Genomic DNA, 57671 nt, shown 5'->3' with positions numbered 1-57671 from the left:
TCGGTTTTGTAGCCTAACGCAAATTCTACCATACGATACTGGTAAGATTGGAAGCCGGATGCCTGGCCGAGTGAATCGCGGAACTCCATATATTCGGATGGCGTCATGGTAGACAGCACATCCCACGCCTGAATAATCTGCGATTGTGTCTTTGAAACGCGCGACAATCTTTTCTGTGCTGTGGATAAATTATTGTTTTCAATTGATTCGATGGCTGCGCCCATTTCGTGAAGAATCAGCTTCATCCACAGCTCGCTCACCTGGTGGATGACGATGAACAGCATCTCATCATGATGGCCGGAAAGCCTGTTTTGCGCGGATAGGATTTTATCAAGCTGAAGGTATTCTCCGTAAGTCATGTTATTGGTAAAATCTGTATGGATACTCTTTTCAGCGGTTGTTGCGTTTACGTCCTGGTGTTTTTCGTTGATCATGTTGGTTCCTCCTTGAATTTAGTTATTTGATTAGACAGTTCTGGGGCCGGTTGAAACCGCGGTATGCTGCCGGCTAAATCGGGCGAATAACCGCCCTCACCGGGCTCCCGTCTCCGTCTTTAATCGGGAGCGGCAAAGCAATTAGTTCATAATTTCCTTCTTCTACCTCATCCAGCATAATGTTTTCCAGAATATGAATGCCATTCCGATATAAGGCATGATGCGTTTCCATTTCTTTGCTGTCGGGCTGATCGACTGATGGCACATCCACTCCGAGCAGTCGCACCCCTTTGCTGCCAAGGTAGTCTGCCATATCCTCAGTCAATTCAGGAATCCGATTCGGAAACACTTCCGGATCATTCGGAACCGAGGTCCTAAGCAGCACACGTTCTGCGCCTTCGATATCAAACTTTTTCAGAACCTCCGAATCCACCTTTTCATACCCAGATACATCGATCACCCTCGCTGGTCCGATATACAGCTCAATGTCCAGATCCAGGATCTTTTCGCCTTCATCATTAAAATGGAACGGCGCATCAACATGGGTGCCCGTGTGCAGGCTGGTCGTAATCCGGCCGATATTGACAGAGCCGGTTTGTTCTTTCGTAAAAGCTGTTTCATAGCTGAAAGGGGTATCACCCGGCCAGTGGGCAATGCCGTTTGTGAGCGGCTGAGATATATCGATCCACCCTTTTTTCGTCATGCTACGACTCCCCGCTTATTTTCAAATTGCTTATATTTTTCCTCTTCCATGATGCCTTTTAAGATTTGCACGGTTTTCCACACATCTTCAAACGTGTTGTATAGCGCAACCGGTGCCAGACGGATTCCATTTGGCGCGCGGAAATCAGGGATGACTCCTTCTGCCTTCAGGGCCTTGCAGATTCGCGCTGCTTCCGGGTGTTCCAGATAAATATGCCCGCCCCGCTTTTTTTCATCAAGCGGATTGCGCAGGACCAGGCCATGTCCGTCAAGCTCATGCTCAATCAGTTCAATCATATAGCCTGTCAGCTGAAGAGATTTTTCACGGATTCTCTCCATGCCGACTTCATTAAACATGCTGAGTGAGCCGATAATCGGTGCCATGCTGAAAATATTCGGCGTGCCGATCTGGTAGGCGCCCGCATCTTCAGCCGCTGTCAGCACATGGTCCATATCAAACTGCTTATCCTTGCGGGAGCTAAACCAGCCAGCAAGCCCCGGAACCTGTCCAAAGTGGCGCTTGTTCACAAAAAGCCCGCCCGTTGATCCAGGACCGCCATTGAGATGCTTATAGTTGCACCAGAACGCAAAATCGACATCCCAATCACTCAGGGAATGAGGGACAGATCCAACCGAATGGCATAGATCAAAGCCAATCTCAATCCCGCGCTTATGCGCCTCAGCAGTCAAATATTCCATATCCAGCACCTGGCCGCTTCGGTATAAAACACCCGGCAGGACAATCAGCGCGATTTCATCCGTCATGGCCGCAACAATGTCTTCTTCTCTCAATGTATGGCCATCCGCGCTTTTCACCCGGACAAGATGCTCATCAGGATCATAGCCCTTCAGCTTCACCTGGCTTTGCAGCGCATAAATATCACTTGGAAAATTAAGCTCGTCTGCCAGTATCTTTGTTCTTTTTCCTTCCGGATTATAAAAGGTGGAGACAAGCTGGTGAAGGTTAATAGTTGTGGAACCGCTTACAACCACTTCCTCCGGATTTGCCCCTACGATTGGCGCCAGCTCCTTACCCAGTTTTTCAGATAGATAGAACCAGGGATTGTCCCCTTCTGTCCAGCCGTCAATGGCATGGTGCTTCCAGGAGTCAAGCAGGTCTAGCAGTGACTTCTCCGCCCGTTTGGAAAGCAGGCCAAGTGAATTGCCATCCAGATAAATTCCATCTTCTTTTATATAAAACTCTTCCCGGTAGGACAGGTCATTTTGTTCATCCAGTTTTACAGCATACTCCTTTGTTATATCCATAAACTACCAACCTTTCAGAATATTTATTATTTATGAAAATTATATTGTTTGATTGACACTATGTCAATGATATAATGTCAATAAAATCAGATAGCAAATAAAGGATGAAAGTGATGAAAAAAACCGCAGGCCAATTGCCGGCAAGGCAGCAGCAGGCCATGAAAACACGTCAAAAGCTTCTCCAGGCCGGTAAAGAAGTTTTTCTCGAAAATGGCTTTCAAAAAGCGACCATCTCCCAAGTGATCAAAAAAGCAAAAACAGGCTATGGAACGGCATACGTCTATTTTAAAAATAAAGACGAGCTTTTCATTACTTTGATGGAAGATCTCATGAAGCAGTTTTACGAAGTGGCAGAGATGCCCTTTAAACCGCAGGTCAAAGAAGAGGCCTATGAAAATATTAAAAAGCAGGTAAGGCTGTTCCTGCAGCTGGCTCTGGATGAGCGGGACATGATGAAGGTCGTAAAAGAGGCCATCGGCGTCTCACCTGAGATAGAGGAAAAGTGGTACGGAATCCGCGAACGCTTCATCGAACGGATTTCAGTCGATATCCGCTACGCCCAGTCACAAAAGCTTGCCAAAGAGAACCTTGATCCGGTCCTCACCGCAAGAGGCTGGTTTTATTCAAATGAGATGTTCATGTGGGAGCTGGTGATGAACGAGGAGAAGTATCAGATAGATGATGTGATTGTGAACCTGACGAGGATGTATACGGGCGGATTGTACGAATAAAGCGAGCATTAACGGTCCTAAAAAAAGGTGCCTCTCCCATAGGAAAGACACCTTTTTTTTCACTTTCAAAACTACTTCCGAACGTTTCGGAAGGGACAGGCCCCGTGTCCCGCCTCTTAGATCCACTCTTTCCCATGCTGACGAATGAATTCAATATCTTCTTGATAGTGTTCATAGTGGCCTTCATCCAGCATTTTTTGAAAGGCAGCGTCACCTTCACCGGCTTTTCTTTTCATGTACTGACATAATCCTTCTAACCGCAGCAATACCATCTTCACATAGTCTTCTTCCATTTCCGCCATACCATAGGATTCAAAAAACAGCTTAACTCTTTGTCTTATACGGCTGGCATCAAGAGATGGATTATAATGAACGGCTTCGCCTGCTTCGGTATGATAATGCCTGCTTAATGGAACGCAGGTGTAAAGAGCATACGCTATGTCCCACAGTCTTGGTCCGGGAGCCGCAAGGTCAAAGTCGATAATGCCTGTCGGCTTTTCGTGATTAAAAATAATATTGTAAATGGCAAAATCATTGTGACAGACAACCTCCTGGTTATCTGGAGTATTGTCTAATGGCTTCCATTCATCCGATATAGGAAAATCACTTACCGCATCATGATAATGCCGGAGCATCTTCGCTATTTCTTTTAAAACATCATTGGACCACATGTATTCTTTTAAAGGGTAATTGCCCGCTTCGCCTTCAATATAGGATAAGATTTCTCTGCTTTTGTCATCCATTCCCAGAAACTTTGGTGCATAGCTGAAACCTTTGCTCTCCAAATGCTTTAATAAACGGTGAATTCTGGGACTGTCCGGCTTCAGTTCACGCAGGACAGTATCTCTCGAACGATAGACACGAGAGACATTCCCCCCTGTCAGCAGCTCTTCGTTTTCATTATGATTCTTCATTAAAATTCCCCCAATATAGGGACCCAATATCTGTGTCAATAGAGATGTATTTTAACCCAAAAATAAAAGCAGATCTGCGAAAGGCATCTGCTTGGCAATGGGAATTTAATTGTCCACACCATGTATCCCTTGAATGATTTTCAGATAGACAAATAAACGCATCCTTACAAATCAAGGACCGCTGCCTGTCTCTATCCAATTAATGCATCATTTCAAGTTATTCCACATGTGTAAAATCGATTCCCCTTTCTTTACATCTCTTAAAATAGATTTTACCATAGTATGGGAACTAATAATAGGAAACTTATCTATTTTTATGATTATTCAATTATTTTGGGGCAATTCTGATTTTCAAAATCAATATATTCCTCAATAAAACCCCTGTATTCATCTGTTAATCCATCCGGCAAGTTAGTCAGGGCAAAATACTCCAATTCTACTGATTCGTTATAATCTGCCTTCAGCTCTCCACTTACCTTTTTCGTAAAATAAAGGGCTGTTGCAGAATAAAGTTCATCACCATTTTGAACTTTCAAGTAGTACTCGGAGCCGGAAAAAACATTCAGCAGCTTCAGGTTTTCCACTGCCAATCCTGTCTCTTCAAAGACTTCTCTTTTGGCTGTTTCTTCAAAGCTTTCTCCCAAATCCATCAGCCCGCCCGGCAGCCCCCAGCCGCCATCATGCCTTTTTTGCAATAACACCTCATTTCGCTCGTTTAAAATAATTACCACTGAACCTGGCAGAATAATGGGGCTATGCCCTACATACTGTCTGAGATATTTATAGTATTCCACTTTTCTTAGCCCCCTCTGTTCCACTGATAGGCCAATAAATCTGTAGCCTTGTCCCATTTTACATATTCTTGAAATCTGGGCTGGATACCTTTTTTCATCTGCAAAATCCCGGCGGTCCGCAGCATTCTTCCATTTTCCTGTATCGCAAAAAGGACTGCCCTATGCAAATGGCAGTCCCCCTTTTTGTTTTTGTCGCGAAATGCGAATTACTTAGTCCACAACCGGAAACCACCCCGGAGTGTTCACAATTGCCTGCCAGAGCGGATCCGGGATAACCAGTTTTTCCTGATCCTTTTTAGATAATGTGACGGCAATTTCAGATTCTTTTCCTTCCTGTACCTTCTGCACCCAATCCGGCTCCATAATCAGCTCGCGGCCAAGGGCAACCATGGCCACTCCTGTTTCCAGTGCTTTCACAGCTTCATCAGGAGTATGGATCGACCCTACCCCGATAAGCGGAAGGCGATTATTGATTTTTTCTAACAGATGCTGAATTCTTGGCTTAGCTTCATCAGCCCCGCGTCTCGGTTTGGACCAGAATTCCATCAGGGAGACATGAAGGTAGTCCAATCCTTTATCTGACAGGACATCAACCAGTTGAAGAGTATCGTCCATGGTGATTCCTGGCTCAGTCGGCTCTTCCGGAGAAAAACGGTATCCGATAATGAACGGCTCATTAGCATGCTCTTGCACCGCTTTTTGGACTGCATCTACCACAGCAAGAGGGAACGTCATACGCTTCTCAAGGCTGCCTCCGAATCGGTCCTCACGGCGATTTGAATGCGGAGAAAAGAACTGCTGTATTAAGTAGCCATTGGCGCCATGAATTTCAACGCCATCATAGCCTGCCTGAATGGCCCTGCGGGTAGTCTCACCGAAAGCGGAAATGATATCTTCCACCTCTTTTTCCGTCAGTGCTCTTGGCGTATTGCTGCTTCCTTCAGATGCAACCGCACTGGCACTGACTGTATCCCCATTTGGCACTAGCTCTGGCGGACACTCCCTGCCTCCATGAAAGATCTGGAGAACGGCTTTGGCACCCTGCTCTTTAATGCTTGATGCCAGCCTTGAAAGACTTGGAAGCATCCCGTCATGATCGCCGCCGAATTCACCATTGAATCCCTTTCCGTTGGCTGTCACATTTGTACAGGCCGTAATCACCATTCCGGCCCCTTTGGAGCGGCGTATGTAATAATCGATCTCGGCATCTGACACGGTTCCATCCGGATGGGAAGCGAAATTTGTCATCGGCGCCAGGACCACCCTGTTTTTGACTTCCACCTTATTTTTTAACTGCAATGGTTCTACTAGTGGTTTATAGTTTTGATTCATATAAGTCACTCCTTCTTTTCGTTCACACCTAGTTTGTTTAATGTTTACACAAAATAAACTGGCATCAAACTTACTGTAATACTATAAGTTACAGTTTTGGCAGTCAATTATTTGAATCGCAGCGTTCCCAAAGGAACAGAGGGACAGGTCCCATGTCCCTCTGCTAAAGACTTATTCCTGGTCCCAGGATATATTTCCGATGACCACATCCAACTGGCCGCTTGGGATCATGAGTGACGTTTTCTCTCCCAAATTTTTCAACAGAAGCTGCCTGCCAACCGGAGACAGGAACGAGATACAGCCATTATCAGGGTCCGACTCTTCCGGGAGACAAATATGATAAACTTCCCGGTCATCCTCCCCGTCAAATAATACGGTTACCTTCGTTCCAATCAATACTTTCCGCAAAGGCTGTTCTGCCGGCGCCTGATTACAAAGAGCAAGGTATTGCTCCACTTCCCTTACATAAATACTGAGAAAATCCCTTCTACGCTCCTTCAGCGGAGTCGAAGAAAGGTAAAGTCCATTCAAGTCCTGATAATTTTCATCAATATACGTCAGCTGTTTGATAAAGAATTCTTTTTCAGTGAGAGCCTCAAGACTATGGTTCATAATAGATAACCCCCCTGCTCGGATCAAACACCCTGCAAAACATCAATTTTACTGTCATTTTCCATGCACCATCCTTTTTGAATATATAAAAAGCAGACCTTTCCCAATTACAAAAGAAAGGTCTACTATATATTTACAACATAGCATATAGATACCTGAAAATCCAGCCAACTTATGCGATCATTGGCAAACCCCGAGCGGATTCCCGTCAGGATCAAAGAATGTAAAAAATTTCGTGGTCCCTTCCCCGCCAATTGGATTCACGTTTACACCCTTCTCAAGTAAAAGCTTATGAGTTTCTTCAATATCTTCCGGAATGAAGTTATAATATTTCCCCACGCCAAACTGATTTTCCGGAAACTCCATCGGCTGATGAGGGCTGGTTCTGACAAGGCAGACGACAGTTTGCGCCTGTTCCCCAATCCGCATGACAGCTGCCTCTTTTTCCATGTAAATCCGCTGAAATCCCAGTATTTCTTCATACCAGCTTGCTGATAGCTCCGGGTTTTTGACCGGTATAAAGATTCCTTCCACGCCTTTCAGCAGCGGCTCGCTCATTAGAATCTCTCCTTTTAAATTTGAATGATATTTACCTATTTCCTTAGCCATCCTATTACTTCTCCCTTTTGTATTATTTTTCCTTTTTAAATTCAGGCTATCTGCTCATTTCTGCAAGAAAAAACGCTCCTGTTTTTGCAGGAGCGTTAAATTTGGACTGGTTCTCTTGTATTCGCGCTTCTTGTGTCCGAAATTGATCCAGGTTCAGACTCTCCCCTCGGCTTTACCTTTTTTCATGTACAAAGTTAGCTCGTCTTCCGACTCACCCGTACCGATATCCCTTTGTACTGTCCGAACAGGGAGAGCGGGCCCGCTCTGAATACTTTTCCAAATTTTAAGCACTCTAATTGTGTATGGGAGGTGAAGGATTTGACGCGTCAGAACAATAAATCAGAGAAACAGAAAACAAATTCCGCAGCAGTCAGCCGTCAGGGTTCAGGATCAGAATATGAAAAAGAGCGTGCCGGGAATGTGGAAGGGTACGGACAGCCCTACCCGGAAAATGGAGCTAAACAATAATGATGGGCAAGAGTGAATTAGACGGTTAATTCACTCTTTTTATATTGCCTCCACCACTTTGGATGCCTTCTTTGCAGGCTTTTTCCACACAAGGGTTAAACCGATCCCCAAGGCAGTGACGATAGCTGCGAAATAGTAAGGGTAGTTAATATCGATATCAAACAGCATTCCCCCAATAATAGGTCCGCTGATATTCGCGAGGCTTGTAAACATCGAATTCATTCCGCCCACAAATCCCTGTTCATTGCCGGCGATATTGGAAAGATAGGAAGTGATAGCCGGACGGAATAAATCGAATCCCACAAAGACAATGAAGGTTACAAGCAGGATCGCAAAATAGGAATGAACAACGGTCATTAAAAACACAAGCAGACCGGATAATAGTAAGCTGTAACGGATCAGTTTGATTTCTCCCCAGATGCGGGTCAGGCGGTCAAATAGCAGGATTTGCGACACTGCGCCAAAAACCGCCCCGCCCGTTATGACGATTGCAATATCCGCTGGTTTAAAGGCAAACTTGTGATCCACAAATAAACTAAAGAAGGATTCAAAAGCGGCAAGCCCAAATGAGGCGATAAAAATCAAAATAAAGGCCAAGAGATACTTTGGCTCCAACACACGACTGAAGCCGCTCTTTCCTGGTTCAGCTCCTTCAATACTTTCCTCATCACGCTCAGGCTCCGTTAATAAAATCATCGAAAGCACCGCTGCAAGTGCACCAAGTCCCCCCGCAAAGAAAAATGGCATCCGCGTTCCAAACTCTGCTAAAAATCCGCCTATGCCAGGGCCGATGATAAATCCGGTGCTGATGGCAGCTGACATATACCCGAGTGCCTTCGGGCGGGTTTCAGTCGTGGTAATATCCGCGATAAAGGCTGTAACGGCCGGCATAATAAAGGCTGCGCTAATTCCCCCTAAAATTCGTGAAAAGAACAGAACCTCAATTTCTTTTCCCATCCCGAATAAGAATTCGGATAGGCCAAAAATAAACAGGCCGATAACAATCATGATTTTTCTGCCGAATCGATCGGCAGCTCTCCCTGCAAACGGGGAAACAATCAGCTGGGCCAATGCAAATGCGGCTGTTAAATAGCCGATCGTTGTGCCCGTTATTCTCAATTCATTCATCAGTGTTGGCAGGACAGGAATGACCAGGCCGATTCCCAAAAAGGCAATGAATAAATTCGTCAATAATAATCCTAATGTGATTTTTTGTGTTTTCATCTATATCAGGCTCCTTACAAAACTGTCAAACTTGATTTTTATATACGATCTATCCTAGTGTATATAGTAACTATATAGTCAAGGGCAGTGATGTAAAAAATGAGTAAAAAAGACGGAAAATATTTAACGACAGGTGAGTTCGCAAAGCTTTGCAAGGTTAACAAGCAGACCATTTTTTATTACGACCAGATTGGGATTCTGTCACCGGTCATGAAAAATGAAAAAGGATACCGCTATTATTCCATTCATCAATTAGAGCTGTTTTTTGTGATTGATTTATTGAAGGATCTAGGCATGTCGCTTAACGATATACATCAGTACATGCAAAATAAATCGCCCGAAAGCTTTTTATCCATCATGTACCGGAAAAAAGAAGAGATTGTAAAGAAGCGTCAGGAAATCGAAATGAAGGAGAAAATGATTGAAGCCAAAATAGCCATAATGGAAGAGGCCTCCCACCTTAATTTTAACCGGATTACGCTTCAGCGTTTGCCGGAAGCAACCCTTTATTTAAGCAGAAACATTCAAAATATATCGGACGAAGAATTTTTAGAGGTCATCTCGGATTTTATTAATGAATTGCAGATCTCGCAGCTTGATTCAGGCTATCCGATCGGGTCCATAACGAAGCGTGAGCAGGTGCTGAAGAGGGAATACGCCAATTACAGCTATTTGTATATCGAGCAGCCCAATCCAAAGGAAGGCCATCCCTATTTTCGGGCCGTTAAAGGGGACTTCCTCATCGGCTATCATGTCGGGAGCGAAAAAACGATCGGCGATACGTATAAGCGGTTTTTTTCTGAGATGGAACGGCTGGATTTAACCTTGGGAGAGCATGTATTTGAAGAGTACATTTATGATACTGTTGTACGGAATGATAAGGAGCATTATGTTACGAAAATTATGATGGAGGTGGACCGGGGGTAGGATACGACAATCTTTAATTTGCCCTGCTCATTAGAAGGTGGGGTTCTTCATGTCCAAACAAAAAAACAGGCCCATAAAGAGCCTGTTTTGAGTTTGGTTTAAAATTAAGCTTTGCGAACGTTAGCTGCTTGAGCTCCACGCTGGCCTTGCTCAACGTCGAAAGTCACTTCTTGACCTTCTTCTAGAGATTTGTAGCCTTCGCCTTGGATAGCTGAGAAATGAACGAATACGTCTTCTCCACCTTCACGCTCGATGAATCCGAAGCCTTTTTCACTGTTAAACCATTTTACTTTACCGTTTTCCATTTTTGTTGCCTCCTTGTGTGTAAACCACACATTGTGTTACTATCCTTGCTCTCAGTGATCATCAAGACGTAAAGTTATTACTCAAACTATCCTTTACACCGAACAAAAATAATTCTTAATAAGCATAACACTTTTCAGAATTATATGCAAGGAACACAATAATTTATTTAATTTAGAACACTCGAATCCAGCATTCTCCCTTGGTGTGACGCAGGTTTGGGTTCGGAAATAAAATTCTTGTTTCCTGCTTTCTCTGTCTGAAGTTGCTCCGGGTTCGTACTCTAAACCCAGGTTTTCCGCTTTCTGTGTCCGAAGTTGCTCCAAGTTCGACTCTAAACCTAGGTTTCCCGCTTTCTGTGTCCAAGTTCGGACTCTAACTGACGCTCTCCCGTTTCTGTCGAATCAGCTCAGACTCCAGCAAAATTCTCCAAAAACAAAGGGCCAGATTCAATCCGACCCTTGGTCCTTTTATTAAATCACCGCCTGTATCTGCTTCGTATAGAAAAAGCGGACAATGAAGAAGTAAACAACCTGGATGGCCAGGAAAACACTCAGAACAGCGACTGATTCTTTAAACAGGTTAAAGTAGAACAGGTTCGATAACGCAGTCAGGGCTACAGCTCCATGGATTAGAGCAACGAGGATCGGCGCGAAAAACAGAATCATCGTCTGTCTGTTTAAGACCTTTTTCAGCTCTCTACCGGTCAGACCCATTTTGGAAATCGACCTGAACTTTTGTTTGTCTTCATCCAGATCCATGTAAAGCCGGAAGTACAGGAAGCTGCCGGCAGAGACGAAAAAGACAATTCCGATAAACAGGCCGACAAATAAAATGGGACCGTACCCCTTCATAATCTCATATATTTCATACTCCACAGATGTGATCTCATATCTTGGCAGTTCTTTATACAGCTTTTCAGAGGCAGCCATTACCCTTTCTTCCCCATCTGTAGCCTGCCAGGCATAATAGCTTTCTTCCCAGGCTGGTTCCGGCAGCTTTTTAAAATCTTCATCTGACACAATAAAATAGGAATCTATTGCGGGCAGGGCTTTCGAATGAATAGCTTCTTTCGGCTTCAAAACTGTGCCGGTCGTCAGTTTAATGGTTTCATTCATGAGGTCCTTCGATTGCCCGAGGTTGGTGCCTTGATACTCCACCACCAGCACTTGTCCTTCTTTTAAAGTAACGGGATCTTCGCCTATAAGGGAGGCAAAACGGTTAAAATCGGATTGGCTGGCAATCTGAGTGGAACTTCCGCCCACTTCAAAGCTCTGCAATACAGTATGTGCCGATTCGGTTTCAATGTTTTCTTCCTTTAATATTCGGTTGATAGACGCAACATTTTTTTCTTCTTGATCTTCACTCGTTTTATAGGAAAACGTTGTGGCATTTTGATTTTTTATGCTCGAAGTCAAAACGGTCTGAAATCCGAACAGCGTGCCGATTGCACTAAAGGCAACCGTTGAAACCATGGCCACCATGAAAAAAGTTCGCGCATTATCCTTCATGCGGAAAGCCAAATCCGAAAACAGCAGCATATTCGTCTTAAACCAGAAAACCCGCTCATTCTTCTTTAATCGTCTAATGATAAACACGCTTAATTGCGTAAATAACAGGTAGGTCCCAATGCAGACAACGATGATTACCGGCACCATGACCGCTACTACCATCACACCTTTTGAGAGTAAGGCAGCTGCATAACCCGCTCCTATTAAAAGGACAGCCAGCATCGTTAAGAAAAGATTCGCTTTCGGCTCACCCTTTGACATCTTATTTCCTTTAATTAATTCAATTAGCTTTTTGCTGCGCAGAACATACGTGACAAACAAGGAGATAAAGAAAAATAAAATAATGAAAGAAAAGAAGGTGATCAGGATGGCCTTCACTGGAAAATAAAAAGACAGAGTCTGCTCAATTATCAGCACATTTTCCGCAAGCAGCAAAATCGCCTTTGCAAATACAACGCCGAGGAGAATTCCGCTTAGGGTTGCCAGAAAGCCAATCAGCATATTTTCCAAAAAAACCATAAGACGGATCTGTTTCATGCTCATGCCCTGGATCATTAATAACCCAAATTCTTTTTTCCGGGACTGCAGAAAAGAACTCATTGAATATAAAACAAAAAAGAACGAAAACACATAGATAATTCCGGCAGCTGCATTCATTCCCTTTGTGACGGTTGAGTTCATCGCATCCCCGCTTAATGCCGGATGGTTCGCAAAAATCGAGAAGGTAAAGAAGACCATGACCGTAAATAAACTGCTGAGGAAGTAGGCAGCATATAAGCGTTTGTTCCGTATTACGTTATTAAACGCGAACTGACGAAAGGTCATGTGCATCCCCTCCCAGCAGCGAAAGTGTATCGATGATCTTTTGGAAAAAGGCCTGGCGGTTATCGCCGCGGTGTATCTCCGAATAGAATTTTCCGTCCCGGATGAAAATGACCCGGTTGCAATAGCTCGCTGCCTGCGCATCGTGTGTGACAAGCATCATGGTGGTCTTCTCCGTTTGATTAATCGATTCAAGCATCTCCATAACATCCTTGGAAGACTTGGAATCCAGATTTCCTGTCGGTTCATCTGCCAAAAGCAGCTTAGGCGTGTGGATCATCGCTCTAGCCACAGCCACTCTTTGCGCCTGTCCCCCGGATATTTCATACGTCCGTTTATTCATAATGCCGGTAATTCCCAGCTTTTCGGCAATTTGATACGCTTTTTCCTTCATCTCCTTCACTTTTTTCCCATCTAATGTCAGCGGGAGGACCATATTTTCTTCAACCGTCAAGGTATGAAGCAGGTTGAAGTCCTGGAAGACAAATCCCAGTTCACGGCGCCGGAATTGAGCCAGCTCTTCTTTTTTTAAGACATGGGGATTTCTTTCATTAATCAGGATTTCTCCTGTTGTCGGTTCATCAATGGTGGCAATCATGTTCAGCAGCGTCGTTTTCCCGCTTCCCGAAGGACCCATGATTCCGACAAACTCACCTTCTTCAATCGTTAAGTTAATATCCGTTAGCGCACGATAGGCGATCTTTCCTTCATAAATCTTGCTTACCTGTTTCACTTTTAGCATCACAAGTTCTCCTTTCACAGTCAGTTGACTTGTGATCAGTATATCTTCTATACCCTTTTCCAAAAATCGATTTTTCTTTCACTTACCTTACAAGATTGTAAGGTTCTGTGTTTTTCCGAAAATCAGCCGGAAAAGAGACCCTTCCCCAAGCGCAGACTCCAGTTCAATCCGATGGCCAAGGTAATCGGCCGCCTCCTTTGTCAAGTACAGCCCCATACCTGTAGATTCTCTGAACTTCCGCCCATTTTCACCGGTATAAAAAGGTTCAAACACACGGCGCTTGTCCGCCTCTGGAATCCCGGCTCCAAAATCCTTCACTTCTAAGACAGCTTCCCCGTCTTTTTCATAAACGGAAATATCAACCCTGCTGCTCTTTCCCCTGGAATACTTGACCGCATTATGGATCAGCTGGGAAAGCATAAAGAACAGCCATTTCTCATCTGTCTCCACAATTATGTTTTCTTTTTCCTGCAGAAGATTCGGATACACCCCGTTCCGGATATAAAACCGTTTGTTTTCGCCATTTACTTCATGAATGATTTTCGACAAGTGTACAGGTTTGATATGAAAATCCTGTTCGATTGTCCGGAGTCTCGCCATATAAAGGATCGTGTTCAAGCCCGTTTTCATCCGGTCTGTTTCTTCCCGGATGCTGGATGAATCCGGTTCATCCAGGTTTTGCGCAATCAGTTCAATGACAGAAAGCGGTGTTTTCATCTGATGGACCCATTGATCCATGAACTTCAGGTGCTCATCCTGCCTGGATTCCAGCGCCTTTATTCTCGTTTGATAATGTTTATACTGGTTCTTCAGCAGTTCATCAAGCGCCCTTGAAATGGGGGAGTTTTCTGTTGTTTGAAAGGAATCGTCAAGAGAAGAAAGCTCATTTGTCAGCCTTTTATAAAACTTGCGGCGGCTAAAATAGTGGTAGGACAGGTAGGACGTGAGAAAGAATAGGCCGAGAAACATGCCATAGAGAGCCGGCAATAGACGCTGATAGCCATCAAGCCAATAAATAGCCAGAACCACAAAAAATTGAACAATCTGTACAGCAATTAATAGCGCATGCTCTTTAAAAAATAATTTCATGTCTCTCCAGCCTTTCACCAGGTAACAATCAAACGATAACCTGACCCTCTCACGGTTTCGACCGCTCCTGAAAGCCCAATTGCCTCAAATTTTTTTCTTACCCTCGCCATATTTACATTCAATGTATTTTCATCCACATAAACCTGCTCATCCCACAGCTTTTCAAGAAGATCCTCACGCCCGGCCACACGCGGGTGCCGTTCCATGAGAATTTCGATAATATCCGCTTCTTTTTTAGACAGCTGGACCGTTTTATCACGAAATGTGAGTTCCATTCTTTCCGGAAACAGCTTTAATCCTTCTATCTCTAATATCCGTTCCTGTGCCTGTGAGGCATACTCTCCGTAAGCCCGGCGCAGCTGGCTGCGGATTTTCGCCATCACAATTTCCGGGTGAAACGGCTTCGTGATAAAATCATCCCCGCCATTTTCAAGCGCCATTACCTGGTCCATCTCCCCTACCCGGGCGGAAATGAAGATGACCGGACAAATGGATTCCTTCCGGATTTGCCTGCACCAATAATAGCCATCAAAGCTCGGAAGATTGATATCCAAAAGGACAAGATCCGGCTTCTGCTTATGAAACTCTGCCATTACATCATCGAACTGTTCCGCAGCCGCAGCCTCGTAGCCATACTTCACTAAATAGGTCTGCAGGTGCTCCGCAATTTTCGGGTCATCCTCAATAATGAATACTTTCTGCATCCTCTCACTCCTTTGTCTTAGAAAATTATGCCATAGGGAGAACGTGAAAGAAAAGCGGAAGGCGCCCGCAGACATTTATCTATCTTCAGAATTTATTAATACTAAAAAAGAGCTGCCTCAGCAGCCCTTCTAGATACAAGCCTTCTTTTCTAATGTACTGATCCATTTGTATTATCCCATCAGGATCATTAATAGAATCGGATTTACAAAGGCAGAATACCATAAATTCCACCATCCATAATGAAAGAAACAAAATGGATGAGGCAGCAGGGCAGCCGTTTCATGGCCCAGCAGGAAGATTTCCGGAATAATAAAGTAGCTCACCTTTTTCATGAAAAAACCCGAAAAAGGATACCAATTAATAAACAACAAGTTAACAGGCGGGATTAAAATGGTTTAGGCCGGAAGTGCTTCCTTGAGTAAAGTACCAGTATCCTTTGCACTTGAAATCCACAAAAATATCAAAGAATAATTGGAAGGCTATTGTAAAAACCCAGATATGGACAATTTTATTGACTGATATCCCTTAAATGGTCTTATATAAGGTCAAATTAATCAGAACTACTGAAGCAATTTGTAAAATCATTTTCCACTCCGGAACTTTTTGGATAGTATTTGCAGTTTGCGGGAATTCAATCCCTTTTTGATACTCACTTAGGGACCAGTTTCCCGTATACACAAATTGAACATGGATAGTGAAAAGTCAGACTGTTCTTCCCCCAACATGACAAAAATGTCACTTTACATTCTGTTACATCGATGGCTGGCGGGAAGAATAGCCGGTATAGTGTGGTAGTGAAGGAGGTCGAAAACATGACCAAAATGATACAAACCAAAAACCTATCAAAATCTTATGGAAAAACACAGGTCTTAAAAAATATTGATTTGACTGTTGAACAAGGGGAATTGACTGCCATTATGGGTCCGTCCGGATCCGGAAAAACCACCTTAATGAACACCCTGTCCACCATTGATGGCTTTAGCGGGGGAAATGTATGGATAGAGGGAAATTCCCTTTTAGATATGAAAAAGAAGGACCTGCGGGCGTTCCGCCAAAAAAGAATGGGATTTATTTTTCAGGATTATAACCTGCTGGATACTTTAACGGTGAAGGAGAACATCCTCCTCCCGCTTTCTCTTCAAAGAACACCTGTTGATGAAATGGAAAAGCGGTTAGCCAGATTGGTTGATGCCTTAACGATTGAATCCATTTTACATCAATATCCTTCTGAGATATCAGGCGGTCAGAAACAGCGGACAGCTGCCGCAAGGGCAATCATTACGAATCCCGCCATTGTGTTTGCTGATGAACCAACTGGTGCACTCGACTCCCGGTCTGCTACCCAGCTGCTGGAACAAATTCAATTACTCAATGAAACCTTCAGGACAACTGTTCTGATGATTACGCATGATCCCTATGCAGCCAGCTACTGTCAGCGGGTTATTTTTCTCCGTGATGGAAGAATCGTCAATGAAATGTTTAAAGGCGAGCAGACAGAAAAGGAATTCTTTGATCGCATCCTGACAATTCAAAGTGCTTTAGGAAGTGACCCTCGATGAACTTAGTGGATTTATCATGGAGGAATATGAAACGGAACTTCCGCTTGTATTCCATTTATTTCATCTCGATGTTTGTCGGCGTTGTCATTTACTTTACTTTCTCCGGTCTCATGTTTAACAAAGATGTAGTCGAAGCCATTCAAAATAAGGAAAACTACAAAATGGTTATTTCCCTGGTTTCGGTGATTGTCTTTTTGTTTATTGTCTTCTTTATTTTGTATGCGAACTCTTTTTTTATGAAGCAGCGAAAAAAGGAATTCGGCATGTATTTGCTTTACGGCATGAAGGAGAGACAAATTGCCGCAATGGTCTTTTTTGAAACCTTATTCTTGAGCGCCATTTCGGTTTCCAGCGGGATCTTAATCGGTGGACTGCTATCGAAGTTTTTCGGTGCGGTATTAATGAACTTAATGCGCTATAATGAGGAAATTTCTTTTGCTTTTCCATTAGAGGCGATTGCATCAACTGTACTGTTATTTGCCTTATTAATCGTCATCATTACCATTCAAAGTTATGTCACTGTCCGGCGTGTCCAGTTAGTGGAATTGTTTCATGCAAAGGAAAAGATGGAAAAGCCATTTAGATTTTCTTTTGCCCTGGCGCTGCTGTCCATACTACTGATTTCGGGATCATACTATATGATTACCATAGGAGATACGGACATTTGGAAAAATCATTTTAATGAAATCTTAACAGCTGTAGCGGCAGCTTTGATTGCCGGGACCTATTTATTTTACCGGCAGTTCTCTGGCTGGATGCTCCAAAAGCTGAGCCAGCAGAAAAACTATTTTATGGGCAGCAAAATGTTATGGATCTCTTCTCTCCGTTTTTCCATTCGAGGAAATACAGTCAATTTCACCTTCAATTCACTGATTAGTGCGATTGTCATCTTTACAGTCGGATTTCTGGCTGTAGACTATGCCATGAAAAGCGAAGTGGTAAAAAAAGAGTATCCGAATCATTTTGCCTTTTCGACCCAGGAGGATGAAACTCAAAGATATATTGAAAAAATGATGAATGAGTCTCACCCCATCCTTGGTCATGAAACCCTTACAGGAATTCAAACAGAAAAGATCCAAAACAGAAAGGCATTCTTTAGCTATCCCGAATATTACACCGAGGAATTTTACCTTTTCCCGGAGTCCCAATTAAATGCAATTGTTGATTTGAGAGGAACGGGAGAAAAAGTAGATATCGCTGGGGAAGAGGCCATTGTATTAACAAGGGGGATTGATGAACCGGTAAAATATACAGGTTCTCAACCTGAAATAACCGTTTTGAAAGACCATACATTTCGTATCGCGGAAAAAATACGGTACCCGCTGTTAACCATCCCGACGAGGCCTGGCGGGAAAACCAATCCGCAGCCTTCTGTGCTTATTGTTTCAGACGAGGCTTTTGAGGAATTAAGAAAAGGACGCACCCTTTCTTCATTCGAAATTTATCAAATAGAATATCCCAAAACATCCAATGATGTATCACGGGAAATCCATGACATCGTGATGAAAACAGAAGGAGCCTATTATTCGGCCTATATCGATATGTATTCCATAGATACGGAGTCATCTTCTTTAATCTTGTTCTCCGTTGCCTTTTTTGCTGTTATTGCCTTGTTTGCTTTGGGGAGTGTGATTTATTTTAAACAGCTGCGCGAAGCTACAGAAGAACGGGAACACTATGCCATTCTGCGGAAAATCGGTGTGGACGACAAAGACATGAAAAAGATTATCCGCAAGCAATTGCTGTTCGTATTTTTGCCGCCGCTCCTGCTGGGATTGCTGCACAGCTGGTTCCTTTTATATTATACGGTCATCCTGGTTATCAAAGATTTGCCTTCTTTAACGACCATTATTTTTTCCGTCATGGGCCTATATGTGCTAACCTATTTAATCTTTTACGCTTCATCTGTATCTATTTACTACAAAATTGTCAGCGAAAAAAACACACGATGAGCTTTTTACTCATCGTGTGTTTTTTGCATTAGTAAGAAGGGATCGCTATCAAGCGGGAAGTGAACGATAAATTGGGTGTATTCATTCACTTTCGACGTGCAGCTAATATAATGTCCCAGTTTGTTGCACAGCTGCTGGGCTAAATATAAACCCATCCCGGTTGACTTCGAATGCACCCGCCCCGTTTCTCCTGTAAAACCGCGATTAAATACTCTCGGAAGATCTTTCCCGCTGATGCCAATCCCATTATCCCGAATCACGAGCTGTTTTTCCTGCGGGGTTTCCACAGCGGAAATGGTGATTTCTCCGCCAGGTTCCGTATATTTCAAACTGTTTGTCAGAAGCTGATTGACAATGAAATGGAGCCATTTAGGATCACTTTGAACTTCAAGCTCATCTGCCTGTATGTGAAGGCGGATGTTACTTGAAATAAACGACTTGGAATGGGACTTAACTATATCCTTAGAAATCTTGATTATATCGCATTTCCGGATATCGTAATCCTGATTAAAGCTGTCAAGTTTAGCGTAATAGAGTGCTTGATCAACATAATTTTCAACTTTGGCGATTTCTTCCCTTAAACTGTCTGCATCCATATCAGTCTGCTGCAGCAGGCGAAGAACCGCAATGGGTGTTTTGATTTCATGAAACCAGCTGACAATAAAATCATAATGTTCCTTCTGTCTGTCCTGAATCCGATTCATCTCACGGATATGTTCCCGCTTCAGCTCATCGATGTGGGCCTTAGCGAACTCCCCTTCCAGAGACAGGCTGTCGTAATCGGCCTTTTCTATTTGCCTGATCACACGGAGATTTTGCTGATACCGGTATACTAAAAACCCAATTAAGACAATCGAAGACAAGGTAAAGGCATAGAGGAATGTCCCCCATGCCAGGCTGCCGTGGATATCAGTAAAAAAGATGGCAGCTGAAATCAGGAAGCTGATCAGGTAGAGGACGATATAAGGCTTTTCATAGGATAGATAGCGAAGAAAATTCATTCAATTATATACCCTAACCCTTTCCGAGTGACAATGAAGTCCTCTAATCCAAGTGCGCCAATTTTCCGGCGCATCCGATTCACATTCACGGTCAGTGTATTATCATCAACAAACTGCTCCTCATTCCACAGCGACTGCATTAAGTCATCCCTGGACACGATTTTCCCGATATTCCGCATCATCAGCTGCAAAAGGATGAATTCATTCCGGCTTAGCTCATTGCTTTTCCCATTCAATTCAATCGTTGAATTGGTTACATTTAATTTCAGGCCGCGATGGATCAGACGGATATTCTCCTCTTCCTGATAGGTATACTTCCGGCGGATGAGCGCACTGATTTTGGCAAGAAGGATATCCAAATCAAAGGGCTTCTGGATAAAATCATCCCCGCCCATATTAATGGCCATTATGATATCCATATTCTGATTTCTGGAGGAAAGGAAAATGATCGGCACCTTTGAAACCGAGCGTATTTGCTGGCACCAGTAGTATCCATCAAAAACAGGAAGATTGATATCTAATAAAATGAGGTGTGGGCTTGTCTGCTCAAATTCCGTCAGCACTTGATCAAACTGAGTTACCTCTACCACATCATATTGCCACTTTTTAAGCGTATCAGCGACAATCCTTCTTATTTTTTCATCGTCTTCGATCATCATGATTCTATACATAAAAATCCCTCTTTACTGGAATAATGGGCTTTGTTCAAAATTCTTAAGATACTGCTATTATTCCATACTGTAATCTGGAATTGAAATGATCACCTTATTGCTTGAGCTCATCAAGAGTCTTGAATATTCTTAAATACACATCACGAATGGATTCATCGGTCAATTCGTCATTATACAGCCCATACTCCCAAGTTTGGAGGGAATCATTTTCTTCGGATGCCAGAACTCCCACAGCATAGCTTTTGCCAGCCTCCCATTTCCATGAATCACTATATTCTGTGTCTTCACCAATAAACGGGATATGACTGCTTGCCGATACAAAAAAGAACGGAATGGATGACTCTGCATAGGTATCTGCATATTTGGCTTCAGCCGCTTTAGCAAGATTCTTTTCAGTTATGATAACTGCTTCATAAGAGCTTAATTCCTCAGCTCTAAGTTCATCAATAGATAGTTCATTAAACTTCACTTGGTCTGTATCCACTCTTGGCGGGTCTCCAACGACCGCAATCCTTAATGCTTTTCCATCATACGGCTCGAGGTCGGGGGTTTGAGTGCAAGCTGATAGTAAAATGGCCAGGAATAGCAATATAGAAGAAAACTCTCTCGTCATAAGCTTCACCGTACCTTAGAAAAAATAAAAAATAGCCCCTATTATCCCACTCATCATTAGGGCAAAACTCTTTTTAACCTGTCTCTGCCTGAATGTATACACGCATCATGTCACCAGCCCGATGCACACTAATCCGGATCCTATATGCTGAATAATTTTGATCTCTGAAATACTGCCTGTAGTAAACACTTGAAATCCAATGCAGCTGCCTCCAAAAAGCAGGAAAAAGAAAGGATTCTTCAGCTCTTTTTTCACATCCTGCTGTTCTTTTTTGTCCATTTTTTTATAAGCATTTTTAAAGAAGAAAAAGGGAATCACCCATATAAATATGATTAATATTGCCTGGAATAAGAAACATATGAACTCCTCTCGCCATTCTATTAAAATTATACCATATTCTAACAATAACAAAAAAAGCGCCCTCCATTGGATAGGCGCCCTATAAAAATACTTATGATAAATGCTGGATCTTACTTTTAATCGATGTGCGTCCCTTCGCTTCCGGCACTTCTTCAGGATATCCTACACCGAAGATACCGACGACATCGTAATCTTCAGGGACATTTAACGTCAGTCTGGCTTTCGCTGAAGTCCCCAGGGAAGACCAGAAAGTCCCCACGCCTGATTCCCACGCCATCAGCATAAAGTTCTGGATAAAGCAGGATACAGCAGCCATATTCTCTGTTCGCTCCAGAGCCGTTGTTCCATGCTTGGACAGAATCGCGAGCACAACGGGCGCTCCCCCGAAATCGGTTTTATGATTCAGCTTAGCCCTTGTTTCCGGACCAGCAAATAAAACTTCCCAAGGCTCCGTCATTTTATGGTTGGGTGCCATGGTCGCAGCCTCCAGCCAGGACAATATTGCACTATGATCCATTTCATCAGATTTGAACTTTTTTATGTTGCGGCGTGTTGTAATGATTTTCTCTATATCCACTGTGTATTTCCCCTTTTTGTTGATTTACTATATATAATACTAGATTAATTGGATTTCATCTTTGAAAATTATTCGATGACCCCATTCTTAGTTTAAAGCATCCAGAAAAAATCAGTTTTAATAGCTGTGAATAACAAAATTAAAACAAAGACCAGATTAATAATGGTCACCATATAAGCCCTGCGGTTTTCGGCATATTTCCACTCCATAAAAGCCCTGGCGCTTTCTGAAACACCGATAAAGACAAAAAGCAGGAACCATGGTTCTAAAAACCATAGCCATTCCATCGGATCTCTCGTCATGTTATAAATGCCTCCGGCCAGGATGGCTACTAAAAACCCTATTCGAATGGTCCAATCCACCTTTTTATGTTTTTCATTGATATGGTTATAAGAAAAAAATTTCTTTTTCTCGAGCTTCAGCCATTTTCTTAAACCCATTTCGAAGAAGTACATAGATGCTCCGACAATCGTTACTAAGAGCAATAACTTAGGCCAGATCATTGGATCAATGACATACATACCTTTCCCTCCTCCGCCTTTGCACGACCACTGTGTTCTCTTGTCTATTTCTACGGATACAGGAGGAAAAAGTTCCCTTTAACATTTGGATGTTCCAGCTGCAGAAAAAATAAAAGCCGAAGAGGCCCTCTCTTCAGCCTTGTTTCTCCAATTCAAGCAGGGTATGCTTCATTTCAACGCCTCCGCGGTAGCCGGTTATCGCACCATTTTTGCCGATGACACGATGGCATGGGACCGCGATTAACAGGGGATTGGCACCGATTGCTTTCCCTGCTGCCCGGACTGCCTGCGGCCTGTTTATTTTCTCTGCAATGTCTGAATAAGAGACTGTTTTTCCGTAGGGAATCTGTGCTAATGCCTCCCAGACTTCTTCTTGAAACAGAGTTCCCTTTACATCCAGATCCATTGAAAAAACTTGTCTTTTTCCCTGAAGAAATTCCTGTATTTCCATCATGTATGGCTGCAATGCATCTTTATTTTCCGCAAGCACTGCAGCTGGGATATATTTCTTCAGGGAGCTTTCAAATTCCTCAAACTCCGGATCAGATCCAATATAGCAGAGACCCTTTTCTGTTTTCGCAAGATAAAGGCTCCATTCACCTTCCTGCAGGTTCGCCCATTCAATGTTCATTCTTTCTCCCCCCTTGTTTTGTTTCTAAATGCTGCAGGCGTTGTGCCGAACTTCTTTTTAAACAAAGAGATAAAATAAGGGGTGCTGGGGAATCCTGCTGATGCACCGACATCGGCTATCGATTGCTCCCCTGCCTCCAGCAGATGGGTGGCTTTATCGAGCCGGAGGTCCTGAATATACTCTGTGGGCGACTTCCCGGTGACCCGTTTGAACACCCGCTGTAAATGATAAGGACTTCAATGAAACAGATCCCCCAATTGATGCAATGTAATCGGGTCTTTATAATGCTGATCGATCCACCTGGTTATTTGCTTGATCCATTCTTCTGCTGGCAGGCTGAGACCATCCGGTTTACAGCGCTTGCACGGCCTGAAATTTTGCGCCAGTGCTTGAGACACATTTTTAAAAATAGCGACATTGCCGATATTCGGGACCCTCGACCGACACGATGGCCTGCAGAATATCCCTGTCGTTTTAACTCCATAAAGAAAGAGATTATCATAGGATTTGTCGCAATCCTTTATTGCGTTCCAGTATTCTTCTGGAATCTGTTCATAATCCACATGCGCTCACCTCTGCTAAAAAGTATACACAAAAAAGGGGCTATTTCAGCGAAATCCTAAATATAAACGCAAGATAACGTAATCCTGAAGACTTACAATAAAGAAAAGGAGGAATCCATATGAGCTGTCCACCTGTTAACTGGAAAGATGCTGAAAATGGCCTGGTGCTTTTCACTCCGTCTGAATTCAGCTTCTCCGAAAACCTGCGATACTTGTCACGATCAACAAATGAATGCCTTTATGAGATTTCCGGCGAGACAGTTAGACGCGCCATTTCTATCAGAGATGAAAAGCTGCTTCTAGAAATAAGCGGTGGGTCAGATCAGTTCCTGACCGTCAGGATTCATAAGCCTGTCACGCATCAAATGAAAGCGGAGATTGTAGAATATATCCATGATTGGTTTGACCTTGGAGCCAGTCTGACCCCATTTTATGAGATGGCACAAACAGATTCCTTGCTGCAAAAGCCTGCAGAGCAATTTTTCGGGCTTAGAGTGATGGGAATTCCCGATTTATTCGAGGCTCTTGCCTGGGGAATCCTTGGGCAGCAGATTAACCTTACATATGCATATACACTGAAGCGGAGGCTCGTTGAAAAATATGGGGAGTCGCTGGAGTACGGAGGGAGTAAATACTGGCTCTTCCCTGCAGCGGAAACGATTGCCGGGTTAACCATCGAAGATCTGGCCGAACTAAAAATGACGGTGAAAAAATGTGAATATCTCATTGATGTGGCACGCTTAATTGCAAACGGTGAGCTTCTAAAAGAGGATCTGCTTAAAGAAGATGTAAAAACTGCAGAAAAAAGGCTGACCAAAATACGCGGCATCGGCCCCTGGACCGCCCATTATGTCCTCATGCGGTGCCTTCGCTTCCCGAACGCTTTTCCTATCGATGATGTCGGGCTGCATAATGCGATTAAAGTGGTCACAGGATCTGAAAGGAAACCGGCGAGAGAGAAAATCCTGAAATATTCAGCTCGCTGGGAGAATTGGGAAGCGTATGCTACTTTTTATTTGTGGAGAGTATTATATTAAATTATTTTGCACTGTGCCATTGCCGCAAATCAACGTGACGCGGAGTGGCAGATAAAATGTAATTCGGCCGATTTACTTTTGAAAGTGACCGATAAAATAAAAATCCGGGTGCTAGCCTTAACTCTTTGCCCGATATAACTAAACCTGGCCGATTTCAGCACACGATTGACCTATATAAATGATCAAAAACACAGTAAAAGGCCGTCAATTAACGGCCTTTTTACTATTTATTTCAAGTTCAAGCTTGTAAATGAGATCAATCATCCGCGTCCCAATCATCTGGCAGATCACCGCATAAACAATAACCTTCCAGTCCACGACAACCCCTGTTAGCAAAAGCAGACTGCCATTTATGTAAAACAGCGTCCGTCCCGGCGCAGTTCCTCTTGCTTTTGAAATGATTAACGCGAGGATATCCATGCCCCCGGACGAAGCGCCCATCCGGAATAAAATGCCGATGCCAACTCCAAAGACTATTGCTCCAAGCAAAAGATCAAGGAGAACTGGATTCAGCGGTTCCGTTATGTATGGAGCCAGAAAATCAATCGTAACCGAAGTAACGGATACACAAAACAGTGTCCAGATCACACTGCTTTTCCCGAGCCATTTGGCCGCTGCCAGGAGCAGACCCGCATTCAAAACCCACAATGTCACCGAGTAAGGCGTGTCCAACAGATAATTGAATAGAACCGCCAGGCTTGCCGCTCCGCCGGACGGGATAAAATGCGGAAATAAGAAAAAGGTCATCGCGATTCCCTGGATGCCGGCGGCTATTCCTAAAATCAAAGTTTTATAGAGTACGTGCATAACAAAAACTCCTAACTTTTTTCCTCACTCTATCTTATAATATTTTCATAGAAGACGAAACCGCGTGAGGTGAATAGAATGGTCATTCCTTTTGAAACAGATCGGCTTTTGCTCCGGACCATGCAGGCTGATGACCTGGATACAGTTTATGAGATTTGGGGGAGCCCAAAGGTAATGAAATACTGCGGGGGCGCCAGCACAAAAAGCCGAATTCAGCGCTCCATCGATTTTTACCGGCGGCTGCAGATTGAAAAAGGCTACTCGGTATACACTGTTCTGCTAAAAGAAACTTCCGCCCTCATTGGAGTTTGCGGGTTTAACCCGGCTGAAAATGAACACGAAGTCGAGCTCCTCTATCATTTTAATCAGCATTACTGGGGCAAGGGGTATGCTGCTGAAGCCGCGGCTGCATGCGTGGCCGCTTTAAGGAATAGTGGCCTGAACGTGCGAAAAATCTCCGCGGCTGTGGATCCGGCCAACCCTGCATCCGGAAAGGTGCTCGAAAAAATCGGCATGACTGCGGCTGGCATGAAGTGGTTTGAAGATACACAGCAGGAAGAACTCTGTTATGAAATGGAATTTACGTAAAAAGCTTGCAAGCAAGATTTTTTCCTTTCCAGCTAAACTCATCCGCTTTTCAAAGTCCCGAACCGTTTCCCCGGTTCGGGTTTCCTTTTCCCCAAATCTCAAGTTTGTTTCCCCATTTTTATTGGTGGTTTCCTTAATTCAGTCAGACTTTTCCCCAATTAAGCCAGCTGTTTCCCAAATAAAAAACCCGGCACTCACCAAGAGCACCAGGCTTTCCATTAACAAATCGAATCCGTAGATTTCGGGTTCTTCAATCCAAACATCGGGCGGATGAACAGCGCTACACCTGTTCCAAGCATGGCCATGATCGCCCATACCCAGCCGTGCAGGCTAAAGGATGCAATTCCGCCAAAGTAGGCGCCGATGTTACATCCGAATGCAAGACGGGAACCATATCCCATCAGCAGTCCGCCGACAATCGCAGCACCTGCGACACCCGGCTTAATTTTCCCAGGCTTGAATGTTCCCTGCGATGCCGCTGAAATAAAGGCACCCAGGATGATGCCGAAGTTCATAACACTTGTAGAATCAGCAAGAACTGTATTTTTCAATGCCGTTAAATTCGGCTCTGATGCAAAGTAGCCCCATGATGTTACATCGATGCCCATTGCCATCAGCGCTTTTCCGCCCCATAGCGCGAATGCGGAAGTGATGCCCCAAGGCGTTCCGCGGACAGTCAAAGTCAGTGCATTCAGCAAAGCTAATACGATTGCCGCTGCGAACAATGGCCATGAGCCTCGCAGGATTTTTTTCCACCCAGCAGTTGTAGGCAAAGCTTTCATCATTGGTGCTTTGCGCTTTTTCGCAATTTGCAGGGTCACCCAATAGATCAAGGCAAACAACGCAAGCTGCAGAACCAATGCTCCGCCGTACCCGAGTCCAGTTGATGTCGCCAGGGAGATTGGCGGCAATGACGGTGTTTCTTCCATCCAAAATGAGAAGTGGTACGCTCCAATCGTGGAACCAACGATGAAAGAAATCAGTGTCAGGATCATGGAGGATTGCCCTCCGCCTACAGAATACAAAGTACCGGATGCACAGCCATTCCCAAGCTGCATCCCGATTCCAAAAATAAAGGAACCAAACAGGACGCTGACTCCTACAGGAGACACATACCCTTTAGGCTCGATTCCTGTGAAACTGAAGCCTGTGCTTAAAATAATCGCAAATAATGCGGAAGCAACTGCGAGCATCAGCATATGTGCCTGCAGGCCTTGCCCGTTCCCTACGCTTGCAAAGCGCCTGAATGCAGATGTGAAGCCAAAGCGGGCATGAAGCAAGGTCATGCCGAGTGCAATTCCAATAATAAATAGAACTCCCTGTGTCATGTTCGCTGTATTTATAATGGAAATGAACAAAATGATAGCTGCAAGAACACCAGCTGCAACGAAAGGCTTTTGAATCGGATTTAAGTTTGAAACAACTGTTGTTGGTGCTGAAATCCATGATTTATTTTTCATTTCAACTTGAGCCAACCTCATTCACTCCTTTTCTTATCTTTTTAGTCGGATTAAAGTGTTATTTTATACTATATTTTTTTAAAAGTAAATGGTGAATTTTTCTCCAGCCCGAAGATTTCTGATATAATTATATCTTTGGAGAGTCATAATTTTACAGCAGGAAAGGAAAGGATATCAGTGCTTAAGCGGTTTAAATGGCCATCGTGGGCAATATTTTGCATCTTCATTGCAGGCATCTATTATTTCATCATCTCTGGAGCTGACACCAGCCTGCAGGCTTTTTCCAGAACAGAAACCACATCCCCTGAAGCTTTCCCCGGATTAAACCTAGAAACGCGGACAAAGGAAACGAAATCTTATACCCTTGCGATCAGTACACCGATAACTGAAATTGAAACTTTGAACAAACCCATGAAAGAGTGGATTCAGGCTCAGGAAAGGGATTTCCTTGAACTTGTGCAGGCAAACCGGCAGGTGCTGGACAGCGAAGATTTCCGTGCCCATCTTAATATCAAGGCGGATCCGAAAAAAGTTTCCGATACCATGTACACCCTGGTATTTGAAGCTTACCAGTACACCGGCGGCGCCAATGGGCAGGCCGCGGTCAAAACGTTCACGATCGACCTTGCGAATCAGAAAATGGTGCAGCTTGCCGATATCATCCAAATGGATGAGGAGTCCCTGACAAATCTCAGAACGATGGTAAAAAACCAAATTGGCGGGAAAGAAGAGCTCCAGGACTATCTGTTTAATGACCTGCTTGACGAAGCGCTGAAAAATCCGTCGAGCTGGAAATGGTCACTGAGCGGCAAGAATTTCACGCTTTATTTTAACGAATATGAAATTGCGGCAGGCGCAGCCGGAGCGGTCAAGGTGAAAATTCCAATCGAACATATTCGTCCTCTCTTAAAGGATGAAATCATTAGGCAATTGAAGCTTCCTGACATTCAGCTGCCTGAACCGGAAGTCAGTGAACCCGAAACCGCTCCGCTGGATCCAAACGGCAGGTATATTGCCCTTACCTTTGATGATGGGCCGCACCCGAAAGTCACACCGCTTATATTGGATATATTAAAAAAGCATAACGCAAAAGCTACCTTTTATATGCTTGGCAGTCAGGCGCAATTCTATCCTGCCCTCGCAAGCCAGGTGGCTGAAGAAGGCCATGAAATCGGAAATCACAGTGACAGCCATGCGGACCTTTCTTCCCTCGGCGAAATAGATATCCGCAAAGAAATGGAAGAAGCCAGCGCCAAAATCAAGGAAGCAAGCGGACAACTTCCCGCAACCGTCCGCCCGCCTTATGGCGCCATGAATGAAGATGTGAAAAAAATTGCCGGAATGGCCCATACACCGCTTATTCTGTGGTCGGTGGATTCACTTGATTGGAAGACACTTAACGCTTCATCGATTCAAAAAATAGTGAAGGCCAATGCCGTGCCAGGCTCGATTGTCTTAATGCACGATATCCATAGGTCAACTGCTGAAGCACTTCCAGACCTGCTGGCGCACCTGGAAAAAGAGGGCTACGAATTCATTACCGTCTCCGAGCTTCTATCCCTGCAGGAACAGGAAGTGACCGGTACGTTTTTTGGGAAAAGATCATAAGCTAGACGCTCAGGGGTTTTCCTGGGCGTTTTGTTTTACGATCCTGTCCCCTTTTCATAAAACTGAATGGGCCCTCCGCCTGTCTTGACACGTTACTCCACTCACAGGGGCTGGGAGTTGATCGGGTAAGTTCCTATGATATCAGGGCAACAAAAAAAGCCCGGGAGCCTACTCCGGACTTAATTTGTACACGGTTTAAGTTTGTCAGAAACGGTTGTTTTGTTTTGATATTCAAACAATGATCTATCAAATCAAATCCCTATCCGATCATCACCGTGCAATTTGGTTGACTGCTCCGAGCCACACCAAAAATGTAACGAGAACATGTAAATACTAAATACGATTTTCGCAAACGCTCCGACTCCACTCGGCTCATTTGGCAAAAAGAAAAACTATATCTCACTAATATAGTATATCAAACTGTTTCCATTGAAACATAGAAACATTCGACAAAAGCGAATACATTTGGTGTATTAAAAAAGGCTTCCTCAATCACTTTTTCTCCATCCATAGCTGCCTGCACCAGCAACTGAGGTTTGCTTTTCATCTTACCTACTAATTCTTCAGAATCGCCGAATATGTTCCTGTGAAGTTGCAGGATTCCTTTTAAAACATCATCCCCTGGCATTGAATAAAAGATATTTAATTTCATATGTCCCTCCTACTTAGAAAGCTTCCCTTCTCTTCAAATATAGCAGTTTTAGACTACCGCCACCCTCTGCTTTTAGTTTATTACAGGCATCCGGTCTTAGGTCTTCCCTATCATTTTGAATATTTTAAATATTTTATATTTTTAATCCCGAAACAAGATTGTATAATTTACCAGAATGCTAGAATTAAGGGAGGCGAAATAAGTTGAGGCAATTGAAAAAGTCTTTTATCTTCTTTGTTACATTGCTTTTAATGACCATTTCTTCTGCGGCTTATGCAGAAAAGCCGGGTCTTGAAGACTTCCCGGAACCCGCAGATGTGCAGTCCTGGGAGCTTCCTGAGGATATGACCTGGGAAGATTACCGGCCGGTGCCGGGAATTGACTGGCGGACGGCTGATATTGAGCCTGAAAGAGTATTACGGGGAGCACTTGTCATTGTCGATTTTCCTGACCGGGAGTTTATTTTAAGTCAGCCGGAAGGATCTGAAGTGGCAGGCAACCCTATTGGCACCGGCAATATTCCGCGGGATGAAATCGGCCAGTTCTGGGTGGATTTCCTGAACAAGCCGCAGCCGCTGAATAATCATCGGACAATCAATGAATATTGGAGAGAAAATTCATATGGCAAATGGGCTGTTGAACTGGATTCATTCGGAACCTATCGGATGGACCACAATGAATTCCAGTACGGACTGAACGAATTCGGGCAGCAGGTCAATATGCCGGGAGAGTACCGGGCAAAAAATTTAAGAACTGAAGCAATGGAAAAGGCGAAAGCGGATATCGCCGCTTCAGGCAAAAATTACGATTTCACCTTCATCCTGCATGCCGGATATGATGAGTCAGGTATCTGGCAGGAATTTGGGGAAATGATGTTCCAGACGGCAGAAGATGTGGCGAAGGAATTCGGTCCGCCTTTTGAAGGATTTCCGAATTCCGCCAATACCCGCTATGTCCCTTGGACTTCGTGGCTTGCCGCGAAAAGCATCTGGTCCAGTGCAAGCCGGGGCGTTTCCATCCAGGGTGAAAACGATGGAATGGGAACCTTCGCTCATGAATTTGGCCATATTATGAATTTGGGGGATAACTACAACAATCCATATGGAAAGCCTGTTTCCCGCTCCTATTCCGGACCTTGGGAATTAATGAGCCGGGGAAGCTTTAATGGTCCTGCAGGGCCTCATACACGCTGGATGGTCCTCCCTACTCTGGGCGGATCAGCGCCGGCACATCACATGCTCCGGAACAAAATCAAGCAAGGCTTCTTATCGGAAGATCAGTACTTGAACATCAGCCGGGAGGAATTGGCTCAATCCGGACCTGTGTTTACTGATATCCTGGCACGTGCGGTACCGGCCGGTGAAGAGTTTGGCCGCAATGCTCTTCACGGCATCAACATCAACATGGAAGATCTGACGCCAAAAAATTCACTTGAGGACGACTGGCGTGCGGACATGCAGCGCGGGGAAAAATGGTACAACAACTATACGGTGGAAGTGGTGGACCGTGTAGGATTCGACTCCTTCACTCCAGATTCCGGCGTTCTTCTTGCCAAAACCAAAAATACGGAAGCAGCACCAAACATCTGGGTCATCGACTCTCATGCAGAAGACATTAACAAGGTTGACTTTAAACGTCCTGACGGAACAGAAGCTATGTATTCAAAAGGGGATTACAGACAGCTTTCCGATTCCCTCTTCAAAGCAGGCACAGCAGATGGGGTTGTCAGCGAATATAAGGACGAGCATAACCGTCTTCACTTTTACATTTTAAATAAAAAGCTTGATAACGAAGGAGCCCTCTCCTATCGTGTCGCCGTCCGCCATATGGATGAGTCCGGCCCGGCCGCAAGAGGCGTCTCAGCCGAAAACAGCAAAGTCCAATTTGCCGCTCCCGGCAAGGTGGCAGCCTATTCCTTCAAGGTAACCAATACGGGCAATGCTGCAGATCTCATCCGCCTGGATGCCAAGACGGAAGCCGGCTGGGAGCTCATGCTTGAGCATAATGTGATTGAAGTGCAAGCCGGTGAAACAGTGGAAGTTCCAGTTTACGTGAAAATTCAAAAAACCAAGCCTGTACCGACAAAGCTTACATTTACAAGCACCTCCGAAACCGATCCTGCCAAAACGGATACAGTTACAAGACGTGTTGGCCCTGGTGCGGGGAAATAAATGATTAAAAAAGGGACAGGCCCGCCTGTCCCTTTTCATTTGCCTACTCTCTTTCATGCAATTGGTTCTTATAAAACTTTAAAAATCCCACAAACACCATGACAGCACCAACCGTGTTGCACGCTACTCTGATCCAATTGATCATCAGAAACTCCCTTGCGGTCTGTTTCAGAAATTCCACTGAATGAACACTCTGCCCCTCAATAAACATAATTTCATTTCTCGGCCATTCAAATAGCATGGAGACGAGCCCCAGTAGAATCATGACAAGAATACTTCCCAGAACCCAGCGGCGGGCAGATTTTAGTTTCCACACCAGAATCAGCGCCCCAGCCCCAGTGACCCAGCTCGCTAACCCAAGCGGCGGGAAAAACGTATGGGGACTCGCTGCCTCCATAAATTCCATAGAGACATCAAATGATTCCGGCACGTTATGAAAAATATTCGGATACACCATAAATACCTCCAATACAAAAGCCCCCAGCATAATCAAGGTGATCCATAAATATGAAACCATAAAGAAATACGTCAGTTTTTGCTTCATTGCTTTTCCTCCCTCATCTTATGTTTCTTCTTATACTGCCAGGCAGGTACCATTACCGCGAATAAGGCAGCCAGATAAAACGGCAGAAATTTAATCCCCACTGGCTGATCGAATACATAGAAACTGATGATTCCAATTAGATTAGATAAAATAACTCCGGCTGTTAATCCGCCTGCTGCACCAGCCAATATCCAAAGCAGCAGTCCTCTATTTTTTTCTTTGGAGCGAACAGACTCCTGCGGCGTCTTCCATACCTTTCGGACCGCAGCCGCGCCTGCCCCGAGAAACAGTACTCCCGCAACCGGGTGAAACGCTCCAAGCCAGCTGATTTTCCAGCCCATATTGGCAGTGAAATACATGGCAAACAGCAGCAGGAAAACGGCCATCATTTCCTTATAAATCCGTTTAAAAAATCCTCCTGCCAGCGCACTCAGCATCATCAGCACCGGAATGGCATAGCCAAACAAATGCACAAACATTTTATGGGCGGCCCACTTGGACGGATCCCCAAAGATCGACATCCCCGCCAGCAAAAACTGAATCAGCAGGCAGCCCAGGTAAACCAATCCCAATCCTATATAACTATTTTCAGCCAATGTTCTTTTTGGCATTTTCTTCGTCCCCTCTCCTGTTTTCTTTACAAAACCCATTCTAAGCGGGGGTTCTAACAGCACTCTTATCAATTTCTTACAGAATTATTAAATCCGGAAATAGAAAAAGAACGCATAGAAATCTATACGCTCTTACCGTTTAAATCGATAGCCCACGCCCCAAACCGTTTCGATATTGTCCGGTTGGGATGGGTCTTTTTCAATTTTCTCCCTCAGCCTTCTGATATGAACTGTCACGGTTGTGACATCCCCATAGAAATCAAATCCCCACACCTGCTCGAGCAGATGCTCTTTGCTGAACACCTGGTTCGGGGAGGAAGCCATGAACAGCAGCAGGTCGAACTCCTTGGCCGTAAGGGTTTTTTCCTCGTTGTTCACAAATACTTTGCGGGTTACCGGCTGAATCAGCAAATCCCCAATCCTGATGTCCTCGTCCTTGCCGGGGCCGCTGGAAGTCAGCCTGTCATACCGTGCTATATGCGCCTTCACCCTGGCGATCAATTGATTGGGGTTAAAAGGCTTGGCAATATAATCATCCGCTCCCCGGCCCAATCCCCTGATCATATCAATGTCCTCATTTTTTGCCGTCACCATAATAATGGGTATCTCTGAAACCTCCCTGATTTTTTTGCATACTTCATAGCCGTCCATATCAGGAAGCATCAAGTCCAATAGCACCAGCCGATAAGCGTTTGTTTTTAAGCGGTCCAGCCCTTCCTGACCCGTTGCCGCAATATCTGCCTCATACTGGTTCAATTCCAGGTAATCCCGTTCGAGCTCAGCAATACTAAGCTCGTCTTCTATGATTAAGATTTTTTCCAATCATCTTCCCCCCTTTTTTTAACGTAAAAAAGATACTAAGCCCCTGTCCGGCTCCGCCACTTGCCCAAACGGTCCCCCCGTGGCCTTCAATGATTTTTTTTACAATCGCAAGACCCAGCCCGCTGCCGCCTGTGGCAGAATTCCGGGATACATCCGTACGGTAAAAGCGGTCAAATAAATGAGGCAGCTCGTCGTGTGAAACGCCAGCACCATTATCCTGAATTTCAACCGTGACGTCCTCCTCTTTTGACGACAGCCTGACCACTAGTTCTTTCTTGCCTTCCTTCATGTATTTCAAGCTATTCTGCACAATATTGCCAACAACGCGATTCAATTTCTCCCTGTCAGCCTGCACCCGATACGATTCATTCGGCTCGTATTCAAGACGGAGACTAACAGGCTGTCCCTCCAGATTAAACTGAAGCTCCTCGAGGTAATCATCAAAGTAGGACGCTAAATCCAGCTCCCTCAACTCATAAGGAACATTCGGCAAATCAAGCTTGGAATACAATAAAAGCTCCGAGATCAAAGTTTCCATATCATCCGCCTTTTTTTCAATCGTACCCAAATATCGTTCCATCTTTTCCGGCGTATTCGCCACCCCATCTGATATACCGCGGATATAGCCTTTAATGCTCGTTAAAGGGGTTTTTAAATCATGGGAAATGCTCGCAATCAATTCCTTCTGATTTTCTTCATACTGCTTTTGAATGGCTGCCGCTTCCTTCAATCGGCTTCTCATGCTTTCAAACGCCATGGCCAGCTCGTTCAGCTCATCCTTTTTCCCGGTAACCTCTATTTCTGTATCCAGGTTTCCTCCGCTAATATCATTTGCCGACTGCTTCAGCCGGAGAAGCGGAGCAATGATGCTTTTCGAAACAAGGAAAGTCAGGATTCCATTGGTCAAAACCAGCACCCCGACCAGCAAATAAATCCGAATCGACCGGAAAAATTCGAGATCCTTCTGATCCACCGTACCTTTCACAGGATAAAACAGTACATACCCAATGACCATTTCCAGCAGCAAAAATAAAACAACAGGGAGCAGCACCATCCCTATATTCGATAAAATCAATCGTTTTTTAATCGACATCCTGTCACTCCTGCTTTTTTAATAAGACGGAAACCTCTCCAGAATAAATATAAGGTTAAGTTCTAACCGAAACCTTATGCATATATTACAAAACTCTTAACAAAGTTTTATGTGCTTCCTATTATTTACTGTGAAAGCATGGGATTCTGCCCCTCTTGATGGTATGCATGTATAGAAATGACAGGTTCACAAATAATATGAAAAAACACAGAGGTATTGCTATGAAGAGAAAGAGCAACCGACTTAATGACGGCATCGGCACCTCCCATTCAATCCATCAGAATTGGGTTGAAACTTTTTCTGATTCAAATGACTTTGTTCATTATCATACTTCATCAATAGATAATCATCCATTTTGGATAGCCTATTTTCGCACGCTTATATCAGCAGACATTCTGCATAAGGATGTTCTTCCATACATACAGGGCCGCCTTTCCTTAATCGAGCTAAAAGACATCATTCCGATTCAGGAAATGATTATCACCAGCGATTCGGATGAAATCATTCAAAACATGATGAACGGCTACATGGCCATTCAATTACATCCTCATGATGAGGATTGTTTATTAGTGAATATCGCAAACAGTAAATTTCGCGATGTAGGAGTTCCAATATTGGAAGCCTCTGCAATAGGTCCTCAAATTGGGTTTATTGAGGAATTGGATATTAATATTAACCTCATCCGAAAGAGATTGCCTATAGCTGACCTTATCGTAAAGGAAATGACCGTAGGAAATTTATCGAAAACAAAAGTAGCCGTTCTATATGTGAAAGGGATAGCAGATCCGGAGAATATAAACACCGTCATTCAAAGAATTACAGACATACAGTATGAACACATCCAGGATAGTTCCTATATCTCGGCTATGATCGAGGACAATTCCAATTCTTTGTTTCCCCAATCTATTTCAACAGAAAGATCAGACAGGGTGGCAGCGGGGCTTACAGAGGGAAAGGTTATCATTGCCGTTGATGGGTCACCCAATCTGATAATCCTGCCCGTCACGTTTATGGAATCCTTTATTGCAATGGAGGATTATAATTATTCATGGATTATCAGTAATTTCTTCCGTTTATTGCGCTTTGCTTCCTTATTTATTTCAGCATTTGTCACTCCTATGTATGTGGCGATCATGACCTATCATTACGAATTAATTCCAGCTCGTCTGCTGGAGCCGCTTGTTGGATCAAGAGCAACAGTTCCCTTCCCCCCTTTTCTGGAAGCATTGTTTTTAGCGCTAATGATCGAAATGGTAAAGGAGGCAGGGATCCGATTACCGCTAAAAATTGGGCAATCGTTGGGTGTCGTAGGCGGTATTGTCATCGGCCAGGCAGTGGTGGAAGCCGGATTAACCAGCAATGTGCTGCTGATTATCGTGGGGCTTGGAACATTGGCTTCCTACACATCCCCCGTGTATAAATTCAGCAATACCATCCGCTTTATTAAGTTTCCGATCATTTTTTTAGCCGCTTGGCTCGGCCTATTGGGCGTATACCTTAGCTTAATTTATATATTGATACACATACTAAGGCTGACGTCACTTGGACGGCCATATATAAGCAATTATCCTATGCGGAGAACCGCATTTCAGGACTTATGGATCAGACTCCCTTTTTCCATGCAAAAAGATAACCCCCAAAATTTAAGGCCGCAAAAAAAGAAAAAGTTTTCAGGAAACCAAAAGAATCCTGAGCCATTGAATGATTTTTACGAATAATGATATAGGGTGATTCGTTTGAAAGTGAACATAAGGCACCAGGTCTCCCCTTATTTAGTCTTTTTCATCATTTACAACTCACAGGTGGGTGTGGGGATTTTAAGTTTTCAAAGAACAATTGCAGAAAAAGCGGGATATGATGCATGGATAGGTGTCCTCGCCGCAGGATGTTTGGTTCAGGTCTTTATTTGGGTTATGTATAAATTGCTTGGAAAAGCACAAGGGGATATCATCGATGTTCACACAGCTTCCTTCGGCAATTTCCTTGGAAAATTCCTAAGCTTCTTCATCATCAGCTATTATGCTTTAGCAAGTGTGTCTGTAATGCTTAAATTCATAGAAATTATCCAGGTTTGGATGTTTCCAGCCATACCTTCCTGGATTATTTCCATGTTGATTCTAATACTTGTATATTATTGCATTTCCGGAGGATTTCGCGTTGTTGTCGGCTTGTCATTTTTATCTTTTCTTTTCCCGCAGCTATGGGTCTTAGTCCTCTATATATTTCCATTGAAGCTTGCTCATTTTTCCAATTTGGTTCCCATCATGAATCACTCCGTTATGGACATGCTGGACTCTGTTAAGAGCTCGGTGTACACCCTAGCAGGAACAGAGACACTATTAATGGTTTATCCATTTATCCGGAATCCTGATAAATCCAGAAAGTTTGCTCATCTGGGTGTGCTTTTTACTACATTGCTCTATGCCCTCTCTTCTATTGTGTCTTTCACCTTTTATAGTGAAAACCAGTTAAAAACCACCATTTGGCCTGAGCTTTCACTTACTAAAGTCATTAAGTTTTCTTATTTGGAGCGCTTTGAATATTTATATATCTCTATGTATTCAATGGTTGTCACCGCATTGATTTCGCTGTTGTTATGGTGTTCAAGCAGGGGGTTAAAGAAAATCTTTCATGTGAAGCAAAAGTATGCTTTATGGGGCCTTATTTTATTCAGTGCAGGGTTGAGTCTAATAAATAATGAGCATTTTAATGAGATGCTGGATAAATATATTACGCAGATGAATTTGTACGTCTTTTACGTCTATATCCCTCTGCTTCTGATTTATTTCACTTTGTTTAAAAGGGGGCATCAAGGTGGGTAGCCGCTCAGTATTATCGATCTTCTTCATCCTTTTCCTATCCGGGTGTTCCCTGCTCCCAACCCGTATTGTCAATGAGGTCGGGATGATACAGGGTGTGGGCTATGATTTGGCCGATGAAGGAGAGATTGAAGGGACCGTTGCCTATCCAGTCTTTAAGAAAGAAGGTTCAACAACCGAAGTCAAATCAGCATCCGGATATTCCAGCAAGGAAATAAGGGAAAAATTAAATAATGAAACACAGCTTCGTTTAGTCAGCGGACAGCTCAGGCTGGCTCTTTATGGGAAGTCACTGGCAGAAAGCGGGATCAATGATTTTATCGATACCTTAAACCGGGATCCCTTTATCGGAAGCATCGTTCAATTGGCGATTGTGGACGGGGAAACGAAAGAGCTAATGAACCTGAATAAATATCAGAGTGAGAATATTGCCATTTACCTCCAGGAAATGCTGGATCAAAACATGGAGTTCGGAACGCTTCCAAAAACCAATCTGCAAACTTTTTTATTTCAATTATTTCAGACAGGTCAAGATGCATACTTACCTTTATTAAAAAATGTGAATGGTACCATCAGAATAACTGGTTTAGCGGTTTTTAAAGATGATAGCTTTATTGCTTCCATTCCAAGGGAAGACATATTTATGTTCAAAACATTGCTTAAAAAGAACAAAAACAATGGTACGCAGGCGTTTGTGCTGGAAAATGGGGATAAGGTGGTACTGGAAACCCTTTATTCAAATCCTAAATATAAAATAAATATGGTTCAGGGAAAGCCGGAGTTTTCCATTCACCTAAAAATGAAAACAAAACTTCAGGAATATTCTTCATCTGAGAAAAAAAGACAGACTTTCGATAGTAAGAAATATCAGGATAAAGTAGAGAAGGAACTAGAAAAAAAAGCTCTTACTTTCATAAATAGGCTTAAAGAGGAGCAGGTTGATCCTCTAGGGCTGGGAGCAAAATTCAGGGAGCATGACCGTGCCTTTGATGAACAACAATGGAAGATGCATTACCCAAATGTCAAAGTGTCCATAAAAGCCGATGTGGAAATAGAGCAGACTGGAACAATCAATTAACTGGATCAAAAAAAGCTGCCTGATCAGCAGCTGATTATGAAGGCTTTTGTGCCCAAGTGGTACGAAACTTGAACATCGAAATGATCATGACTGAAGATAAGATAATGGCTCCGCCGTCCGGCAGGATCCCTAACACGCCATAAACGTCATTAACTGCTGTCCACATTGATGAAGGAATCATAATAGGACCAGTGGCTTGCGTGACATTAACGATTAAGATGATACACCATAATATTTTTGAGCGGCTATTTAAAGCCAATATACCTAACGCATTTCCAGCAATGTATAAACACCCGACAATCCTAAAACCAAATGTGAATTCGATTGCTTCACCAGCAGGATCCGCTACTCCCGCCATTTGCATCATGGTTTCAATAAGTGTCGGATTTATAATAATAAAATTGTGAATGGCTGTCCCCATGGTAAAAAGAATGGAACATAAAAAAATGGTCATTTGCAGCTTTTGGGTTGCAGCTGAATCTGTTAATTGATGTTTCACTTGTGGCATTTATCTTCATCCTCTTCCTGACTCTTTATATATCAAATGTAACATGGTCCATTTATAGTATCGTGAGCCTCCGGTTCAATTTTTATCTAAGTCTTGGGATTTAGTCTATCGCAGGAAATGGACCAGAAGCTGTTCCTTAATAAAAGCCCTTTTGTTCTAGAAAAAAAAAATCCGCCAATCAGACAGCCAATATTCGCACTTTTTTTGTCACCCATAGAAAAAAGCCTTTCTCAGCGAAAGGCTTCTCTAATCTGCAAAGTATGGCCTATTAGAATCATTACCCTCTATGTTTTATCAGAAATAGGTGAGAAAGTGGGACAGAGGGACAGGTGTAATGTCCCTCCCTAGTTCGGACTCACCCACGAGATTTTCGCTTTTTGTGTCTGAAGCTCCTCCAGCCCAATGGTAAAAAGCATCAAAAAAAGTGCACAGATTCATTCTGCACACCAGCTCCCCGCCTTACACCAACCCTATTTATTTTTGCCTTCCATTTTAAAAAGGATCTGATCCAGCTTTTCTTCCATTCGCTTTAACCTGTCGTTTCTTCTCTTGAAAATAAAAAAGAAGATGACGAGAATTCCAGGAATGGCCAATAAAAAGGCAAAAGCTGAAATATAAAATCTCCGGCATTCCATCCGGCCAGAGCCAATGTGAACAAATTCATGATGGCTCCCCTTTCCGGGATGACATGGTTAAGGTATATAGCTGCCTGAGGGATACTACTAGAGCAAAAACAGCCAAAGCATTGGTTACGGAAAAGAAATCTATGTCCGTCAACATGTTTCTGATCATTAATAATATTGCTATGACAGAAATGATAATGGCCGAATAAAAATCAAACCTGCTGCTATTTTCTTTCAAAACCGGCTCCACCCCTTTTTGTAAGTTTACGATTTTGCAGGAGAGAAAGTTTCATGTTCAGCCATAAAAAGGGACAGGTTCATTTTCCCCCATCCCTCTGGGACAGTTGACCTGTCCCGTTGTCCCACTTGCACTATTTCTCTTTCAACATTGAATACTTACGATAAGCTTTATAGAAACTGATGCAGAAGAACACAGCCATAAAGAGTGGAAGCAGCCTTAAAAGGACAAATGGAGCTCAAATAAAAAGGCTTTCCAAAATAAGGAACCTTCCATACTCCAAAGACCTTCTGCTAAATACAAGCCTGAATCCTTATAAATCATATAAGAAAAAAACAATAACAGTAACCCTAAACCAGATGAATAACCCATCAGCCTTTTATAATAATGACTCTCTGATTGGCGATCCGAGAAGATTTGGCTTTGTCCATCATCCTCTTTTTGCCAATATCGAATTCCGCCAAGCCATGGCCCATCTATATAAGCCCAGCCAAAATCTTCATATAATCCTTTGTAACCTTCAAATTTTTTCTTTGAAAAATAATCCTGATAATCGAGCCGCATCACATATTTCTTGTCTGTTTTTTCGAAAGTGTATATGCCCAAACCGCTAATATTTGTGCAGCGATAGCCTTTTTGCAATTGTTCGTTCAGCCAGTGCTCCTCTTTTTCAATATCAAAAAACATCTTAAATCTTTTCATTCGATTCACTTCCTTCGTACAGGGATAAAATATGCAGCAGCCTGTTTTGTTCGACTTTCAAAATTTTGCTTCCTTCCGCAGTTATCATATAAACTTTTCTCCGGCCTGACTCTCCAACAGGTTCGATCCAGCCATGCTTATTCAAGTTCTCAATCGCACCGTATAATGTACCAGCTGCTAAAATAACAGTGCCATTACTTATCTCTTCTATCTTCTGCATCACGGCATAGCCATGGAGCGGCTCACGCAGAGCCAATAAAATGTAATGCATGGTTTCAGACAACGGTAATAATTTATGTTTCATATTCCCACCCTCTATTCAGTTCAGCTATATAGTTCAACTTAATAACAAGATAATACAGTTTAACTGAATAGTCAACAACCATTTCATCTTAGTCAAAGGAACTTTAAGTAACTATTTAAAAAAGCCGCTTTCCTTACGTAAGGGAAAGCGACTTTTGGTGTAGTTTATTCATTTAAATGGCCCCATTGTTGAACACAAGTTAAACCTTGTATCTGCCAACTTGCTCTCGCTGGTGAAAGAAGAATAAATGGCAAAAATACATCAATCTCTATCAGCAGCCATTGGAGGCTGTTCAAACCATCCTTTTTCAAGCATGATCTTTGCAGCACTCTGGACAAAATGTGAATTTTTCATTGTTGCCTTCAAATAAACCATCCCTACATCTCGCCGGCCATTGACCGCCACTGAATTTCCGAAGGCTCTAAGTTTTATTGAAAACATATCCATCTTATGGAAAATCATGATTTTATCAGAAAAAGGCGAGAAAGTGGAATTGGTTATTAAGTCATCCAGATAAGGTGGAGAAGGCAAATCTTCATCATGCAGTTTTTGCCTATAACTTTCAATATTTGTTGTGGTAATTTCTTTTCCCTTCTCAAACAATTTGCGTATCTTTTCATCCTTTGCCACTTGGGCAAATGCCAAAATGAGCGCTTTACTTGTCACATTATTTTCAATATTATCGTAAAAATGGGCGATTTCCATTGCATGCAAAGGGCGTTTATCTCCAAGGTAGCCGGTTAAAAAATCTTTATGCACAAATTCCGCTTTCTCAGGAACTGGAATGATTGGGGGTTTAATGATCAGCCCTTTATGTATTAATATATCTTTGATTTGCTCCATTAAGTCCATGGTGCTATCCATGCAATGCCTAAAAAATTCCTTTACGTCCTTTCTGTACATAAGAGGGATAGCAATACTATAGATACTCAATCCGGCTTTAGCCGCATACTTTAAATAGTGGACGTAAAATTCATCCATAAACAGTCTGGGAGCACCTAAATTTACATCCTCTTCCGTAAAACCTTTAGGGATGGGAAACCCCTCTTTCTTGAAAATATCTTTAATGGTCTCCAAAAATTCTTCTGACAGCTGCAGGGCATTTTCCAATAAGCTTTTAATGTCTTTATCTTCAACATGCTCCAGAAAATACTTTAAAAAACATGATGCCATGCTGTTTCCCATATATGTGGCCCATAGCTTGCCCATTTCTGCTGATGTTAATTGTTCCGAGCTATTCGGATTATGAGAACTTAATTTAATGAGTTTAATTTTTTTCATGACAATCCCTTCTTTTTTACTTACTATCTCCTTTCTTTAAATTCGTATACTTTAAATTTTGTCATAATTAAAGCTGCTATTTTGGGATGATAGGGTTAGATGTCAAGCAAAAGACAAATTCAATGGGAACAATGATTCGGGTTAAATGAAACTTATTTCAAGGGGAAACCGTACAAATAGTTATAAGCAAAAAGGGGCTGGAAACATTGTTTGAATATAAGTTCGTTAAAATAGAGTTTAAAATACTGTCTGGTAAACCTAAAGAAGATTACCGAGAAGTAATTCAAAGTCATGCAGAAAAAGGATGGCGTTTTATTCAAGTATTCTCTCCTGACTTTGTAACTTCAGGGGTTGCGGCAGGTACTTATTATGAATTAATTTTTGAAAAACCTTTGGAGAAGATGAAAAAGTAACCCGATTTCACACACTTAACTAACTCAGCACTAGATTTTAGAAAATAAATTAAAAATGAATGGAGGATTCCAATATGACAAGTACCACTCTATTATTAATAGCTTTGGCATCTATAGTTATATGGATATCATTATCCATAGAGCTAATGAAGCCTTCAAATGAGCAGAATAGCCGAAAAATAGTTATTTTAACAGCTGCAGGTTCTGTATCAACTTTAGTTCTAACCATTCCACTTCTTCAAAATATCTTTTTTTAGGAAAAAGGAAAGTTAGTATGTACACTTCAAATGGAAACCGCTGTCCATGTCTCAATAAGCCTCAACTTATATAAGAAAAGGGAGCTGCCGATCCCCACTGGATTAACAACTCCCCGCTTACTTATGGAATAGTATCTTCCTGTTATTTGGAAATGAGATATTTTTCTTTAAAATTGACCAAAGACGTGCCTGCTTCGGGCTCTATTTGTAAATTCCGCCTCTCTATTTGCAATTTCATCCTCTCTATTTGCAGGTCCACTCCATCTATTTGCAAAACCATTCTTCCCGCGCTGACTGCACTCGACTATTTGCAAATTCACCCATTCTGTTTGCAATTTTGCTCTCTCTATTTGCAGGTCCACTCCATCTATTTGCATATTGATATTCAATTTGCAAAAAAAGCTTTCCTATTTGCAAATTCAGCGTTCTATTTGCAGATCCTCACCATCTATTTGCAAAATCCCCTCCAGCCAGCAGTCACCCCAAAAAGAAAACCCGGCTCCTCCAAGGAAGCCGGGTTTCCCCATACTATTATTTATCTTTCTTTCCTTTCCCTTTACCAGGCTTTGCCGGGCCATCAGGGGTTTCGTGGTTTTGCGGAGGCTGTTCGCCTTTTTTCAGCTTGTACAGTTCGACCGTTTTGGTTGTTTTGTTGCCGGCCAGGTCCTCTGCTTCAAACGTGAAGACGTTTAAGCCTTCTTTCAATGATAGTTTAATCTTTTTGAATTCCTTTTCGATGCCTCTCATTGCATAAGGCTCCTGGAATTCCTGGTAGAATAGTTCGCTGCCGTCCTGGTAGAAGCGAAGCTGGTCAAAGTTATCTGTCACGGTGATGTTGATGACAGGGTCTTTCTTGTTATGCTTAATGTATTTGCTTGAAGGCAGTCCATCAATATCAACCGTCGGGCCAGTCGCATCGACGATGATTGTGCGCTTGAAAGAGATCGCATTATTTGCAGTATCCACAGCCTTCACTTCCAGGCTGTGAACACCATCTTCAAACGTCATCACTGTTTCAAATTCATATTGACCTTTTTCTTCGTTGTAAGTTGTCTCAATAGGTGTTCCGGCAATGGTGAATTCCTTCATGCCAGACTCTTCTTTAATATGGCCGCTGACAGTCAGTTCATTGGTGTTGTACACTTCAAGGGCCTCAGGCTCTTCTAGGTACACGTATGGAACAGTCTTGTCATTGCTCACTTCGCCCACTTCCACAGTTGCTTCGGAAGAGTTGCCGGCAAAGTCATAGGCTACAACCTTAACATTGGCGCCGACTTCCAATTCTTCCGGAAGATCAAATTCTTCTGTATCCCCGCTTAGTGCTTCATCCAGAATAGACTCTTCATCTACGAAAATATCAATATACGAAATGCCTGAGCCTTCAGGGTTGTCAGCAGCTTCCAGCTTTAATGCTGTGTTGCCTTCGATAAGGTCAGCCTGAACGCTTGGCGCAGCCGTGTCCACTTTTACAGGGATTTTCACGGATTGCCATTCTGCCCCTGCATAGTCGATGACAGACTTAATCTCGTAATAGTACTGTCCATCCTCGGCAAGCTGGTTGCTGACTTTTCCATCCCAGCCCCAAGACGGATTTAGCGTATAATTCGCACTCCGGCCGCCATCAAAATAATGCTTGCGGAGGCTGTTTTCCGTACGCAGCTTACGTAACGTTTTTCCATCCTCATCTGTAATCGCGAATTCTACTTGTTTCGCATTTCGCAAGAATGAAAGAACCGGAATCAATTGATCCTGAACTTTGTCCCCGTTCGGTGAAATCGCGATTGTTTCACCGCTGAATGCATCGTTTACCGGATCATATCCTAAGTAAGAATAGCCCTCGGCAGTCTCAGAAACAGCTCCTGCCATTCCGTAGAAGGAACTCTCATCATACTTCATGCCATCAAGGATTGGAGCCTTGTCCCAATCTCCCTTGAAGCCAACATAAGGAACCGTTAATTGCGGGTTCACGTCAGTTGAGTCTGTCAAAGTGACATACCCTTCAACAAAATATCCATTCGGGAATACCTCGTTGATGTCACTAGGAGTTTCCCAGTTTCCTGTCTTCGAAGGATCTAACACTTTTGCATTGCTGACATCCACACTTACTTTAAAGCTTACAGATCCATTCGCAGGAACGGTTACCTCTGCAGAATCCTGGCCTTCCACTTTTACAGAAGCATCTAAAATGTTCTGAGCTTCAAGCTCATCCGCTGCCCAGCCCATTTCTTCATAGGCTGCAAAATCAGTCTGCAGATTCGCTGCTACATCGTAAGCCACATCTTCATTACTGAAGTTTTGTGCTTTTAATGTGAATTCAAATGTATTGCCAACCTCTTTTAAAGCCACTTTCCCTTCATTCGTTGAAGTCTCCGTTACGATAACCGGAGATGCTAACGCCGAATGAAGCTGCATGATGCCGGAACCTTGTCGGCGTGGGGAATAAGGGATATTCCATTCAAATGCACTGTTGACGGTTCCTTTATCAATGACTGGTGCCGCTGTATTCATCATGAGGTTCTTCGCTACGTTGACACGGTCAAAGCCGGTTACGCCAAATTCTGTATCCACACGCTCAAGAACAAGTGCCGCACCTCCGGAAACGTGAGGAGCTGCCATGGAAGTACCGCTCATCATACCGTACTGGTTATTCTCAAGAGTAGAGTAAATTTGTCCGCCCGGAGCTGTAATCTCAGGCTTAAAATCCAGGTTAGGCGTTAATCCCCATGAAGTGAAGGCGCTCATTTTGCCTGCTTCAGGATTTGCTGATTTTGTTTTTTCTCCGTTAAAAGAAAGCGTGACTGTCTCGCCATCCTGAATGGCTGCTGCAAGCTTGTCTCCATCTGTCTTAAGCATGAACAGCTGCGGGATGGTAATGGACGGATCGCTTGCCATGTTGACATAACCGTCAGCATTATTGTAAATAATGACGCCAACAGCACCAGCTGCCTGAGCATTCATCGCTTTATCAACAAATGCCAATTCTCCGCGCTTGATTAATGCGTATTTTCCAGCAACTCCGGAAAGCTCTTCAGGTTTGCCCAGTCCGCCGTATGCCACCTCAAATGTTTTCTGTTCAACATCGTTCGGATGGACATTGCCAGCTGATAAAAACGCAGCTTTTCCGGACTCTTCACCGAATTGATAGTTCACTGCATCGAGATCCATGAAGCTATTTTCAATGGATGCTACTTGCAAAGAATCATAGGATACACCAGGTGATCCGCTAACGCCGATATCCGGGTTTTCACTGCTTGGATTCGCAAATCCATTTCCAAAGTGAGCAGAGTTCCCCGCAGAAATAGACATTAAAATGCCGTTTTCCACTGCTCTGGCAATCGCTTTTTGCTCAGCTGATTCAGGGCTGACGAATCCAGCTGTAGAACCAAGGCTCATGTTCAGTACATCTGCTCCAAGTACAATCGCATCATCAATCGCCTTTACATAAATATCACTGTATGTAGAAGGCATATTCGGATCATTTCCGAATACTTTAAGCGCAAGGATCTGGGCTTCAGGTGCTACCCCTTTAATGCCGCCGTTCTCCTCATCACCATTCGCTCCGACAGTTCCGGCAACGTGCATTCCATGCATGGAAGCATCCGGGCCTATATCACGGATTGTGTCATTTTCATCCATATAGTTGTAACCATATGGTACTTTTTCAGAATAATATTTTCCAAGAAGGCCGTTATCTTTTTTAAACTTGGAGATTTCCGCCTTCGTTAATTCCTTTTCTGATTCATCGGCTAAAACCATATCACGGTGAGAAGGATCCATACCGGTATCAATGACACCGACTACCATGCCCTCACCTTTAAAGCCATAATCACGCCAAGCTTCCTGAGCTTGTACGAGCTCTTTACTGTATAGCATATCCGGTTTTTCCTGCGGCTTTTCGTACTCGTTTACCACTTGTACTTCCGCCACTTCCGGCATTTCTTCTACAAGCTCAATATCGCCATACATCATCTCAGCACTAAAGCCATTTACGATTGTAGTAAAGCTTTCGCGCTCAATCATCTTCACTTTATTCTTTTTGGCACGATCCTTTACCTTCTGCTGTTCAGACAGCTTTTCATTTTTCAGCTTCTGCTTTGTTGCATCTGGAAGTTCTTTATACTTCTTCTTTTGCTTTTGGGCATAAAGGACAGATGGCTCTGTCTTCATCTCCACGATGACCCTGACAATATCTGTTTTCTTGTATTGCTTGTCCAGATCACTTTTCTTTATTTCCTGGATGGTCTTGCGGTTTTCTTCTCCTTTGGTGTTCGGTGTTTTCACAGGCACAACGGCTGCAGATACCGAACTGGAGAAGATTAACATGAACATTAATAAGGCCACTGCTGATCTTTTAATCCTCATTCCCTACCTCCTAGTTATATTATTCTGAATTTTTTTAATACACTATAAAGGTACCAAAACCAAAATTTTCATATAAGGATCAAAAGACCTGATTAGCAACTTTTATAACAGGAAATTAGATCTATTTTTCTCGAAAAATGCTGTAGAAAAATTTCATATTTTAACAGAATTTGAGACTTAGCTGGGACAGAGGGACAGGTTCTTTGTCCCGATAAAGGGCACTGCTAAAAAAGGCATAAACCAGACAGCATCAGATGGGCTGGTCTATTTGCAAGTTTTAAGATTCTATTTGCAGATTCAGGCTTTCTAATTGCAGGTCCTGTCCATCTATTTGCAGATTGATATTCAATTTGCAATTAAAGCTTTCCTATTTGCAAATTCAGCGTTCTATTTGCAGGTCCTATCCATCTATTTGCAAAATCCATACCTCTGCAGATTCCATTTATCAAAACACTCATTAAAATGGATATTTATGTTAATATATTACTTGGGTTCCTTAAACCGATCCAGCTTTATGATATTTTCATGCTGTCTAAAAGAATAAGTACCATACAAAGAATAACAATAAGCATCCAGAACACATCCGCAGCAAAGTTCATACTACTACCACGATTTAAGTATTTGCCCTATTTTAAAAGGAAAGCGGTGAAAAAATTGAGTAAGAATAAACGAATATTACTAAGTCTATTTGCCATCCTCATTTGCCTTGCGCTATTTGTGATTGGAATCCTATTTGCCGAAAAAATGCCTTTACTTACCGTGCTGGGGATCGCCGGACTTAGCGGAATCTATTATGTTGTGTTCCGGCTTGTGAAGACATCAGCGGAGATAGAAAAATAGCTTAGATGAAAAGGAGATACACATGAATACATTTAAAAATATCATAGCCACAAAAGAAGAATTTGCGTTTTTTCGGGAGGAAATCGGCCAGCCGAGTGCGCGTGCCGCCGGCAAAGTTATTTCTTTCATCGATGAGCACTGCATTAATTTTATTTCCAAGTCGCCTTTTTTAACGATGTCCACTTCAGATGCAGCCGGGAAATGTGATGTTTCGCCAAGGGGTGATGCCCCTGGGTTTGTGACAGTTCTTGATGAGCAGCATCTATTTATTCCGGAACGGCCGGGCAATCGAAGAATGGATACCGCTCATAATCTTATCGAAAACCCCAATATTGGTCTTCTTTTTCTCATACCAGGGCTTGGAGAAACACTAAGAATTAACGGTAAAGCGTACATATGCCGTGACCCGGAGCTTTTAGAAATGAGTATAGCCAATGGACGCACTCCGCTATTTGGCATTTTAGTAGAAGCAGAGGAATGTTTTATCCATTGTGCAAAAGCATTGATCCGATCGGGGTTATGGAACGGGGAGTCATGGCCAGCAAAAGAAGCCCTTCCTTCTGCCCCTGCTATGCTGGCAGCCCATACCAACCTGCCGAATCAAACCGCTGAACAAGTGGCGAAGGATCTTCAGGAAAGTTATAAACACAGATTGTATTAAGGGTAAATAAACGATGCGGAAAAATGAACCTGAACAGATTTGCTGGTTACATTGTATTTAGCATATTAACTCAAAACAAAAATCGGCAGCTTTTTTTGCTGCCTTTTCTTATGGTTTTTACCCCTCCTCATGTAAAGAGTGTTCCAGGTTACCTAGTGACCCAGATGTTTTTCGTACTGAACAAGTAATCTCATGTAATCAGCTGGCGGTTTTATGTCCGGCTTTAATTGTTTAACGATTTTAAGGGCTGAGTCATGCTTTAATCCATATCTCTGCATATAAAAAGCAGTAATAACAAAACCCAAACGCTCTTTGCCAATGGTATCATGTATTAAAATTCTATGTTTTAACTCCATAAGATGATTTAACTGTTTCATAAGTCTAAGAACCCATTCTATAGTAGGAGCAACCCGAACATTAAGTGGAGCCCAAATCATAATTCTCCCAAAAAAATCAAAAGGAGGCTGGTCTGGTTTAGTTCTTAGATTAACAATTGCAGTTATATTTTTTTTTATAAAATCCCAGTCTGCTGAAGAAATCTTCCCGCCGATATAGAGCCTTTTTGGAATCATTTCAATAAAACTCATTTTTGACTCACCTCTTTTCATCCAACTCCTTCTAAAAAATAAAAAGGCAGCCAAGACTGCCCTTTCTCTACTCCTATTGAGTTTAAAATTAATGCCGAATGCAAATTTACCTAAAGCCCATCAGTATTAATCAAAGTCATTTTCTTCTTCAATTTTTAATACTTTTCCTGTTTTTGCAATAATCTCTACCTCGAATAATCTGTTATCTGGTGTTAAAATAAAAACTTCATAAACTAAGACACCATTTTCTAAATCCATATCTACATGTTGAATTTGTCCCGGTACATTTTTAAGAGCGATCTCTTGAGCCTGCTCCTTTGTAATTCTTTGTCTATATATTGGTTTGGGGTTGCCATAATAATAATTTTCATACATTTGAAAATTCCCTCCTCATCCTTACATAATTCAACCTCTTTTATCCATATGTATGTGACAAACTAAAAGTGCTAATCCATATCTTTTTTAACTTACCTCAGTTTGTTCAAAAAGAAAAAGCCGCCAAAGATGGCAGCCGTTCTTAAAGCAATATTTGTACAATCAAATTTCAGTCTATATCGCTTCTATACTTTTCAGGTAATAACTCCATTACATTACACTTTACCAGTTCACTGTTATAAGAAATGATTACATCAGTTTCTTTGCCGTAATCACTAATTAACTCTCGACACATCCCACAAGGAGCAACCACCCAGCATGTCTCTATATCCTCGTGTGGGTGAGGATGAGCTACTGCTACTATCGTTTCAAATTCGTGTTCTCCTTCTGATATAGACTTACCAATAGCCATTGCTTCACCACATACGGTTATTCTCCCAACATTCGCTTCAACGTGTACTGCTGAAAATACATTACCAGATGTTGTTCTGACTGCTGAACCAATGTGGTGCCGCCCATACCTATAATTTTTTTCAATGACTTTTTCTGCTTCTTTTATCAATTCATAGTCTTTAGCTTCTAAAGGTTTTACTTTTAACAAAATAGTTCTCCTCCATCTACTAGTCCACCGGTATCAATACATATCCTTCTGAGTAAAATTCCAAAACGCCACAGCCAGGCAGCCGGCCGTCCAAACTCCAAGCACTGTTAGCGAAAACGGCAGGGACATCCCTTCAATCGGCGGAGCCTGGCCTTCCAGGTAGTTAATCAGATCAAAGTTCAAGTTCACCAGGTATTTGGAGCTCGTCCAGCTTGAGCCGAGGGAAGACAGCAGGGTGCCTGCGATTAACACAGCCATCATGGACCCAATTCCCGTGGCTGTATTTTTCACCAGGACAGAGATCATCAGGCTTATTGTTCCAACGACCGCTGTCACCACCCATGCAAGCCCGGCTGACATCAGCAGGTATTTCCACATCGGCAGGGTATGGATATACTCTGTTGAAAATTCACCAGTTGCAGAAGCTTGAAATCCTGTTAAAATAGGGGCGGTCCAGCCGTCATATCCGAGGACGATCCCTGAAATCCCATAGCAGACGATCACCGTAGCCGCCATCAGCATGGAAGTATACAGCAACACCGTCAGCCATTTGGCCATCAGAATCCGCCACCGCCTAACCGGCCGGGACAATAAGGTTTTGATCGTGCCGTCATTGTACTCTCCGCTCACAATATCTGCCATGATAATAATAATGAATAACGGCAGGACAAGTGTGACTCCCTGCGATAAAAAGATGCGGATAAACGTAGGGGCTCCAGGATAGTTCGGGTTGATATCGTTGTCCAGATAATACTGCTTTTGCTTCAGATCAAATTCGAGGAACTGTCTGAATTCGTCCTGGATTCCGCTTGATGCCAGCCGGTTTTGCCGGTCGACAATTTCCTGCTGAAGCTCCACCCGCCAGTCCAGAGTGCCCTGCTTTTCAATTTTCTCCTGTATCTCCCGGTATTGGGCATATGTAAACATCGACACCAGTATGACTAAAATCAGGATGACAACCGGCAGGCGCTTTTTGGAGGCTATTTTCATCACTTCATTCCGAATCAGGCCAAGCATATTTGGATTAGACAATATGATCGCCTCCTGTCAAACTGATAAATAGATCCTCCAATGTCTGCACTTTCCTTTCAATCGTCCATACCTCAATGCCCGCTTTCATTAGGGCTTCATTGAGGATTGAGGTTTTGCTTTCATCCATCAGCGTATGTATCGTATGGTCATCGGACAGTTCTGCCGCCTGGACATGCGGGGATTCCTGTAAAATAGCTAGCGCACGGAAAGAATCACTGACTCTCCAGTCCACACCGGCAGACAGTGCACCAACCAGATCACTCACACTGCCAACCTTTACGATTTTTCCATGGCTCATAATAGCCACGCGATCTGCCAGCAATTCGATTTCACTTAAAATATGACTGGATACGAGAACCGAAAGACCCGTTTCATCGACCAGCTTTCTGATAAACAGGCGAAGATCCTTGATTCCCATCGGGTCCAGTCCATTCGTTGGTTCATCCAGTATCAGCACATCCGGCCGGCCCAGCAATGCCTGAGCAATCCCCAGCCGCTGCCGCATCCCTAAAGAATAGGTCCGCACCTGATCATCGATTCTGGCTGTCAGATCCACCAGATCAATGACTTCCTGTATCCGTTCTTCATCCACACCGGGAAGCATACGGGCAAACATCTGCAGATTTTCACGGCCGCTTAAATACTTATACAGCTCCGGATTTTCGACGATGGAACCAAGGCGCTGCATCGCCTGAACAAATTGTTTTCTCACATCGTATCCGCAGATGTGAATCTTTCCGGACGTTGGCTTAATAAGCCCGACAAGCATCCGGATCGTAGTGGTTTTCCCGGCGCCATTCGGACCGAGGAATCCAAAGACTTCGCCTGGATAAATGTCAAATGATATATTATTAATAATTGTTTTCTTTCCAATAATCTTCGTTACATTTTCTAATTGTACTGTTGGCTTTAAACTCACAGCATCACCCCTGTTCTATTCTAACTAAATCTTCGAACAATAACTCTTTTGAATACTCCAGTTTGGAAAAAAATTGATACAATCAAATTAGAAGGAGAGGTCAAAACATGAAAAAATGGATGTGGCCGTTATTTTTAACCCTATCCCTTGCCCTGACAGTTCTGTTTGGCTATGGACTTGCCAGTGCCTATATGGATGTTACCAGCCCGCCCCAAGGAAAAGCTTTGGAGAAAACCGAAGAAAATCCTGCCACACCCGGCGATGCCTATGTCGCCCTTGGAGATTCATTAACGAGAGGTGTCGGCTCGTCGAATGGAGAAGGTTTTGTCTCGCTTGCTGGAAAAGAGCTTAAAGAAAGAAATATCGTAGATCGTTTTCAAAACCTTGGGGTGCGTGGCGCCAGAATTGAAGATTTATTAACGCAGCTCGAACAGAAGGAAGTCCAGAGATCTATTAAAGAAGCCAAAATAATCTCCATCACCATTGGAGGCAATAACCTTTTTAATAGCGGGAAGATCCTGGAGAAATATTCAGAGGAAACCGCCCTGGGCATTGTGGACACCGAAATTCCGAATCTGGAGAAAACATTCAAAAGCATTCGCGAAACCAATCCGAATGCCGTCATCGTCTATATGGGACTTTATAATCCTTTCAAGCAATCGCCCAACGGTGATTCATTTGATTCCATCATCCAAAAATGGAATGAGTCTGCCCGGACATTAGGATTGAAATACCGTGTTCAGATAGTGGATACCTTCAATCTGGTTACAGATGCCAAACGTGACCTGTCCAGTGATGTCTTTCATCCGAATGATGCCACTTATCAGGAGATGGCTGAAAGCCTTTCACTTGTTTTTGAGAAAAATATCGTTGAATAAACTGAAAGGTGAATCTGCAGCAGATGTGCAGATTCACCTTTTTTGCTATAAATCTACTCTTCACAAATCTCTAATATCCGGTTTATTGGACTGTACCCGGTTGATATTCAGAACCTTTGGATCTGCTGTATCGGTATTGTCTATTTTGCAGATGTTGCACCATCTGCCTTTTACTTTTGAAGTTAACGGAACTTCTATATCATCTCCGTTGCCGGTTTTGACGAGGACGCGGCCGTCGTACCTGGCAAAGTTCTCCCCTTTTGAAATAAAGCCGAGAAACCGGAAAATATTCGTGGCAATGATGACTGAGTCCAAATCCTTCAGTGTTTTGATCGTCAGGTTTTCTGAATTGTTTCCAGACGTGTTTCCGACACCGGAGTCTCGATCAAGCTTAATAAATGGAGAGGCATGGAACCCGCCCTTATTGCCAAAATAAATATGTCCAAACTGGCCTGTTTTGGTTTTATAAAAAGCGTGCAGATCCAAATCAACACCCTTTGTCCATTTTAGCCTGACTTTAACATTTTCAATTTTGGCTGCCTTTCTGAGTGAAACCCCTTCTCCGGGTTTATCCAGCGTGATTTTCCCAAGCTTAATCGGCTGCTGCTGAACAGCTGGCTCCGGCACTATAGGCGGTTCGGGTTTTGCTGCAGTCTCTTGTAAAATAGGAGTTTCGATTTCCAGCGCGGGTGCCGCCTCAAAAGCGCCGCTCTCCTGCTCCTCTTCCACTTCAATGCCAAAATGATTGCACAGTGCAGCAAGTCCGCCGGAAAAACCGCCGGTATTGGCTGAAAACTTCCAATCTCCGTTTCTATTATATAATTCACCCAATACTAAAGTGTTTTCAATCGTAAAAGATCCCAGCTTATATGTAAGCAGTTCTTCCCCTGTTGCTGCATTGCTGAATAAAATAGAAGCATTGTTCATTTCTGAGAAAGTCTGATTTTTTTTATCACCTTCATAGATGGTCAGCGTAAAAACAAGCTTTTCGATAAATGGTGTTATTAAAGGCAAATTAATGTGAAATATTTCTGTGCTTCTGCCCGTCTCTGCAACCACAGAATGCTGTACAGATTGATCCGTTGAAACACTATTGCCATAAAAAATCATGGAGGAATCATCAGGGCAATGCCCATTTTGGTCAGCCATGAATACAGCTGCATCTATATCATAAGCATCAGGACTTTCCCAGTTGATCCGGATAGCAAGCTGCGATAAGTCTGGCCTTGTTTTTGTTAAATCAATACGGGAACCTTTTTGAATGTCGGCTGTCATATTTTCTGCTCCTTTATTACCTGTTTACTGATATGATAGCTCATTCCACCAATAACTTCCAGATTCAAAGATATCTCCTGCAGGATTTATGGGCAGCTGTCATCTTCCCATCGCCCTGTATAAAAGTCTGGTACATTAGTTTATTTTTGACCGCCACCAGCCAATGCCCTCTTAACTTCCCGAACAAATCGTGTTTCAGCATCCAGCATAATGAGATGATCGGTGTCTTCAAAAATGACGATATCCGTAAATGGATGAATTGCCTTCATATGAGAAGCATAATCCAGTGAAAATTCTTTATCGGTATTTTCATTTAAAGCAATCATCAGTGTTATGTTTACTTCTTCTGGTATTCCAGCCGCTATTTCTTCCGGGTTCAATTCCCATTCAGCCTTCATGTATCCCAGCTGTCCATCGTCATTAATTTTGTATTGATATTTCTTTTCGGCATCATTCCAGACAATTTGATCCAGAACGGCCTGCTCGATGGATGGATTCCATAAAGAAGGATTATCCCCCTTCATAAACTCGATAAAGCTGGATTGGCTTTCGAAGATATGATCGGGCATCGTTCCATTTTCAATATCTGACCATGATAAACCCTCTGTCTTACTGAATGGATAGTATCCTCCATCCACTAAAATTAAATTCTTCACATTTTGATACAGACTTGTATAAACCAGGGCAACGGACGCCCCGATAGAGCTCCCCGCCATACATACCTTACTGCTTAACCCAAGCGAAGCAATTAGCTCATGGATTTCCCTCGATACCTCTTCAAAGGAATAGTGATCTAACGCGTTACTCTTACCATGGCCAGGCAAGTCAATTAAAATTAAATAATAGGAATCTTTCAAGCCATCAACAACCGGTTCCCAAATCTTATTTGTCCAGCATAAACCATGGATAAAAACGATCGGCGGATTTGAACGATCCCCTGCTGTGACATAATGAATATGGTTTGTCATCATTTAACTCCCTTTCTTTTTTCCTCCCGCTGTGCTTCCCATTACATGCAAAAGAAGCCCTTCCGGCCGGAACTGCTTTTCTACCATTTATTATTCCACTTATTCCTGTTATTTTGATATTCGCCCCTGAAAATATAATCAGCACTTTTATCTGCGCTCCATTGGGCCAAAAACGTGGAAATTGTCATAAATATCCCGCCTTATCGGAAAGTAGAGTTGTGTTTATTTTCTAAATATTACCTCTATTTTAACATAAATTCCCTTTCGGGCAGCATAAAAAATAACCTTGACCTCTTGGATCAAAGTTATCAGATTCTTACTCAAACTTCCCGGCACATTCCCGAATCGCTTCACCTTCAAACGTAAAAATGCCGCTTCTTGGTGGTTTCACGGATTGAATCATGGCTTGAGCCAATATTTCTGTCGGCAGCGGTTCCTGAGAACGAAGCAGTCCGAATTTATTAAAAAACTTTACGGCTTTCATTCCGGCAACCTCCATGGTTCTATCACTATTTTTTCGTACCAGCACAGGCGGCTTAAAGATTGTCACACCAGGAAACCCTAAATCTTTTACCGATTCTTCCAGCTGCCCCTTCATCCTTGGATAAAATAAGGGAGAATTAGGCGACGAGCCTCCTGAAGATACCAAAACATAATGACTGACATGGTTTTCTCTGGCTATGTTGGCAAACTGATATTGGTAATCGTAATCGATTTTCCATTGCGCTTCCTTACTGCCCGCAGCTTTTAAGGTCGTTCCCAAACAAGAAAACAAGACATCGCCTTTCACGGAATGCTTCCATTGTTCGGATTGATCAAAGTCAATCACATGCACCTTTAATTTCTCATGCTGGATAGGAAGACCCCGCCTGACAAAAACATCTACCTGATGAAAGGACTCATCTTCCAGCAGCAAATCCAGCAGGTCCCTGCCTGTTGCTCCCGTAGCCCCTATTATTAATGCGTGCATTTTTTTCTCCTTCTATTCTGGATAGTTTCTTTCAATTATATATTACATTCAAATATAGGGAACTAAAGATCTATTTGCTCGCCTGATTCCATCAGTCATTGTCCTAAACCTGAATAAAAGCTTGTTTAAAGGGTAATATAACTCTATAAAACTTTTACGAGGTGAGGGAAATGTCTAACATGATCAATCAAGAAGAAATTGAAACACTGCGAGAGTTAATCAAAGACATTGACACGGCCATGCTTACCACGGTTACGGAGGAAGGACTTGTGTCCCGTCCAATGAAAACACAAGAAGTAGAATTTGATGGTGACTTATGGTTCTTCACGAAAAAAGAGACTGCTAAGTATGAGGAAATTCTTCATGATCAGGATGTTAATGTGGCTTATGCAGGCAAGTCCTATGTTTCCGTCCGCGGAAAAGCGGAAATCGTTGAGGACTTGGAAAAGAAAAAGGAATTGTGGAGCAAAGCATATGAAGAAATCATGCAGACATCTTATGATGATTCCAACGTTGTCCTTATAAAAGTAAAAACGGAAGCGGCCGAATATTGGGAGACTGGCAATTTTACGAAAAAAGCAGCTTTTCTCTTTAAACGCATGACAGGGCAAAACTCTAAATCAACAGATATTAACGAAACAGTTGATATGAATAAATAAAGCAGAAATGGATTGTCTGGATGACAATCCATTTTTGTTGCGACAGATGAGTTCATTTTGACCGATTATGCCCCCCCCCACTTTTTTGGCTGCCCAAAAAAATATTTTCAGCTTTAGATTTCATTTATCTTAGGAATTAGGAACGGAATTTTCCTTTTCATCATCCGCACTTCCATTTTTAAGGATTTCATTAATTTCCCCAACATCCCCTTTGGCATTAATGATTTCAAATATCTGATTCAGTCCTTCACTTGTTTCCTGATCTTTGTCTTTCATTAGAATCCCTCCATATAAA

At 42.9% G+C, this 57671-nt stretch carries 62 protein-coding genes and 2 pseudogenes (1 of these 64 running past the window's edge); 18 read left to right on the top strand and 46 right to left on the bottom strand.

What is annotated here, in order from left to right; genetic code table 11:
* From kynA to kynU, 3 genes are all read right to left on the bottom strand, one after another.
* On the bottom strand, nt 1-434 hold the 5' portion of the coding sequence (kynA, locus tag CHI10_RS10510; protein ID WP_179289006.1) for a tryptophan 2,3-dioxygenase. Its footprint begins 421 nt before the window's first position; the window shows 434 of its 855 coding nt (coding positions 1-434); it begins with the start codon at nt 432-434; its stop codon lies beyond the left edge, outside the window.
* Between the two features lie 73 nt (nt 435-507).
* A complete protein-coding gene (gene kynB / locus CHI10_RS10505) occupies nt 508-1137 on the bottom strand; it encodes an arylformamidase (protein ID WP_095244239.1) in 630 nt (209 codons plus the stop codon).
* Nucleotides 1134-2402, bottom strand: a complete 1269-nt coding sequence (gene kynU, locus CHI10_RS10500) for a kynureninase (protein WP_095244238.1) — start codon at nt 2400-2402, stop codon at nt 1134-1136. Before kynU ends, kynB begins: the two co-directional genes overlap by 4 nt.
* Nucleotides 2403-2515: 113 nt before the next feature.
* On the opposite strand from kynU, the gene CHI10_RS10495 reads away from it, so the two are divergent.
* Nucleotides 2516-3133 carry a TetR/AcrR family transcriptional regulator gene (locus CHI10_RS10495; protein WP_095244237.1) on the top strand — a complete coding sequence of 206 codons (618 nt, stop codon included), beginning with the start codon at nt 2516-2518 and terminating at the stop codon, nt 3131-3133.
* A gap of 116 nt (nt 3134-3249) precedes the next feature.
* Here the strand turns inward: CHI10_RS10495 and CHI10_RS10490 are convergent, their stop codons facing one another.
* From CHI10_RS10490 to CHI10_RS10470, 6 genes are all read right to left on the bottom strand, one after another.
* Nucleotides 3250-4047, bottom strand: a complete 798-nt coding sequence (locus CHI10_RS10490) for a phosphotransferase (protein WP_095244236.1) — start codon at nt 4045-4047, stop codon at nt 3250-3252.
* A gap of 320 nt (nt 4048-4367) precedes the next feature.
* The gene (locus CHI10_RS10485; RefSeq protein WP_095244235.1) at nt 4368-4841 is read right to left on the bottom strand and encodes an NUDIX hydrolase; all 474 of its coding nucleotides are present in this window, start codon (nt 4839-4841) and stop codon (nt 4368-4370) included.
* A gap of 5 nt (nt 4842-4846) precedes the next feature.
* Nucleotides 4847-5008: a hypothetical protein gene (locus CHI10_RS22330; protein WP_179289005.1), complete on the bottom strand. Its 162-nt coding sequence runs from the start codon at nt 5006-5008 to the stop codon at nt 4847-4849.
* A gap of 43 nt (nt 5009-5051) precedes the next feature.
* The gene (locus CHI10_RS10480; RefSeq protein ID WP_095244234.1) at nt 5052-6173 is read right to left on the bottom strand and encodes an NADH-dependent flavin oxidoreductase; all 1122 of its coding nucleotides are present in this window, start codon (nt 6171-6173) and stop codon (nt 5052-5054) included.
* Between the two features lie 171 nt (nt 6174-6344).
* Entirely contained in the window at nt 6345-6785 is a 441-nt protein-coding gene (locus CHI10_RS10475; RefSeq protein ID WP_095244233.1) for a GreA/GreB family elongation factor, read from the bottom strand.
* 180 nt (nt 6786-6965) lie between these two features.
* The gene (locus CHI10_RS10470; RefSeq protein ID WP_095244273.1) at nt 6966-7343 is read right to left on the bottom strand and encodes a VOC family protein; all 378 of its coding nucleotides are present in this window, start codon (nt 7341-7343) and stop codon (nt 6966-6968) included.
* A gap of 369 nt (nt 7344-7712) precedes the next feature.
* Here CHI10_RS10470 and CHI10_RS22325 point away from each other — a divergent pair, with 369 nt between their 5' ends.
* A complete protein-coding gene (locus CHI10_RS22325; protein WP_179289004.1) occupies nt 7713-7862 on the top strand; it encodes a hypothetical protein in 150 nt (49 codons plus the stop codon).
* A 39-nt stretch (nt 7863-7901) separates the two neighbouring features.
* Here the strand turns inward: CHI10_RS22325 and norA are convergent, their stop codons facing one another.
* Nucleotides 7902-9086, bottom strand: coding sequence for a multidrug efflux MFS transporter NorA (norA, locus tag CHI10_RS10465; protein WP_095244232.1), 1185 nt, complete (start codon nt 9084-9086; stop codon nt 7902-7904).
* Nucleotides 9087-9185: 99 nt separating this feature from the next.
* Between norA and CHI10_RS10460 the strand changes: the two genes are divergently transcribed.
* Complete coding sequence (locus tag CHI10_RS10460) at nt 9186-10013, top strand: MerR family transcriptional regulator (RefSeq protein WP_095244231.1); 828 nt, start codon at nt 9186-9188, stop codon at nt 10011-10013.
* Between the two features lie 104 nt (nt 10014-10117).
* On the opposite strand, the gene CHI10_RS10455 is transcribed toward CHI10_RS10460, so the two are convergent.
* The 6 genes from CHI10_RS10455 to CHI10_RS22665 all read right to left on the bottom strand — a co-directional run bounded on the left by CHI10_RS10455 (nt 10118) and on the right by CHI10_RS22665 (nt 15517).
* Nucleotides 10118-10318, bottom strand: a complete 201-nt coding sequence (locus CHI10_RS10455; protein WP_009335135.1) for a cold-shock protein — start codon at nt 10316-10318, stop codon at nt 10118-10120.
* 471 nt (nt 10319-10789) lie between these two features.
* Nucleotides 10790-12652 (bottom strand): ABC transporter permease, encoded by a 1863-nt coding sequence (locus CHI10_RS10450; RefSeq protein WP_095244230.1) that lies wholly within the window; start codon nt 12650-12652, stop codon nt 10790-10792.
* Nucleotides 12627-13391: an ABC transporter ATP-binding protein gene (locus tag CHI10_RS10445; RefSeq protein ID WP_095244229.1), complete on the bottom strand. Its 765-nt coding sequence runs from the start codon at nt 13389-13391 to the stop codon at nt 12627-12629. The genes CHI10_RS10450 and CHI10_RS10445 overlap by 26 nt, the downstream gene beginning before the upstream one ends.
* Nucleotides 13392-13478: 87 nt before the next feature.
* A complete protein-coding gene (locus CHI10_RS10440) occupies nt 13479-14480 on the bottom strand; it encodes a sensor histidine kinase (protein WP_095244228.1) in 1002 nt (333 codons plus the stop codon).
* A 14-nt stretch (nt 14481-14494) separates the two neighbouring features.
* Entirely contained in the window at nt 14495-15184 is a 690-nt protein-coding gene (locus CHI10_RS10435; protein ID WP_095244227.1) for a response regulator transcription factor, read from the bottom strand.
* A gap of 171 nt (nt 15185-15355) precedes the next feature.
* Nucleotides 15356-15517, bottom strand: coding sequence for a hypothetical protein (locus CHI10_RS22665; RefSeq protein WP_286137295.1), 162 nt, complete (start codon nt 15515-15517; stop codon nt 15356-15358).
* Between the two features lie 480 nt (nt 15518-15997).
* Between CHI10_RS22665 and CHI10_RS10425 the strand changes: the two genes are divergently transcribed.
* Together CHI10_RS10425 and CHI10_RS10420 are read left to right on the top strand one after the other, a co-directional pair.
* Nucleotides 15998-16744, top strand: a complete 747-nt coding sequence (locus tag CHI10_RS10425; RefSeq protein WP_095244226.1) for an ABC transporter ATP-binding protein — start codon at nt 15998-16000, stop codon at nt 16742-16744.
* Nucleotides 16741-18696 carry an ABC transporter permease gene (locus CHI10_RS10420; protein WP_095244225.1) on the top strand — a complete coding sequence of 652 codons (1956 nt, stop codon included), beginning with the start codon at nt 16741-16743 and terminating at the stop codon, nt 18694-18696. The genes CHI10_RS10425 and CHI10_RS10420 overlap by 4 nt, the downstream gene beginning before the upstream one ends.
* Nucleotides 18697-18701: 5 nt before the next feature.
* Here CHI10_RS10420 and CHI10_RS10415 read toward each other — a convergent pair whose 3' ends face one another.
* The 8 genes and pseudogenes from CHI10_RS10415 to CHI10_RS10380 form a co-directional block, all read right to left on the bottom strand.
* Complete coding sequence (locus CHI10_RS10415) at nt 18702-19697, bottom strand: sensor histidine kinase (RefSeq protein ID WP_095244224.1); 996 nt, start codon at nt 19695-19697, stop codon at nt 18702-18704.
* Nucleotides 19694-20368 (bottom strand): response regulator transcription factor, encoded by a 675-nt coding sequence (locus tag CHI10_RS10410; RefSeq protein WP_095244223.1) that lies wholly within the window; start codon nt 20366-20368, stop codon nt 19694-19696. The genes CHI10_RS10415 and CHI10_RS10410 overlap by 4 nt, the downstream gene beginning before the upstream one ends.
* A gap of 94 nt (nt 20369-20462) precedes the next feature.
* Nucleotides 20463-20981 carry a hypothetical protein gene (locus CHI10_RS10405; RefSeq protein ID WP_286137294.1) on the bottom strand — a complete coding sequence of 173 codons (519 nt, stop codon included), beginning with the start codon at nt 20979-20981 and terminating at the stop codon, nt 20463-20465.
* Between the two features lie 105 nt (nt 20982-21086).
* A complete protein-coding gene (locus CHI10_RS10400; RefSeq protein WP_286137293.1) occupies nt 21087-21392 on the bottom strand; it encodes a hypothetical protein in 306 nt (101 codons plus the stop codon).
* A gap of 40 nt (nt 21393-21432) precedes the next feature.
* On the bottom strand, nt 21433-21918 hold the full coding sequence (locus tag CHI10_RS10395) for a nitroreductase family protein (protein ID WP_095244221.1): 486 nt from the start codon (nt 21916-21918) through the stop codon (nt 21433-21435).
* 92 nt (nt 21919-22010) lie between these two features.
* Nucleotides 22011-22439, bottom strand: coding sequence for a DUF4181 domain-containing protein (locus tag CHI10_RS10390; protein WP_095244220.1), 429 nt, complete (start codon nt 22437-22439; stop codon nt 22011-22013).
* A gap of 133 nt (nt 22440-22572) precedes the next feature.
* Nucleotides 22573-23070 (bottom strand): methylated-DNA--[protein]-cysteine S-methyltransferase, encoded by a 498-nt coding sequence (locus CHI10_RS10385; RefSeq protein ID WP_095244219.1) that lies wholly within the window; start codon nt 23068-23070, stop codon nt 22573-22575.
* Nucleotides 23067-23633, bottom strand: a pseudogene (locus tag CHI10_RS10380) (bifunctional transcriptional activator/DNA repair enzyme AdaA). The gene CHI10_RS10385 and the pseudogene CHI10_RS10380 overlap by 4 nt, the downstream one beginning before the upstream one ends.
* Before the next feature lie 119 nt (nt 23634-23752).
* Between CHI10_RS10380 and CHI10_RS10375 the strand changes: the two are divergent.
* On the top strand, nt 23753-24670 hold the full coding sequence (locus CHI10_RS10375; protein ID WP_095244218.1) for a DNA-3-methyladenine glycosylase family protein: 918 nt from the start codon (nt 23753-23755) through the stop codon (nt 24668-24670).
* A gap of 204 nt (nt 24671-24874) precedes the next feature.
* Here CHI10_RS10375 and CHI10_RS10370 read toward each other — a convergent pair whose 3' ends face one another.
* Entirely contained in the window at nt 24875-25477 is a 603-nt protein-coding gene (locus CHI10_RS10370) for a YitT family protein (RefSeq protein WP_095244217.1), read from the bottom strand.
* 78 nt (nt 25478-25555) lie between these two features.
* On the opposite strand from CHI10_RS10370, the gene CHI10_RS10365 reads away from it, so the two are divergent.
* Nucleotides 25556-26065, top strand: coding sequence for a GNAT family N-acetyltransferase (locus CHI10_RS10365; RefSeq protein WP_095244216.1), 510 nt, complete (start codon nt 25556-25558; stop codon nt 26063-26065).
* A 218-nt stretch (nt 26066-26283) separates the two neighbouring features.
* Here the strand turns inward: CHI10_RS10365 and CHI10_RS10355 are convergent, their stop codons facing one another.
* Complete coding sequence (locus CHI10_RS10355) at nt 26284-27546, bottom strand: YeeE/YedE family protein (protein WP_286137291.1); 1263 nt, start codon at nt 27544-27546, stop codon at nt 26284-26286.
* Between the two features lie 156 nt (nt 27547-27702).
* Here CHI10_RS10355 and CHI10_RS10350 point away from each other — a divergent pair, with 156 nt between their 5' ends.
* On the top strand, nt 27703-29133 hold the full coding sequence (locus CHI10_RS10350) for a polysaccharide deacetylase family protein (protein ID WP_095244213.1): 1431 nt from the start codon (nt 27703-27705) through the stop codon (nt 29131-29133).
* Between the two features lie 415 nt (nt 29134-29548).
* Here the strand turns inward: CHI10_RS10350 and CHI10_RS22320 are convergent, their stop codons facing one another.
* A complete protein-coding gene (locus CHI10_RS22320; RefSeq protein ID WP_179289003.1) occupies nt 29549-29785 on the bottom strand; it encodes a hypothetical protein in 237 nt (78 codons plus the stop codon).
* 203 nt (nt 29786-29988) lie between these two features.
* On the opposite strand from CHI10_RS22320, the gene CHI10_RS10340 reads away from it, so the two are divergent.
* A complete protein-coding gene (locus CHI10_RS10340; RefSeq protein WP_095244212.1) occupies nt 29989-31956 on the top strand; it encodes a M6 family metalloprotease domain-containing protein in 1968 nt (655 codons plus the stop codon).
* A gap of 43 nt (nt 31957-31999) precedes the next feature.
* On the opposite strand, the gene CHI10_RS10335 is transcribed toward CHI10_RS10340, so the two are convergent.
* The 4 genes from CHI10_RS10335 to CHI10_RS10320 form a co-directional block, all read right to left on the bottom strand.
* Entirely contained in the window at nt 32000-32500 is a 501-nt protein-coding gene (locus CHI10_RS10335; protein WP_095244211.1) for an anthrone oxygenase family protein, read from the bottom strand.
* Complete coding sequence (locus tag CHI10_RS10330) at nt 32497-33111, bottom strand: DUF5957 family protein (RefSeq protein WP_286137290.1); 615 nt, start codon at nt 33109-33111, stop codon at nt 32497-32499. Before CHI10_RS10330 ends, CHI10_RS10335 begins: the two co-directional genes overlap by 4 nt.
* A gap of 132 nt (nt 33112-33243) precedes the next feature.
* The gene (locus tag CHI10_RS10325; RefSeq protein WP_095244209.1) at nt 33244-33933 is read right to left on the bottom strand and encodes a response regulator transcription factor; all 690 of its coding nucleotides are present in this window, start codon (nt 33931-33933) and stop codon (nt 33244-33246) included.
* A complete protein-coding gene (locus CHI10_RS10320; RefSeq protein WP_142301771.1) occupies nt 33899-35026 on the bottom strand; it encodes a sensor histidine kinase in 1128 nt (375 codons plus the stop codon). The genes CHI10_RS10325 and CHI10_RS10320 overlap by 35 nt, the downstream gene beginning before the upstream one ends.
* Before the next feature lie 221 nt (nt 35027-35247).
* Between CHI10_RS10320 and CHI10_RS10315 the strand changes: the two genes are divergently transcribed.
* The 3 genes from CHI10_RS10315 to CHI10_RS10305 are packed head-to-tail and all read left to right on the top strand — an operon-like array spanning nt 35248 to nt 38923.
* A complete protein-coding gene (locus CHI10_RS10315) occupies nt 35248-36744 on the top strand; it encodes a spore germination protein (protein ID WP_179289002.1) in 1497 nt (498 codons plus the stop codon).
* 24 nt (nt 36745-36768) lie between these two features.
* Nucleotides 36769-37848 (top strand): GerAB/ArcD/ProY family transporter, encoded by a 1080-nt coding sequence (locus tag CHI10_RS10310; RefSeq protein WP_286137298.1) that lies wholly within the window; start codon nt 36769-36771, stop codon nt 37846-37848.
* Entirely contained in the window at nt 37841-38923 is a 1083-nt protein-coding gene (locus CHI10_RS10305; protein WP_179289000.1) for a Ger(x)C family spore germination protein, read from the top strand. The genes CHI10_RS10310 and CHI10_RS10305 overlap by 8 nt, the downstream gene beginning before the upstream one ends.
* 34 nt (nt 38924-38957) lie before the next feature.
* Here CHI10_RS10305 and CHI10_RS10300 read toward each other — a convergent pair whose 3' ends face one another.
* From CHI10_RS10300 to CHI10_RS10275, 6 genes and pseudogenes are all read right to left on the bottom strand, one after another.
* Nucleotides 38958-39431: a hypothetical protein gene (locus CHI10_RS10300; RefSeq protein WP_095244205.1), complete on the bottom strand. Its 474-nt coding sequence runs from the start codon at nt 39429-39431 to the stop codon at nt 38958-38960.
* A 529-nt stretch (nt 39432-39960) separates the two neighbouring features.
* Nucleotides 39961-40095 carry a hypothetical protein gene (locus tag CHI10_RS10295; RefSeq protein WP_286137289.1) on the bottom strand — a complete coding sequence of 45 codons (135 nt, stop codon included), beginning with the start codon at nt 40093-40095 and terminating at the stop codon, nt 39961-39963.
* Nucleotides 40092-40292: a hypothetical protein gene (locus CHI10_RS10290; RefSeq protein ID WP_095244204.1), complete on the bottom strand. Its 201-nt coding sequence runs from the start codon at nt 40290-40292 to the stop codon at nt 40092-40094. Before CHI10_RS10290 ends, CHI10_RS10295 begins: the two co-directional genes overlap by 4 nt.
* A 133-nt stretch (nt 40293-40425) precedes the next feature.
* Nucleotides 40426-40994 (bottom strand): annotated as a pseudogene (locus tag CHI10_RS10285) (DUF2812 domain-containing protein).
* Nucleotides 40981-41298 (bottom strand): PadR family transcriptional regulator, encoded by a 318-nt coding sequence (locus tag CHI10_RS10280; protein WP_095244203.1) that lies wholly within the window; start codon nt 41296-41298, stop codon nt 40981-40983. The pseudogene CHI10_RS10285 and the gene CHI10_RS10280 overlap by 14 nt, the downstream one beginning before the upstream one ends.
* 261 nt (nt 41299-41559) lie before the next feature.
* Nucleotides 41560-42579 carry a DUF3231 family protein gene (locus tag CHI10_RS10275; RefSeq protein WP_095244202.1) on the bottom strand — a complete coding sequence of 340 codons (1020 nt, stop codon included), beginning with the start codon at nt 42577-42579 and terminating at the stop codon, nt 41560-41562.
* 206 nt (nt 42580-42785) lie between these two features.
* Here CHI10_RS10275 and CHI10_RS10270 point away from each other — a divergent pair, with 206 nt between their 5' ends.
* A complete protein-coding gene (locus CHI10_RS10270; RefSeq protein ID WP_095244201.1) occupies nt 42786-42992 on the top strand; it encodes a DUF4177 domain-containing protein in 207 nt (68 codons plus the stop codon).
* A gap of 74 nt (nt 42993-43066) precedes the next feature.
* Nucleotides 43067-43249 carry a hypothetical protein gene (locus CHI10_RS10265; protein WP_095244200.1) on the top strand — a complete coding sequence of 61 codons (183 nt, stop codon included), beginning with the start codon at nt 43067-43069 and terminating at the stop codon, nt 43247-43249.
* 531 nt (nt 43250-43780) lie between these two features.
* On the opposite strand, the gene CHI10_RS10255 is transcribed toward CHI10_RS10265, so the two are convergent.
* Nucleotides 43781-47611: a S8 family serine peptidase gene (locus CHI10_RS10255; protein ID WP_095244198.1), complete on the bottom strand. Its 3831-nt coding sequence runs from the start codon at nt 47609-47611 to the stop codon at nt 43781-43783.
* A gap of 654 nt (nt 47612-48265) precedes the next feature.
* On the opposite strand from CHI10_RS10255, the gene CHI10_RS10250 reads away from it, so the two are divergent.
* Nucleotides 48266-48451, top strand: a complete 186-nt coding sequence (locus CHI10_RS10250; protein WP_095244272.1) for a hypothetical protein — start codon at nt 48266-48268, stop codon at nt 48449-48451.
* 22 nt (nt 48452-48473) lie between these two features.
* Nucleotides 48474-49112 (top strand): pyridoxamine 5'-phosphate oxidase family protein, encoded by a 639-nt coding sequence (locus CHI10_RS10245; protein WP_095244197.1) that lies wholly within the window; start codon nt 48474-48476, stop codon nt 49110-49112.
* 152 nt (nt 49113-49264) lie between these two features.
* On the opposite strand, the gene CHI10_RS10240 is transcribed toward CHI10_RS10245, so the two are convergent.
* The 5 genes from CHI10_RS10240 to CHI10_RS10220 all read right to left on the bottom strand — a co-directional run bounded on the left by CHI10_RS10240 (nt 49265) and on the right by CHI10_RS10220 (nt 52626).
* Complete coding sequence (locus CHI10_RS10240) at nt 49265-49699, bottom strand: dual specificity protein phosphatase family protein (protein ID WP_179288999.1); 435 nt, start codon at nt 49697-49699, stop codon at nt 49265-49267.
* Nucleotides 49700-49825: 126 nt separating this feature from the next.
* Complete coding sequence (locus tag CHI10_RS10235; RefSeq protein ID WP_095244195.1) at nt 49826-50074, bottom strand: PepSY domain-containing protein; 249 nt, start codon at nt 50072-50074, stop codon at nt 49826-49828.
* A gap of 169 nt (nt 50075-50243) precedes the next feature.
* A complete protein-coding gene (locus CHI10_RS10230) occupies nt 50244-50675 on the bottom strand; it encodes a cytidine deaminase (protein ID WP_095244194.1) in 432 nt (143 codons plus the stop codon).
* 33 nt (nt 50676-50708) lie between these two features.
* Nucleotides 50709-51707, bottom strand: coding sequence for an ABC transporter permease (locus tag CHI10_RS10225; protein WP_095244193.1), 999 nt, complete (start codon nt 51705-51707; stop codon nt 50709-50711).
* On the bottom strand, nt 51700-52626 hold the full coding sequence (locus tag CHI10_RS10220) for an ABC transporter ATP-binding protein (RefSeq protein ID WP_095244192.1): 927 nt from the start codon (nt 52624-52626) through the stop codon (nt 51700-51702). The genes CHI10_RS10225 and CHI10_RS10220 overlap by 8 nt, the downstream gene beginning before the upstream one ends.
* 107 nt (nt 52627-52733) lie before the next feature.
* On the opposite strand from CHI10_RS10220, the gene CHI10_RS10215 reads away from it, so the two are divergent.
* The gene (locus CHI10_RS10215; RefSeq protein ID WP_095244191.1) at nt 52734-53504 is read left to right on the top strand and encodes an SGNH/GDSL hydrolase family protein; all 771 of its coding nucleotides are present in this window, start codon (nt 52734-52736) and stop codon (nt 53502-53504) included.
* Nucleotides 53505-53564: 60 nt separating this feature from the next.
* On the opposite strand, the gene CHI10_RS10210 is transcribed toward CHI10_RS10215, so the two are convergent.
* From CHI10_RS10210 to CHI10_RS10200, 3 genes are all read right to left on the bottom strand, one after another.
* Complete coding sequence (locus CHI10_RS10210; protein ID WP_095244190.1) at nt 53565-54779, bottom strand: TerD family protein; 1215 nt, start codon at nt 54777-54779, stop codon at nt 53565-53567.
* A 140-nt stretch (nt 54780-54919) separates the two neighbouring features.
* Nucleotides 54920-55750: an alpha/beta fold hydrolase gene (locus CHI10_RS10205; protein WP_095244189.1), complete on the bottom strand. Its 831-nt coding sequence runs from the start codon at nt 55748-55750 to the stop codon at nt 54920-54922.
* A 313-nt stretch (nt 55751-56063) separates the two neighbouring features.
* Nucleotides 56064-56717: an NAD(P)H-binding protein gene (locus tag CHI10_RS10200; RefSeq protein WP_095244188.1), complete on the bottom strand. Its 654-nt coding sequence runs from the start codon at nt 56715-56717 to the stop codon at nt 56064-56066.
* Between the two features lie 170 nt (nt 56718-56887).
* Between CHI10_RS10200 and CHI10_RS10195 the strand changes: the two genes are divergently transcribed.
* Nucleotides 56888-57376, top strand: a complete 489-nt coding sequence (locus tag CHI10_RS10195; protein ID WP_095244187.1) for a pyridoxamine 5'-phosphate oxidase family protein — start codon at nt 56888-56890, stop codon at nt 57374-57376.
* Nucleotides 57377-57671: the final 295 nt, after the last annotated feature.

It is taken from the genome of Bacillus sp. 7894-2, assembly GCF_002272225.1.
Lineage (GTDB): Bacteria > Bacillota > Bacilli > Bacillales > Cytobacillaceae > Cytobacillus.
This window is presented reverse-complemented; position numbering and strand designations above follow the sequence as displayed.

Coding starts and splice junctions, on each gene's coding strand:
- kynB (WP_095244239.1), bottom strand. CDS start 1,137: ATGACGAAAAAAGGGTGGATCGATATATCTCAGCCGCTCACAAACGGC.
- kynU (WP_095244238.1), bottom strand. CDS start 2,402: ATGGATATAACAAAGGAGTATGCTGTAAAACTGGATGAACAAAATGAC.
- CHI10_RS10495 (WP_095244237.1), top strand. CDS start 2,516: ATGAAAAAAACCGCAGGCCAATTGCCGGCAAGGCAGCAGCAGGCCATG.
- CHI10_RS10490 (WP_095244236.1), bottom strand. CDS start 4,047: ATGAAGAATCATAATGAAAACGAAGAGCTGCTGACAGGGGGGAATGTC.
- CHI10_RS10480 (WP_095244234.1), bottom strand. CDS start 6,173: ATGAATCAAAACTATAAACCACTAGTAGAACCATTGCAGTTAAAAAAT.
- CHI10_RS10475 (WP_095244233.1), bottom strand. CDS start 6,785: ATGAACCATAGTCTTGAGGCTCTCACTGAAAAAGAATTCTTTATCAAA.
- CHI10_RS10470 (WP_095244273.1), bottom strand. CDS start 7,343: ATGAGCGAGCCGCTGCTGAAAGGCGTGGAAGGAATCTTTATACCGGTC.
- norA (WP_095244232.1), bottom strand. CDS start 9,086: ATGAAAACACAAAAAATCACATTAGGATTATTATTGACGAATTTATTC.
- CHI10_RS10460 (WP_095244231.1), top strand. CDS start 9,186: ATGAGTAAAAAAGACGGAAAATATTTAACGACAGGTGAGTTCGCAAAG.
- CHI10_RS10455 (WP_009335135.1), bottom strand. CDS start 10,318: ATGGAAAACGGTAAAGTAAAATGGTTTAACAGTGAAAAAGGCTTCGGA.
- CHI10_RS10450 (WP_095244230.1), bottom strand. CDS start 12,652: ATGACCTTTCGTCAGTTCGCGTTTAATAACGTAATACGGAACAAACGC.
- CHI10_RS10445 (WP_095244229.1), bottom strand. CDS start 13,391: ATGCTAAAAGTGAAACAGGTAAGCAAGATTTATGAAGGAAAGATCGCC.
- CHI10_RS10440 (WP_095244228.1), bottom strand. CDS start 14,480: ATGAAATTATTTTTTAAAGAGCATGCGCTATTAATTGCTGTACAGATT.
- CHI10_RS10435 (WP_095244227.1), bottom strand. CDS start 15,184: ATGCAGAAAGTATTCATTATTGAGGATGACCCGAAAATTGCGGAGCAC.
- CHI10_RS22665 (WP_286137295.1), bottom strand. CDS start 15,517: ATGAAAAAGGTGAGCTACTTTATTATTCCGGAAATCTTCCTGCTGGGC.
- CHI10_RS10425 (WP_095244226.1), top strand. CDS start 15,998: ATGACCAAAATGATACAAACCAAAAACCTATCAAAATCTTATGGAAAA.
- CHI10_RS10420 (WP_095244225.1), top strand. CDS start 16,741: ATGAACTTAGTGGATTTATCATGGAGGAATATGAAACGGAACTTCCGC.
- CHI10_RS10415 (WP_095244224.1), bottom strand. CDS start 19,697: ATGAATTTTCTTCGCTATCTATCCTATGAAAAGCCTTATATCGTCCTC.
- CHI10_RS10410 (WP_095244223.1), bottom strand. CDS start 20,368: ATGTATAGAATCATGATGATCGAAGACGATGAAAAAATAAGAAGGATT.
- CHI10_RS10405 (WP_286137294.1), bottom strand. CDS start 20,981: ATGACGAGAGAGTTTTCTTCTATATTGCTATTCCTGGCCATTTTACTA.
- CHI10_RS10390 (WP_095244220.1), bottom strand. CDS start 22,439: ATGTATGTCATTGATCCAATGATCTGGCCTAAGTTATTGCTCTTAGTA.
- CHI10_RS10385 (WP_095244219.1), bottom strand. CDS start 23,070: ATGAACATTGAATGGGCGAACCTGCAGGAAGGTGAATGGAGCCTTTAT.
- CHI10_RS10375 (WP_095244218.1), top strand. CDS start 23,753: ATGAGCTGTCCACCTGTTAACTGGAAAGATGCTGAAAATGGCCTGGTG.
- CHI10_RS10370 (WP_095244217.1), bottom strand. CDS start 25,477: ATGCACGTACTCTATAAAACTTTGATTTTAGGAATAGCCGCCGGCATC.
- CHI10_RS10365 (WP_095244216.1), top strand. CDS start 25,556: ATGGTCATTCCTTTTGAAACAGATCGGCTTTTGCTCCGGACCATGCAG.
- CHI10_RS10355 (WP_286137291.1), bottom strand. CDS start 27,546: ATGAGGTTGGCTCAAGTTGAAATGAAAAATAAATCATGGATTTCAGCA.
- CHI10_RS22320 (WP_179289003.1), bottom strand. CDS start 29,785: ATGAAATTAAATATCTTTTATTCAATGCCAGGGGATGATGTTTTAAAA.
- CHI10_RS10335 (WP_095244211.1), bottom strand. CDS start 32,500: ATGAAGCAAAAACTGACGTATTTCTTTATGGTTTCATATTTATGGATC.
- CHI10_RS10330 (WP_286137290.1), bottom strand. CDS start 33,111: ATGCCAAAAAGAACATTGGCTGAAAATAGTTATATAGGATTGGGATTG.
- CHI10_RS10320 (WP_142301771.1), bottom strand. CDS start 35,026: ATGTCGATTAAAAAACGATTGATTTTATCGAATATAGGGATGGTGCTG.
- CHI10_RS10315 (WP_179289002.1), top strand. CDS start 35,248: ATGAAGAGAAAGAGCAACCGACTTAATGACGGCATCGGCACCTCCCAT.
- CHI10_RS10300 (WP_095244205.1), bottom strand. CDS start 39,431: ATGCCACAAGTGAAACATCAATTAACAGATTCAGCTGCAACCCAAAAG.
- CHI10_RS10295 (WP_286137289.1), bottom strand. CDS start 40,095: ATGAATTTGTTCACATTGGCTCTGGCCGGATGGAATGCCGGAGATTTT.
- CHI10_RS10280 (WP_095244203.1), bottom strand. CDS start 41,298: ATGAAACATAAATTATTACCGTTGTCTGAAACCATGCATTACATTTTA.
- CHI10_RS10275 (WP_095244202.1), bottom strand. CDS start 42,579: ATGAAAAAAATTAAACTCATTAAATTAAGTTCTCATAATCCGAATAGC.
- CHI10_RS10265 (WP_095244200.1), top strand. CDS start 43,067: ATGACAAGTACCACTCTATTATTAATAGCTTTGGCATCTATAGTTATA.
- CHI10_RS10255 (WP_095244198.1), bottom strand. CDS start 47,611: ATGAGGATTAAAAGATCAGCAGTGGCCTTATTAATGTTCATGTTAATC.
- CHI10_RS10245 (WP_095244197.1), top strand. CDS start 48,474: ATGAATACATTTAAAAATATCATAGCCACAAAAGAAGAATTTGCGTTT.
- CHI10_RS10240 (WP_179288999.1), bottom strand. CDS start 49,699: ATGAGTTTTATTGAAATGATTCCAAAAAGGCTCTATATCGGCGGGAAG.
- CHI10_RS10235 (WP_095244195.1), bottom strand. CDS start 50,074: ATGTATGAAAATTATTATTATGGCAACCCCAAACCAATATATAGACAA.
- CHI10_RS10215 (WP_095244191.1), top strand. CDS start 52,734: ATGAAAAAATGGATGTGGCCGTTATTTTTAACCCTATCCCTTGCCCTG.
- CHI10_RS10210 (WP_095244190.1), bottom strand. CDS start 54,779: ATGACAGCCGACATTCAAAAAGGTTCCCGTATTGATTTAACAAAAACA.
- CHI10_RS10205 (WP_095244189.1), bottom strand. CDS start 55,750: ATGATGACAAACCATATTCATTATGTCACAGCAGGGGATCGTTCAAAT.
- CHI10_RS10200 (WP_095244188.1), bottom strand. CDS start 56,717: ATGCACGCATTAATAATAGGGGCTACGGGAGCAACAGGCAGGGACCTG.
- CHI10_RS10195 (WP_095244187.1), top strand. CDS start 56,888: ATGTCTAACATGATCAATCAAGAAGAAATTGAAACACTGCGAGAGTTA.